Raw genomic sequence first — 41225 nt, 5'->3', positions numbered from 1 at the left:
ACCACGACTGAACCGGACTCCTCCCCGGCGAGGGAACGCCCCCGATGATGCAGGCGTGACGGCCGCCAGAGTGCGGCACCCTTTCACTCTCTAGGAGCAGCAGATGGGCGTCGAAGAATTTAAGGACAAGGAAAGCCGCAAAAAGCACCTCGCGTCTCTGCCGAAGCTGTCCGAAGCGGAATGGCTTGATCGTTGCGCAGCACGCTTTCGCGAGCGCGGTGGCGTCGACTCGACAAACGCGCTCGAGATGGCGAAGGGCTGCCTCGAAATGCGCGATGACTTCCCGGACGATCCGGCGGGTGCCGCGGATGAGGACATGTCCTACTGGAACAACTGAGCATCACGCCCGCACCAGCGGGCGCCTTCAAGTGAGCAGATCCGCGTCGGCGCGGCGACGTTAAATAGCCCGTATCCCTCTTCCCCGATCTGATCAGGATCTCGGGTCTGCTCTCTTGAGGGTGAATGCGCAGGCTGATGCGCAATACGTGTGCGGCAAATCAGGTGACAGTCTCAACCGCTGCGACTGGTGGTCGCCTGATGAGCGAACAAGCGGCGCCGCATGCCGGAGATCAGCGCCGGCCACCCTCTTCACTTCCCTCCGCTAGCGCGCCTTTCGACTCGCGCGCCATTCCATAGGATAGACACATGGCAGCGACCAAAAAGGCGCTGGAGATCCAGCTCGCCAAGACTCAAGTGGTGGCCGAGATCAGAAGCCTCCGGGAACAGATTCTGTGGGCGTGCAGTCGCGTACCCGACTGGATTGCAACCGCCGATGCGACGAAATCCGCCGAGTGGCGCGACCGAGCAGAGTTTGAGTTTTCCCGTGTCTCTAACTTCCCATCTGTAAGTGGGGGGGGGTAACAGCCTGAACAAATTACGCGACATCCTCGCAAGTGATCGTAGTGCCCTCGGCCTCCTGCTCTAACGATGCCAATTCTCCTGATTTTGCTGCCGCTCCTCTGGGCGCGAGCGGCAGCTTACCCGCGCCTTGTCCGGCGAATCCGGGGGCGTATTCGACCCATCCCCAATGAGGCGGTGCCTATGGACTACGGCTAGTTGCGCTAAATGCGCCCACTTCATTTAGTGACCGCCCCAGTGCGGCACCGACGTTAGAGCCGGACGAAACGCGGCACGGGATCAAAGTTGCCCGATGGCTGGAGGAGTGCCCGCCCTCTTTACGCCAGATGACGGCGCCCAAAGTTGACAGGTAGTAGAGCGAGCCTGACCGCTCACAGGCCCATGGCGGACATGGTTAAAGCCGCATCGCCCCGGTGTTCTGCCGGGGCATCCGCCCCCCACTTAAATGAGGTTCCCCATGAGGCTCGTCGCGCTCGCGGCTTTGCTCGCCCTTCTCTCTGCATGCACAGACCCCGATGCGGCGCGGCGCGCTCTTGAGGGTGCCGGATACACCAACATTCACATCGACGGCTACAGCTTCTTTGGCTGCGGCGACAACGATGACTACTCCACCGCATTCACCGCGACCGGCCCGAGTGGAGTGCCGGTCGCGGGCGCCGTCTGCTCCGGCTTCCTGACCAAAGCCGCAACCATTCGTATCAACTGAGGAGGAAGGCATGTTCGCAACTGAGATTCGTCAGTACCAGACCGGCTGGAACGATGCCAAGTGCGGACGTCCTTGCCGATCCACCGCGCTCGCGTACCGCTCTGGGTACCGCGACGCAAGCATGTGAGGCGCGCATGTTCGACCGCATCCTGATCCGGACAGTCAACGGCGCCGACAAGTGGATCCGTACTCACCAGACCGCCGCTTGGACGATCTGGGGCGTTCTCGTCGTCGCATGCCTCTATGTGAGGTGGAAGCACGGCGTATGACGTCTGCCGCAAAACGAGCGGCTGCCGCCCGCGCGTGGAAAGAGCTGCGCCCGCTCATGAATCACCAGCCGTCCCGGCTTCCTCCCAAGCCAGGCTCGCCGCGCGCCCGTGAGGAGTTCGAAGCCAAGCAGGCGCGCCGCGATGCTCTCGAAAAACACGCGCCCATCCTGATGGCCGCCCTCGCTTTCTTCATCAAGGCCAACGCTCAAACCGACAAGTGAGCGCCGCCCACTCCAACGCAAGGAAACTGCCCATGTGGTTCAGAAACGCCCAAATTCATCGCATCGCGCCGTGGACTCCCACGCAAGAACAACTCCTCGACGCGCTGCTGACGCAGCATTTCCGCGATCCGACGAGCGCGGAACTTCAGACATGTGGCTGGACGGCGCCGTTTGAGGGCGGAGACTTCGCCCACTGTGTGAACCGGCAAATCCTGCTGACCTACCGCAGCGAGAAAAAGCTGCTACCCGGTTCCGTCGTCAATCAGGTCACGCGTGCCAAGGCTGCCGAACTCGAAGAGCAGCAAGGCTTCAAGCCGGGCCGCAAGCAGATGAAGGAACTCAAAGAGCAAGTGACCGACGAGTTGCTGCCGCGTGCGTTCGGCATCCGGCGCGATACCCGCGTGTGGATAGACCCCGTGAATCGCTGGCTCGTGATTGACACCGCATCGCCTGCCCGAGCAGACGAAGTGCGCCACCTGCTCTTCAAGACGCTTGATATCACTCTGCTGAATGTCGAACTGAACGAAGCGCCAGTTGCAGCGATGACCTCGTGGCTTGTCGCCAACGAAGCCCCCGGTGGCTTCACGGTTGATCAGGACGTTGAGCTGCGATCGAACATGAATGAAAAGGCCACCGTCCGATACTTGCACCACCCGCTCGACGGCGCAGACGTTCGTCAGCACATCGAGGCCGGCAAGCGCTGCACCAGCCTCGCCATGACGTGGAACGATCGAATCAGCTTCGTTCTCACTGATGCGTTCGTAATCAAGCGTATCACCCCGCTCGACATCCTCAAGGACGCCGCCGACCCAGCCGAGAGTGAGGCCGAGAAGTTCGACGCGGACTTCGTGCTGATGACCGGCGAACTGTCGCGACTCATCGCTGATCTGATCGAAGCGGTGGGCGGCGAGCGAGCCGATGAACGTCCGCTGCTCGGCTGACGGCCATGCCGACGCGCATCATCGTGGCGCTACTCGCTATCGCGGCAACCACCACGGCGGCGTGCCTCTCAATCCAGTCAGGTATGCAGCGTGGTGGCCTACCCGTTGAGCGGGCGCTGTGGGTCGCCGTCGGTGTCGTGCTGGTCATTGCCGCCCACCTTCTGCCCGCACTGTGCCGTCCGCTTGGCTGGCGCGTCCGTGCCGTCGGCGCCGTAATCTGGATCGGATGTGTCGCCGCGACCTGCTACGGACATGCCGTGTTCTTTCTGACCTCGGCACGCCACGCTGGCGAGATCCGCGCCGCATCTATTCCCTCCGTTACCCCGCGGGCGCGTGACCTGACCGCAATTGCCCGAGACCGGGCAGACGCGGTAGCGCGACTGGCCCGGGCGAATGCACGCCGTTGCACCGAGCCCTGCCCGAGTCTGACGGCTGAACGGACAGCACTTGCCGCAAAGCTGGAGGCGATCGACGTCGAGCATGCTGAAGCAGCTCGCGACCGGGCGGCTCAGGACCGGGCGGCGATTGACCGTGCCGCGGCGCAGTCCGATCCCGTTACCGGGCCGCTCTCTGCCTTCGGATGGTCAGCCAGTCGCGCCGACCTGTTCGCCGGCCTCGCTTTCGCACTGGTATTGGAGGCAGTCGCGTGCTTCGCGTGGCTGCTCGCGATACGCCCCGCCGCTGTGAAGAGGGCCGCTGAAACGCCCGCCCATCAAGGAAGTAACGCGGTAACGGTCACGCCAGTAGCGGCAGTAACGCAACCGAGTCACGACCAGATGCCGGCCGTGACCGCCCCACCAGAACCATTGACGGTGCCCGACGACGTGGCCCGGATCCTTGATGCGATTGCCGCCGGCGACGTGCGACCGACCGTCACCGAAATCCGCAAATACCTGGGCTGCTCCCAGACCCGCGCTGCGATCGTGCGGCGGTCAGTGGAGGCAGCGACAGCCCTGAAGGAGACCATGCATGCGAATCCCCATACCGGCGTTCATTGTTGACGCCATCATTGCCCGCGCTCAGCGCACGCCCTACTTCGACCTCAAGGGCTACATGCAGCGGTGGTGGGTCAAGAAGCCACGCGGCCACGATGCCAGCGCCGCAGAGGATGGCCGCCGAGATACCAGTTGGGGCGCTCGCGTGCATCGGACGATCCGTAGCGACGCAGGCCGCGATCTTCACGATCACCCCTGGTGGAACGTCTCAATTGTCCTGCGCGGCGGCTACTGGGAAATCATGCCCACCGAGCAGGAACAGCCCGCGCGCTTGGATTTCCGGCCAGAGACGACACTGTTGCGCGGCTACCGCCGAGTCTGGCGCGGTCCCGGCTCGATCGTTTTCCGGCGCGCGACCGACCGACACCGCCTCGAAATCCCTGAAGGCGGCGAAGCCTGGTCCCTTTTCATCATGGGGCCGTGGCAGCGCAACTGGGGATTTCATACGCCTCGCGGCTGGGTTCACTGGAACGAGTACCTCAAAAGGCCCGGCGACGACCAAAGCGTCGCCTGAGTGCATGCACCCATTACCCCGTGACTTTGGGCTGCTCGCACAGGGCCCGTCTTTTCTTCCGGCTATCGGCAGCCATTCAAATGCCGAATCTCACTCAGGAGAACTCCATGTCTCAGGTCGTAATCCCGCCTATCGCGGAAGGTCAAACTTATCTGTATGGCCGCGTGAACAAGAACGGCGACGTCGAGCACACCGTCCTTATTGCAGTGAACGATGACCGCCTTCCGCGTGAGGCGCAGCGGGAATGGGCCAAGAGTGTCGGCGGCGTCCTCTACAACCGTGTCGACGCTCTGATCATCTACAACGAACACCGCGATCTGGTGAAGCCCGAGGCCTACTGGACCGACGATGACGTGGAATGGGATTCCGCCTACGCCTGGTACCAGGACTTCAGCAACGGCATCCAGGGCAACCTCCTCAAGAGCGCCGCGCTCCGCGCGGTCGCCGTCAGCAGATTCATTGCTTGATTCATTCACTCACTTTCATTGACCAGAGGCCGGATATGACCGTCGTCACGTTGCAACACATTGAATCTGAAGTCGGGCGCATCAACGCTCTGCTGGAGCAGTTCAAGCAGCAGGCCGTTGCTACCGAATACGTCATCGAGCGCGCGGTGATTCCGATTCCGGCAGGCGCGCGCCTCGCTGGCCCGATCTTCAAGGATGACGGGACGCTTGACTACTACCTCATCCTTCATCCGCGCGAAGGCAGTGATCTCGATCATGCCAAGGCCCTCGAATACGTGGCGGACCGCGATCTCAAACTTCCGAACAAGCGCGAAGGGCGCCTCCTGCAGGCAGCATTTCCGGACTTCTGCGCCGAGGGAAGCATGTGGCTGGAGGAGGAATACGAGGGAAGTTCCGCCTACGCCTGGTGCCAGGACTGCAACGGCGGCAGCCAGAACTACGGCCGCAAGAGCGCCGCGCTCCGCGCGGTCGCCGTCAGCAGATTCATTCCTTCAGTAATTTAGTCATCTGATTCGCCATGGCCCTTCACACCGACCTCGACATTTACAAGACCGGTTATGAACTTCTGACCAAGGTAGCGGGGATCGTCAAGAATATGGAGCGTTCGTTTAAGCATCTCATCGGCGAAGACATCGTTGATGAGACGAAAAAGCTCCTGCTTTTGGTCTATCGGGCCAACGTGGCCGAGGACAAGATCCCGCACCTCACGTTATTGATCGAGCGCGTGAAGCTCGTCGAGATGCTGTTCATGCTCGCTTGGGATATGAAGGAGATCACCGACCGGCAGTATTGGGCGGTGATCAACCTGACCGGAAGCATCAGCAAGCAGACGATCAAGTGGAGGGAATGGGCCGCTAGTCGCCCGTCTCACGGAGGTTCTCGCCGCCGTGACTGAGCACCGATTTAATCTGGTCGTGCCGCTGGCTCACGAGGCCACCGCCATGCGCGATGAGGACACCGACCGCCGGAGTGCGGCACGGTCCGGCGCAGTTTCTCGACTGAGCAATCGGTCAAGCGACGTAGATAGCACGATGGGTCCGCCTACGCCTGGTACCAGAACTACAACAACGGCAACCAGAACAACAACCACAAGAGCGCCGCGCTCCGCGCGGTCGCCGTCAGCAGATTGGATCGAGCGGCAAGATGGATTCTCTGGCGAAGAACTCGTCGCGGCATATCGCGATTGTCGCCGCACGAAGCGTAATACCGCGAGCGCTCGTGCCTTTGAACGGGATCTCGCAAGAAATTTGACGCTGTTGCACGATGAGTTGGCCGACGGAAGTTACCGCCCCGGCCGATCGATTTGCTTCGTCATAACTCGCCCGAAGCCGCGCGAGGTGTGGGCAGCAGAATTTCGCGATCGCGTTGTGCATCACCTGCTCTACAACCGAATCGGCCCACGCTTCGAGCGGTCGTTTATCGCAGACTCGTGCGCCTGCATCAAAGGTCGTGGGACGCTTTATGCGGCGACCCGGCTCGAATCAAAGGTGCGGTCAGTCACTCAGAACTGGACGCTGCCTGCGCATTATTTGAAGTGCGATCTTGCCAACTTCTTCGTAGGGATCGACAAACTCGTTCTTCGTGAGCAACTGCTTGGGAAGGTGCCGGAGCCATTCTGGCGCGCACTCACCGACACGATCTTGATGCATGACCCGCGCACTGACTATGTCTACCGCGGGGAACCGTCAATGATGAATCTCGTTCCACGGCATAAGCGACTTCTGGAGCAAGAAAGCCACCTCGGGCTACCCATCGGGAACCTGTCGAGCCAGTTCTTCGCGAATGTCTACCTAGACGCGCTGGATCAGTTTGTGAAGCACCAGATCCGCGCGCCACGGTATGTTCGCTACGTCGATGACTTCGTCCTGCTGCATGAGTCTCCGCAGTGGCTGAACGAGGCCCACCGCCGGATCAACGAGTTTCTCCCATCGCGGCTTCACGCTCACCTGAATCCAACGAAAACGATTCTTCAACCGATTGATCGGGGGATCGATTTCGTCGGGCACTTCCTGAAGCCATGGAATCGCACGATACGGCCACGGACGCGTCGCCAAGCAGCAGCACGCCTGACCGAGATTGCCGCCGAAGACGTCTATCAGGCTACCAACAGCTATTTCGGCCTTCTGCGGCAGTCGCCGTCCAGTCACCGCCACCGAGCGGAAATCGCCAACATCGCCCGTCAGCGCGGCCATGCGGTCAGCGCCGCCCTCACGAAAGCCTACAGGAGCAAAGCATGAGCCCCTACGAACCCCGCCCCGAAGGGCTGAATACCGATCCTGCGCCGCCGTCGATTGTCGAGACGCTCGCGCCTGCCGACCTCAAGGCCGTGACGTTTGATGCGAGCCAGTGGCAACTGGTGCCGAAGGTGCCGACCGATGAAATGCGCGATGCCGGTAACGTCCATGTGCGCAACAGATCGGTACTTTACGACGCTTGGAAATCCATGCTCGCCGCCTCCCCCACGCCAGCCGCACAGAGCGCAGGGCAAGAGGCGGTGGCGTGGGCGGTTTATTCGGGTATCGGGGAGATGCGAAAGCACAGCGTGCATTCCGAAAAAGCCACCGCCGTCGAAGTCGCCTCAAGCATCAAGAGCAACACCGAAGTGCGCCCGCTCTACGCTGCGCCCGTGAATGGCGGCGAGCGCGCCGCAGATGCGCCGCAGGCGGACGTGAACATCGCCAAGAAGCGCGACGACGATCCCACGCACGAAGTGCTGCGCCAGATAGCCCGCGACGTTCGCAACACCGCAGGTGGGCCGTGCGACGAACCCCAGCCGTTTGACTATGTGCTCGGTGGTTGGCGGGCTGCATGCACCGCCCTCACGTCTCCCGCGAAGGTGGGCGGCGAATACGGCGACGCCTACCAAGGTGCGCGGGAAGATCTCGCCATCTGGAAGAAACGCGCTCTCGAAGCAGAGGAACTGAATCGCAGGTTCATTGCGGAAGTGAACGGCCCGACCCACATGGGAGAACCTGCGACCAATCTCCATCGCTTGATGAACGACCCTTTCGTCGCCGCAAAAGCATGGAGGGCATTGATTCGTCCCCATAACTCGCCGAACAACGTGAGCGAGCGCGAATTGTTCATGGCGTGGCAAATTCGGGAAAACGGATGGGATCATCAAGATTTCGCCATAGCCGACGGGCGCTACCAGCGCGTAGCAATTCAGGATGACTGGCATGTCTGGCAAGCCCGCGCCGCGCTGTCGGCGGATGGCGGGGATCGCGAGGATGCGGAGCTGTATCGGTTCCTGCGCGATCAGGCAGACCCGGACGACGGCCCCTTCGTTATGGACGCGTCCGGGAACGATTTGGGCACGGGCGAAAAACTGGACGCCGCCCTCCGCGCCGCCATTGCCGCCAAGGCGAAGGGGGATGCGTGAAAGCCCTATCTGTTCGCCAGCCGTGGGCATGGCTGATCGTCAACGGGTTCAAGGACATCGAGAACCGCACTTGGCGCACCGGTTTTCGCGGTCGCGTACTGGTGCACGCCAGCAAAGGCATGACCCGCGCAGAATACGAAGATGTGGAGGATTTCCTGCGATATGCCGTTGCAGGCCCGCGCATTACCCTCCCTGTCTTTGATGAACTCGATCGAGGCGGCATCGTAGGTGCTGCGACGATTATTGACTGCATTCCGCCGGAGCGGGCATCGTCGGCGTGGCACATGGAAGATCAGTTCGGCTTCGAGATTAGCGACGCCCGCACCATTCCGTTCGTGCCATGCAAAGGTGCTCTCGGGTTCTTCGATGTACCGCCAGATGTCGCGGCACAGCTCCGGGAAATCGCCGCCTCGCAGGCAGCGGAGGAGCGGAAATCGTGAGCCAGACGATCCTCGACCCGTGCTGCGGGAGCCGCATGTTCTGGTTCGATCCGAGTAACCAGCGCGTGCTCTTTGGCGATATCCGCGATGAGGAACACATGCTATGCGACGGGCGAGCGCTGAATATCAAGCCCGACGTGCAGATGGACTTTCGCGATATTCCCTTTGACGACGGCAGCTTCCGGCTCGTTGTGTTCGATCCGCCGCACCTGCGCCGAGCCGAGCATGTGAGCTGGCTTCGCGCCAAGTACGGGATTCTCTCGGACGACTGGCATGAAGACCTTCGGCGCGGCTTTGCCGAGTGCTTCCGGGTGCTAGATCACGAGGGAATCCTGATCTTCAAGTGGAACGAAGTGCAGATCAAGGTCAGCGAGATCCTCGCGCTGACTCCGCACGAACCGCTCTTTGGCCACAAGTCAGGAAAGCGCGCCGACACGCACTGGATTTGCTTTATGAAGCGCGTCGACGGTGCGGAGGCGTGATGCTCGCCTATTTGAATATCGCAACAGCAAGAGCGACAACCGAAACGGCCAACGCGATCCATGCGATCAAGTTCGACCGCTCGCTGCTTGCCGCCTGTCGTTCTGTTGCTACTGTCTGCCTCTCAGCGCGGTTGTCGGAGTCGGCCGCCCCAAGCCGGGCAAGGTACTGCTTTCCACGCTCACCTCGTCTGCCTGCAAGGCGCCCCGTGGAAACCATTTCGCGAAATTCAGGCAGGCCGCCCGGAAGGTTGGCGATGAAATCCCGTATTTCCTCGTCAGTCCGCAACTCGGACATGGTGGGCCCCCAATCGAATAGTCGAGGAATCCTAGCATGAGACAGAACGAGATCATTCTGGGCGACTGCCGGCCTCTGCGCTATCTGTCCGTCTGCTCGGGCATCGAAGCTGCGACGTGCGCATGGCATCCGCTCGGCTGGCAGCCGTGGGCGTTCTCAGAAATTGAGCGCTTCCCCGCTGCCGTGCTCGCACACCACTACCCTCACGTGCCCAACCTGGGCGACATGACCAAGTTCAAGGACTGGCCCGATGCAACTATCGATCTTCTCGTCGGCGGAACCCCGTGTCAGTCCTTCAGCGTCGCTGGACTCCGAAAGGGACTGGCAGATCCGCGTGGCAACCTCATGCTCACCTATCTTGCCATTGCTCGCCGATATGCTCCCCGCTGGCTGGTCTGGGAAAACGTCCCCGGCGTACTGTCATCGAACAAAGGGCGGGATTTTGGCACCTTCCTCGGGGGCTTGGCAGAACTCGGGTATGGGTTCGCCTACCGCGTTCTTGACGCTCAGTACGTCCGAGTGGAATCACACGCGCGAGCCGTTCCTCAGCGACGACGGCGTGTGTTCGTTGTCGGATATCTTGGAGACTGGCGACGTCCCGCAGCGGTACTTTTTGAGCGCGAAAGCATGCTCGGGTATCCTGCGCCGCGCCGCGAAGCGGGGCAAAGAGTTGCCGGCACCCTTACGCGTAACTCTCTTGACGGTAGCGGCGCAGGAGGCGGTGATGGGCGAGACGCCTTCATGATCCCGACCATTGCTCGAGCACTCACCACGAGTAATCAGAGAATCGATGCGGAGACGGAGACGTTGCTCGTTGCCGAACCTTACACGCTCGCGATTCGCGGGCGCGATGGCGAGCATCAGCTCGAATACCGTCAAGACGGTACAGCGAATGCCGTGCTAACGCCGAACGGTGGCCGCGCGGGAATCGGCGTCGGTGCCATCGCCTTTGACACCACTCAGATCACGAGCCCGGAGAACGGCAGCAATCCTCAACCGGGCGGCCCATGTCACCCACTGTCCGCGTCCGCACATCCTCCGGTCATCGCATTCGACTGCAAGGCGAGCGGGCGCAACGGGTTCGCCGTAGGCGATATCGCAGCGACGCAACGTTCGATGGGCCACGCCAACAGCCACACCAACGGCGGCGGCCATCAGGCAGTCATGGTCGGCTCGGCGGTGCGCCGCTTGACGCCGCGCGAGTGCGAGCGCCTTCAGGGCTTCCCGGACAATTACACGCTACTGCCCGGTACAAAGGCTCCAGATGGCCCGCGCTACAAGGCACTGGGCAACAGCATGGCTGTGAACGTGATGCGGTGGATCGGCGAGCGAATCCAGAGCGTCGAGAACATGGAAATCGAGAAGGCAGCATGACCACCCACCCGGCCACGGTAAAAAGAAGCCCACGGAATTGCGTGAGCTTGAATCCGGGTCGCCGGGGGCACGATTGGCTAGCGGTTAATTCAGGCTACGCACGTTATTGATGCCCATGACTAAGGAATACCCGACCAAACCAAACATGTGTTTGAGAAAAAATTGATAGAGCAAGCACCGCCGGCCACGGCCGAAGCACTGAAAGAGATTCTGCGGGTCACCGCGAGAGATTGGGGAATTTTGACGTGAGCGCCACCGGCGCACGATTGGATAGCGGGGACGCCCTTGTTAGCGCGTCCCCGTTTGCATTTTTGTATTCGCCTGCGGAGCGCCGCCGGCGCATGGGGGGAGTAGAAAATGAATAGCCGATTGATCAGTGACGCGGATCTGGTCGAGATCACGGGTAAGAAGCGCTGCTCGACTCAGGTTGCATGGTTCAAGCAGCAGTTCGGCATCGACGTCGTGACGCGTGCGAACGGTCACATCATCATGACCTGGGCAACATTCGAAGCACTCAGCGCGAAGAAAGCTGGCGTGCTCCCGTCGTCAGCGCCGCCCGCACGGCCGGCACTACACTCGGTGAGGCGGGCAGCATGAACGCGAGGCGCCGAAAAACTCCGGACGGGTTGCCAAGCCGTGTTTATGTGAAGCACGGTAGCTACTACTGGTTCAAGCCCGGCACCAATCGTTGGGTCAAGCTGTGCCGTGTCTGCAATGGCGAAACGGCAATGCTGGAGCGCCTAGCCAATGAGAAACGGAAAGCCGAATCCGCAACTGGTTCGGGCAACATTCCTGGCCTCGTCGACGACTATGTCGACCTGCATAAGAAGAAGCACAAGGAAAAGGCTTGGCCACACTACGCTGAGTATGTGAAATCATCGTTTCGAGACGTCGACGTCGATCAAGTTGATCCAGCCTATGTGGTCGAATTCCTGACGACGAATTGGGACGGCAAGCTGCACATGCAACGTGTAATGCGCGCGTTCCTTTCAGGCTTCTTCGCTTGGTGCATCCTCAAGCGCCACATGTCGGTAAATCCATGCCGAGAAGTGAAGCTCAAGAAGCCCAAGGCCCGCGACGTCTATATCTCCGACGGTCACTTCATCGCTATTCGAGAAGCGCTTGCCAAAGAAACGAGCGGCCGCGACGTGCGCAGCGGTGAGATGATGCAGTGCTTCGTCGATCTCTGCTACCTGACGATGCAGCGTTCAACCGACGTGAGAAATCTTCAGTGGGCTGACGTCGACCGCGACGCCAAGATCATCCACTTCCAACCATCGAAAACGGCAGACTCATCTGGTGAAGCCGTTGACTGGCCGATCACGCCGGAGATCGATGCGGTGCTTGAGCGCGCCCGCACTTTCGGAAAGGTGAAGGGCAAGCACGTCATTCACTCGCTCAGCGGAAAGCCCTACGGAGCCACAGCGGTCCGGAGTGCTTGGGATAGGGCATGCAAAAGAGCCGGACTTGACGAGGTCGTCTACACGGTCAAGGACATACGTGCAAAGGCGCTTACGGACGCGGAGAGGGCTGGGTACACGATGGAGCAGCTTCGGGTTGCAGCCGCACACTCAGATGTCAAAACGACCGAAATTTATCTGAAATCCAGGCTGACGCCGACGAGCGTGGTGCGGATGAATATGCCGAAAGCTGTATGAAATGCCAGCACTGTATAAGCACTGGATATTAGACGCAGTTAGACGGAATATTAGACAAACGAAAAACGCCCCGATGGGGCGCTCCGCAACTGCTTGTACTACAAGGGATTTTTGGTCGGAGCGATAGGATTCGAACCTACGACCCTCTGATCCCAAATCAGATGCGCTACCAGGCTGCGCTACGCTCCGACTAAAGAAGCGAGATTCTAGTGTGTTCTGCGCGCCGCGTCAAATGGTCACACACGGCGCAGGGCATTTTCCGGCGGCGGCTGGCACAATGAGCGCTTCGGGAATGCGTCACCCACGGTCACGCCACCGCCACGAAACCCCGCCATAGTGGGAGGTTCTCCATGTCCGAACCCGCGTCAATGAACCTGATTCTCTGGCGTCACGCCGACGCCGAAAACCTGCCAGCCCCCCTCGCCCTCAACGCCCAAGCCGATCTGGCTCGCGAACTTACCGACCGCGGCCGCAAACAGGCCGACAAAGCCGCCCAATGGCTGCGCTCCCGCCTGCCCGACGACGCCGTCATCCTCTCCAGCCCCGCGGTGCGTGCCGTCCAGACCGCGCAGGCACTCACCCCCGCCCCGCGTATCGTACGTGATCTCGCCCCCGGCGCGAACGCCATGACCCTGCTGGGCGCCATCGGCTGGCCCGGCACCAACCAGACCGTTGTCATCGTCGGCCACCAGCCTGCCCTTGGCCAACTCGCCGCCCTGCTGTTGAGCGGCCAGGAAGCCTACTGGACAATCAAGAAAGCGGGTATCTGGTGGCTCTCTTCACGTCGCCGCGAAGACGAAAGCCAGGTGGTCGTGCGAGCCGTCATCAATCCCGACCTTCTCTGAACAACCGCCAACATCATCACGAAACCTCCGCAAACCCGCATGGATCGGGCTTTGAAAGGCATCAAAAGCGGGACCTGACTCATGACATTTCCCGTTTTGTCATAGAATTGTCGCCCACCGTTCACGGAATCGACATCGATGCTTTTTAAAGTACGTCGCAACGCGACCGTCAAAAAAAGGGCCTTTATGCGCGACCTGCCGAACCCCACCATGCCGCTCTCTTCGCTGACCCCTACGTCGCGGAGGCGTCTTCCTCGCCCTGAAACGCCTGTCAAACCGAATCTGGCTGTGGCGTGGGCACGCGACGAAAGCGAGCTTCGGGAAGCCCAGCACCTGAGATACCGGGTCTTCGCAGAAGAAATGGGCGCGTCGGTCAAGGGCCCGGCAGGGCTGGATGTCGACGAATACGACCAATATTGCGACCACCTGATCGTGCGCGATCAGGACTCGCTCAAGGTCGTCGGCACCTACCGCGTATTACCCCCGTCTCAGGCCAAGCGCCTGGGTCGTCTGTACTCCGAAGGGGAATTCGATCTTTCGCGTCTCGACCATCTGCGCCCGAAGATGCTGGAGACCGGCCGCTCATGCGTGCATGCGGATTACCGCAATGGCGCCGTCATCATGGCCCTCTGGAGCGGTCTGGCCGAGTACATGCTGCGCAATGGCCTGGAGACGATGCTGGGTTGCGCCAGCGTGCCAATGGCCGATGGCGGCCACTATGCGGCCAGCCTCTATCGCAAGCTGCAGGACACCGCCATGGCCCCGGCGGAATACCACGCCGTGCCACGCATCGCCCTGCCGGTCGACGAGCTCACATCGACCCTCGAGGTCGAGCCGCCCGCGCTGGTCAAGGGTTACCTGCGCCTTGGTGCCCGCATCTGCGGCGCCCCAGCCTGGGACCCCGACTTCAATACCGCCGACTTCCTTACGCTGTTCCGCCTCGCCGACATGAACCCGCGCTATGCGCGCCATTTCCTCGGCCCGGACCTCGTGAACCAGCTCAAACAAGCCTGACAGGCACGCCCCCCCCCCCTCAAGTCCTTCTTCCGCGGAAAAGGACAAAAAAAGCCCGGCATCTGCCGGGCTTTGACTTTTTCCACTTCGCCGCCCCCTGATACAGAACGGATCGACAACCGTAACGCTTCAGGCGTAGACCACCTTGTAGCGCATGCCGATCTTCTCCCACTCCTGCGCCTCACGCTGCAGGCTGTAGTCGGTGAGCGGGTTGGCATCGATCCATACGCGCGGCACCGAGACCTGAAAGCCGTCGTCAAGCCCCTCAACCTCGATGCTATCGGGCAGCGCATCGGTACGGCGACGACAGAACAACACCGCCAGCCGCAAGCAGAAGAGCAACTGCCAATCGACCTGCTGCGCCTGTGACGCGAGCTTGCCCAGCTTGCCCACGTGCCCCAGCAACAACTCCGCCAGCCGCGCCTGATCGGGACGCGAAAAACCCGGCATGTCCGCGTTGCTGCCGATATACGCCGAATGCTTGTGATATGCGCTGTGCGAGATCGACAAACCCATCTCGTGCAACGACGACGCCCAGTTGAGCAACGCCTCACCTTCCTCGCGGCCCTCGTCCTGATCGTCTTCGCCGCCCTCGGCCACATCGACCGGCAACTGACGATACAGTGAAATCGCCAGATTCCCCACCCGCTCAGCCTGCGCACGATCCACGCCATAACGGCGCACGAACTGTTCGACGGTAACGGCGCGCATATCCTGATGTTGCGTACGTCCCAGCAGGTCATACATGACGCCAAGCCGCAACGCCGCGTCGGTCGTCTCCATATGATCGACTTCAAGCTCATTGAAGACGGACAGCATGATGGACAAACCGCCCGGCAGCACCGGAATGCGATCCTGCTTCAGTCCCGAGAGCTTGAGACGGTTGGCATTTTCGGCCTTGATGAGCGCCCGCTTGAGCCGCTCGAGCCCGCCGCGCGTGAGGCCATGGATCCCGCCATCGTTGAAGCCGTTGGCTTCAAGCAGTTCGGCCAACGCGCGTGCCGTACCCGACGAGCCGATTGCCTGCGACCAACCGGCCTCGCGATACGTCGCCGAAATGATCTGAATTTCGCGGCGAGCGGCGAGTTCGGCCTGCTTCATCGCATATTCATCGACATTACCGCTCGGGAAGAACAATCGGCTATGACTCACACAACCGATATACAAGCTCTCCATGACCAGCGGCTCGTAATCTTGCCCGATAATGAACTCCGTCGAGCCGCCGCCAATGTCCACCACCAGCCGGTTGCCCGGGCATGTGGGCACCGAATGCGCCGCACCGGCGTAAATCAGACGCGCCTCTTCCCGCCCGGCGATCACTTCGATGGGAAACCCGAGCGCGCGTTGCGCTTCTCCCAGAAAATCCTGCGCGTTCTTTGCGACCCGCAGCGTGTTCGTGGCGACCGCGCGTACCTGATCGGGATGAAATCCGCGCAACCGCTCTCCGAAACGCTTGAGCACCTCCCAGCCGCGCTGTTGCGACGGATGATCGAGATACTTCTCAGCGTTCAGGCCTGCCGCAAGCCGGACCGGCTCGCGCAGCGCATCGACCTGATAGATCTGCGTACCGGCGGACGTCTCCTCCACGCGGCCGATGATCAGGCGAAAACTGTTCGAGCCGAGATCGACGGCCGCTAGCAAGGGCGATGGGGTACTCATGTGAGAATGCGCCTGAGCGAAGAGTATCGGTGTGCACAATGCTTCACATTAAAAGCATGACGCGCACTCGACAAATAAATGACGAATAAGTTACAAATGGAATATGACACGTCGTTGACAAATGTGAATGTCATATAACTGTAACAATACGGATGAAGAATTCACGGCAATCCCATGTCTTTCGCACGTCTACTATGAATTACCCGCTGCTCAATCGCGAGCTGGGCATCCTTGCGTTTAACGAACGTGTGCTTGCCCAGGCGGCCGATCCGGCCACGCCACTGTTAGAGCGTCTGCGCTTCGTCTGTATCGTGAGTAGCAATCTGGATGAATTCTTCGAAATCCGCGTCGCCGGGCTGAAGGAGCAGATGCGCGAGAATCCGGGCATGCTCACGCCCGACGGCATGACGTTTCAGCAAGTTTACACGCAAGTCTGCGCCCGGGCACAAGCGCTGGTCGAAAAGCAGTACGCCATGTTCGACAGCCTGCTGCCACGCCTGGAAGCCGAGGGCATCGCCTTTCACCCCTCCGGCCAGTGGAACGACGCCCAGGTCGAATGGGCCCGCGACTACTTCCTGCGCGAACTCGTACCGGTGCTCACGCCCATCGGGCTCGATCCGGCCCATCCGTTCCCGCGTGTGCTCAACAAGAGCCTGAACTTCGCCGTCGAGCTGGAAGGCAAGGACGCCTTCGGCCGCGACGCCGAACTCGCCATCGTTCAGGCCCCGCGCGCCCTGCCCCGTCTGGTGCCCATGCCCGCGGCGCTCGCGCCCCTGCCCAACAGCTTCGTGCTGCTCAGCTCGCTCATGCTGCGCTTCGCCAGCGAGCTGTTCCCGGGACTCACGGCCAAAGGCTGCCACCAGTTCCGCGTCACACGCAACAGCGACCTGTTCGTTGACGAAGACGAAATCACCAACCTGCGCACCGCGTTGCAAGGTGAACTCCCGGCACGCCATCTCGGCGACGCGGTGCGCCTCGAAGTCGACGCCGGCACCCCGTCTCGCCTGGTGCGGCGCCTGCAGACCGAGTGCGGTCTGTCCGACTCGGACTGCTACCGCGTCAAGGGCCCCGTCAATCTTGTTCGCCTGATGCCGTTGCCCGAGATGGTCGACCGCCCGGACCTGAAGTTCGTGCCCTTTGTGCCCGCGCTGCCCAAGCGCATGAGCGCGTCGCCCGCGATTTTCGATCTCATCGATCAGGGCGACCTGCTGCTGCATCACCCCTACGACAGCTTCCAGCCCGTGCTCGAGCTGCTGTTGCAGGCGGCCCGCGACCCCGACGTCGTGGCGATCAAGCAGACGATCTACCGCACCGGCAACGAATCCTCGCTAATGGACGCCCTCATGGAAGCGGCGCGCAATGGCAAGGAAGTGACGGTCGTGGTGGAATTGCTCGCGCGCTTCGACGAGCAGACGAACATCAATTGGGCCGCGCGCCTCGAAGCCGTCGGCGCGCACGTCGTCTATGGTGTGGTCGGCCACAAGTGCCACGCGAAGATGCTCCTCGTGGTGCGTCGTACTCGCGTGGGCAAGAAGACGTTCCTCAAGCGTTACGTCCACCTCGGCACCGGCAACTATCACCCGCGCACGGCGCGTTTGTACACGGACTTCGGCCTGATGACCGCCGACGAGGCCCTGTGTGCCGATGTCCATGTCGTCTTCCAGCAACTGACGGGCATTGGCCGTCAGACCCACTTGCACGCGCTGTGGCAGTCGCCGTTCACCATGCACACGCATCTGCTCGAAGCGATCCGCCGCGAGACGGAAGCGGCGGTGGCGGGCAAGAAAGCACGCATCATCGCGAAAATGAACGCGTTGCTCGAGCCCACGATCATTGCCGAACTGTACAAAGCGTCGCGTGCCGGCGTGAAGATCGACCTGATCGTGCGTGGCGTATGCTCGCTGCGCGCCGGCGTGCCGGGGCTTTCGGAGAACATCACCGTTCGCTCGATTGTCGGCCGCTTTCTCGAGCACCATCGCATCTATTACTTCTATGCGAACGGCGACGAGCAAGTCATGCTTTCCAGTGCCGACTGGATGGAACGCAACTTTTTCCGTCGCGTGGAAGTCGCGTTTCCGGTGCGAGACAAGCGCCTGAAGGCCCGGGTGATTCGCGAGGGTCTGATGGTGCATCTGCGCGACAACACGGCCGCTTGGCTGATGCGTCCGGACGGCAGTTACGTGCGCCGCAAACCGGGCAAGACGCGGTTCAACAGCCAGATGGCGTTGATGCAGGAAGTGGCGCAGCACACGCTGACCGGCAACTGATCGGCCGGCTGCATGCGTCGTTTGTCAAAAAGAAGGGGCGAAAGCCCCTTCTTTGCATTAGATCGCGGGACACACGGCGCGCACGATCTCAAGCAGGCCCCAAGCAGGGCCTAAGCAGGCGCGAAGCAAAAAAAGGCGCTCGACCCCAAAGTCGAACGCCCTTTCGAACTTGCCGGAGATTCCGCCCGCCGTCTGCGCTTATTCGTTCACGGCCAGACCGGGATTGGCATCGATCGGTGCGCGATGCACCACGCGCGTCGGCGGGAAGTAGATAGCGAAGGTGCTGCCGCGCCCCTCCTCGCTCGTTATCCTCAGATCGGCCTGATGACGCGTGAGCACGTGCTTGACGATCGCGAGTCCAAGGCCGGTACCGCCCGTATCGCGGGACCGGCTGCGGTCGATGCGATAGAAGCGCTCCGTAAGCCGCGGAATGTGCTCTGCCGGAATGCCCAGGCCGGAGTCGATCACCATGAAGCGCGCGCCCCCATCGTCGGTTGCCGCCCACTCGATCTGAATCTTGCCGCCCTGCGGCGTATAGCGCACCGCATTGCTCACGAGGTTGCTGAACGCGCTGTGCAACTCGCCTTCGGAACCGCGCAGATCGAGCCCGTCGACTCCCGTCACTTCGATCACATGCTGGCCTTGCGAGAGCCCTTCGGCGTCGCTGCGAAGCGACCGCATCTGCATGCCCATGTCGATGCGGTCGTCCGACGGCGGCTTCGCGCTGCCCTCGAGCTTCGCAAGCGTGAGCAGATCGTTCACGATGTTCTGCATGCGCGACGCCTGCTGGCGCATGATCTCGACATAGCGCTGGATCTCGTCGGGCGAGAGCGGCAGTTCGCCAACTGTCTCCAGGAACCCGGAGAGCACCGTGAGCGGCGTCTTGAGTTCGTGCGAGACATTCGCCACGAAGTCCCGGCGCATTGCGTCGGTCCGCTCGAGATCGGTCACGTCGAGCGAGATGATCAGCTTGCGATTGTCGCCGTACGGGAACACCTGCATGGAGAGCACGTTGTTGCGCTTCTCGCCCATGTGATGCATGAGCAGCGCCTCGTCGTAGCGCTCCGAGGACAGGTAGTGCACAAAAGCCGGCGTGCGCAGGAGATGAGTGATCTGTTGACGCAAATCTCGCTTGGCATCGATGCCGAAGTGCAGCTCGGCGATCGCATTGCACCACTCGATCTGATTGTGTTCGTCGAGCATGATCACGCCGTTCGGCGATGCCTGGATCGCCTGAATGAAACGCGCGTGCTGTTGTTCCACCTGCTTGACCTGGTTATGCCAGCGTTTGGCCAGCTTGTGCAGCCGATAGTAGATTTCGCCCCACAGCCCGAGAGCGCTCGGCACTTCGCCGTAGACCGGGGCGTCGAGCAGACGCCAGAGGCGCTGGGCGTGGTAGACGTTGAACAGGAGCTGCGTCACCAGCAGGACAAGGGCGGTGATGTAGCCTGCGCTCGCTCCCAGGAACCAGCCGACGGCCACCGAAATGGCCGCTTGCAGGATCAGGAACGCCAGCGCACGGGCCCAAATGATATTCATAGACGATGCACAGAAGGATTGCCGCCCGCCACCCATCGGGGTAGGAGCGGCTTTGGCACGGCAGGTCTCGGCTGCAGACGAGACGCGATGCCTCAGACCGACTTCGTCAGGCGGTAGCCGCTGCCGCGTACGGTCTCGATCATAGCATCGTGTCCCGCCGGCTTTAGCGCGGCGCGCAGACGCTTGATGTGCACATCCACCGTGCGCTCTTCCACGAACACGTGATCGCCCCACACCTGATCCAGAAGCTGCGAGCGGCTATGCACGCGCTCCGGGTGCGTCATGAAGAAGTGCAGCAGACGGAATTCCGTCGGCCCCAGATCCAGCTTGATGTCGCCGCTCGACTGGTGGCTTGTCACACGATGCGTGGCCGGATCGAGCTTCAGGCCGTTCACGCTGACCACGTCCTCGGTCAACTGCGGCGCACGGCGGCGCAACACCGCCTTGATACGCGCCATCAGTTCTTTCGGCGAGAACGGTTTGGTCACGTAATCGTCCGCGCCGATCTCGAGGCCCATCACCTTGTCCTGCTCTTCGCTGCGCGCGGTGAGCATGATGATCGGCACATGCTTGGTGCGCTCGTTCGCGCGCAGCTCACGCGCGAACGTCACGCCCGACTTGCCCGGCAGCATCCAGTCGAGCAGCACGAGATCCGGCAGGACGTCACTAATCAGCGTGAGCGCCTGCTCCGCGTTGTATGCCCGGATCGGGTAGTGACCCGCGTGTTGCAGATTGACGGAGATCAACTCGGAAATCGCCGGTTCGTCTTCTACGATCAGAATGCTGCTAGGCATCGGTTCCCTCTCAAACCTTCAATAATGTCCGGCCTGTTATTCGCCTTGCACTTTTCGCTGCAGATCTTCGCGCGAAATATGCCGGACGTCGGTGCCTTTGACAATGTAAATGATGAATTCGGCAATGTTCTTCGCGTGATCGCCGATACGCTCGACAGCCTTGGCGATGAACAGGAAATCCAGGCCCGCCGAAATGGTGCGCGGATCTTCCATCATGTACGTCACCAATTTTCGCACGAAGCCACGGAATTCATTGTCGATGGCCTTGTCGTCGCGCACGATCTCGGCGGCCGCCACGATATCCAGACGCGCAAACGCGTCCAGCGTGCGGCGCAGCAGCTGTGCTGCCATCTCGCCCGAGAGCTTGATTTCGGCGAAGTTCACGCTTTGCGCTGCGCCGTCTTCCAGCAGATGACGGGTACGCTTGGCGATCTTCTCTGCCTCGTCGCCTGCGCGTTCGAGGTTGGTGATCGATTTCGAGATCGAGAGCAGCAGACGCAGATCGCGCGCGGTCGGTTGACGGCGGGCAATGATCTTGCTGCACTCGTCGTCGATCTCGACTTCCATCGTATTCAGACGATGCTCGTTGGCGATCACTTCGTCGACCAGGTTGCGGTCGAACGTGTTGAGCGCCTGCATCGCCGTCACGATCTGCGATTCGACCAGGCCGCCCATTTCGAGGACGCGCGAGCAAACCTGATTCAGGTCGGAGTCGAACTGGCTGGAGAGGTGTTTGTCGTTCATGTCGCGGGTTTCCTCGTGGGCATCAACCGAAACGGCCGGTGATGTAGTCTTCGGTCTCTTTGCGGTCCGGCTTGATGAAGATCTTCTCGGTCTCGCCGAATTCGATCAACTCGCCCAGGTACATATAGGCCGTGTAGTCCGAGCAACGTGCCGCCTGCTGCATGTTGTGCGTGACGATCACCACCGTGTAGTCGTCCTTGAGTTCAGCGATCAGCTCTTCGATGCGGCCCGTGGAGATCGGATCGAGTGCCGAGCACGGCTCGTCGAGCAAGAGGACTTCCGGACGGATGGCAATGCCGCGCGCGATGCAAAGACGCTGTTGCTGACCGCCCGACAGGCCATAGCCCGACTGTTGCAGCTTGTCTTTGACTTCGCTCCACAGCGCCGCCTTGGTCAGCGCCCACTCCACGCGGTCGTCCATTTCCGAGCGCGAGAGTTTTTCGAACAGACGTACGCCGAACGCAATGTTGTCGTAGATCGACATCGGGAACGGCGTCGGCTTCTGGAACACCATGCCGACCTTCGCGCGCAGCAGCGCGATGTCCTGCTTCGCGGTCAGCAGGTTCTCCCCGTCCATGTTGATCTCGCCCTCGGCGCGTTGCTCCGGATACAGGGCGTACATCTTGTTGAACGTGCGCAGCAGCGTCGACTTGCCGCAACCCGACGGGCCAATGAAGGCCGTGACCTTGCGGTCGGGAATGCGCAGGTTGATGTTCTTGAGCGCGTGATACTTGTCGTAGAAGAAGTTCAGGTTCTTGACTTCAATCTTCGAGGGCAGTTTGATTTCTTGCGTCGGATTCGTCATGTTCGTCTCAACCGTCAGGTTTGCGTCGTGTCGTAGCGTTGTGTCGTCTCGCGTTGCCGGTTACTTCTTGGCAAACAGCGCGCGCGCCAGAATGTTCAGGAACAGCACCCCGAGGGTGATGATGAACACGCCCGCCCAGGCAAGCGCCTGCCACTCCGCAAACGGGCTCATGGCAAATTTGAAAATCGTGACCGGCAGGTTGGCCATCGGCTGATTCAGGTTCATCGACCAGAACTGGTTCGAGAGCGCAGTGAACAACAGCGGCGCTGTCTCGCCCGCAATACGCGCCACGGCCAGCAGCACACCCGTCACGATGCCGGCGATCGACGCCTTCAACGTGATCTTCACGATGATGCGCCACTTCGGCGTGCCCAGCGCAAACGCCGCTTCGCGCAGGTTGTTCGGCACGAGCTTGAGCATGTTCTCCGTCGTGCGGATCACGATGGGGATTTGCAGCAGCGCGAGCGAAATGATGCCGGCCCAGGCCGAAAAGTGCCCCATCTGCGCCACGACCAGCGCGTATACGAACAGACCGATCACGATTGACGGGGCCGAGAGCAGAATGTCGTTGATGAAGCGCGTAATGCTGGCGAGCCACGACTTCTGGCCGTACTCCGCCAGATACACACCGGCCAGAATGCCCAGCGGCGTGCCGACGAGCGTGGCGACACCGACCATCACGATACTGCCTGCGATGGCGTTGGCGAGGCCCCCGCCCGCCGTGTTCGGCGGCGGCGTCATTTCGGTGAACAGCGACAGCGACAGGCCGCCGATGCCCAGCGAGAGCGTGGTGTAGAGAATCCACAGCAGCCAGAGCAAGCCGAAGGCCATCGCCGCGAGCGACATCGCGATCGCGAAGATGTTCTTGCGGCGGCGGTAGGCTTGCAACCGTACGCGGGTAAAGGCGTCGGTGGGTTTCACGGCTGGCGTTTCCAATTCGAGCGCTTGTTGGGTCATTTATTTACCTTCGCCCTTTTCGAGGCGCAGCAGCATGAGCTTGGACAGCGCCAACACCACAAAGGTGATGAAGAACAGAATCAGACCGAGTTCCATCAGTGCCGACGTATGCAGGCCGGGGCCGGCTTCGGCGAATTCGTTGGCGAGTGCCGAGGTAATGCTGTTGCCCGGCGAATACAGCGAAATGTTATCGAGCAGGTTCGTATTGCCGATCACGAAGGTGACGGCCATCGTCTCGCCAAGCGCGCGGCCGAGGCCCAGCATGATGCCGCCGATGACGCCCGTCTTCGTGAAGGGCAACACGACGCGCCACATCACTTCCCAGGTCGTGCAACCGATGCCGTAGGCCGATTCCTTGAGCAGCACGGGCGTGACTTCGAACACGTCGCGCATGACCGAGGCGATGTACGGAATGATCATGATGGCGAGGATCACGCCCGCGGGCAGAATACCGATGCCGAGCGGCGGGCCTTGAAACAGCGCACCGATGACCGGCACGTTGCCGAGCAGCGCACCCAGCGGCTTCTGGAAGTACTGGCTGAAGATGGGGGCGAAGACCAGCAGGCCCCACATCCCGTAGACAATACTCGGAATGGCGGCGAGCAGTTCGATGGCCGTGCCCAGCGGGCGGCGCAGCCATACAGGCGAGAGTTCAGTCAAAAACAGGGCAATGCCGAAGCTCACGGGCACTGCGACGATGAGCGCGATGACAGACGTGACGATCGTGCCGTAGATGGGCACGAGCGCGCCGAATTGTTCTGCGGGAGGATCCCAGTCCTTGGTCCACAGGAAGGCGAAGCCAAACTTCTGAATCGACGGCAGCGCGCTGATGATCAGCGACACGATGATGCCACCGAGCAAGAGCAGCGTGACGAGAGCAGCGCCGCGAGTCAGCAGCGCGAAAAGAATGTCGCCAACGGAAGACGGAGCGCGCTGCGCGCCCGGCGTTGCGAGGGGGCTAGTGGCTTCTGCCATGATGTCGTCTCAGCGTGAGCGCGCCGCCAGCCGTTGCCAGATCAGAGTTCGGGCTTCGGAACAGGCGGCGCGGATATTGCCGGTTTTGAGGCGCCGGGCAACACAACTTTGCATTGCCCGGAACCTGCAAGGCGCTTTAGATGCCAGCCTTGGTCGCCGACTCGGCAACCTTCGCCTTCCAGCCAGCGCGGATTTGCTTGAGCACATCTTCCGGCAGCGGGATGTAGTCCAGTTCCTTGGCGGTGTTCACGCCGTTCTTGAACGACCAGTCGAAGAACTTGAGCACGTCGGCGCTTTGCGCTTCCTTGCCGGCGTCAGCCTTCTGATGCACGAGCACGAAGGTGGCAGCCACGATCGGCCACGACTTGTCGCCCTTCTCGTTGGTGAGGATCTGGTAGAACGTCTTCGACCATTCAGCCTTGGCAGCGGCAGCAGCGAACGTCTCGGCGGTCGGCTCGACCGTCTTGCCGTCGGCGTTCGTCAGGGCCGTGTACGTCAGCTTGTTCTGCTTGGCGTAGGCCGACTCAACGTAACCGATAGCGCCCGGCAGGCGTTGCACGAAGGCGGCGACGCCGTCGTTACCCTTGCCGCCCGTTCCCGTCGGCCAGTTGACGGTCGTGCCTTCGCCGACCTTGCTCTTCCACTCGGCGTTGACCTTCGAGAGATAGTTCGTGAACACAAAGCTCGTGCCCGAACCGTCGGCGCGGCGAACCACGGCGATGTCGGTATCCGGCAGCTTGACCTTCGGGTTCAGCTTGGCGATGGCCGGATCGTTCCACTTCTTGATCTTGCCCAGGTAAATGTCGCCCAGCACTTCGCCCGACAGGACCAACTCACCTGCCTTCACGCCCGGCACGTTGATGACCGGCACGATGCCGCCGACAACCGTCGGGAATTGGAACAGGCCTTGCTTGGCCAGTTCTTCATCGGTCAGCGGAGCGTCCGAACCTGCGAAATCGACGGTCTTGGCCTGAATTTGCTTGATGCCGCCCGACGAACCGATACCTTGGTAGTTGACTTTGTTGGAGGTCGACTTTTGATACGCGTCGGCCCACTTGGTGTAGATCGGAGCGGCAAACGTGCTGCCCGCGCCCGTAATCTCGCCCGCAATCGCGCCAGCGGCGAACAGAACGCCAGCCAGGCCGGCAATCGCAGTCTTCATCAGCTTCATGGATCTCTCCGAGTTGGTGTGGTACAGCGTGTGGATGGCTCGAAGAATAGATTCCGAATGTGACAGTAATATGTCATTTCGGAAAGCTCACAATATTCGCGTCACAGAGTCGCCTCGGAATTGACACATTGCATTCGCTTCCGCCCTGCGACGGAGATGCCACAAAACCTTTGATTGGCGCGGCTTTCAGAGATTTCCCAAGCGCATTTCCCGCCTAGCGCAGCGGATTCCGGACGTGTGTCAGCGCCGTGACAATGACGGAAAAGTGTCGGAAATAGTCTGACAACACTCAGTCGCAGTGTCACAAATGTGAACGCCCGGTCTGATACATTGCCATGATGGGAAGCTCAAAAGCATGAGCGGTACGGCGAGGTACGGTGATACGGCGATCCATGGCGTGGCGTCGCCGCCGGGAAGATTCAGTTCGTTGAGTGCTGCCGGAACGCTTCACCGGCCGTCGCGCGTTGCGACGGCCGCAGACGGCAAAGGCAGGTCATGCCGCCGATTTGACGATGTTTGCCAGATGTTGGGCCAAGGAAGCGGCTTGCGAATCCTCACGCGCCTCGACCATCACGCGCAGCACGGGCTCGGTGCCGGATGCGCGGATGAGCACGCGCCCCGTGTCCCCCAGCTTGGCCTCGATGGCTTCGCGCTCGGCGGCCAGTCGGCTGTCGTTCTGCCAGTCGTACCCCGCCGGTGTGCGCACGTTGATCATGTGCTGCGGGAACAGGCGCACACCATCGAGCAATTTCGCCAACGGCTTGTTGTCCGCACGGCGAATCGCGGCGAGCACCTGAAGCGCGGAGACGATACCGTCGCCCGTGGTGTGCTTGTCGAGACAAAGGATGTGGCCGGAGCCTTCCGCACCGATCTGCCAGCCGTGTTTGTACAGTTGCTCGAGCACGTAGCGATCACCGACCTTGGCGCGCACGAACGGCACGCCCAATCCCTTGAGGGCGACTTCGACGGCCATATTGGTCATCAGCGTGCCGACTGCGCCCGGCACACCGCCGTTGTCCAGCCGGTCCTTGACCAGCAGGTACAGCAATTCGTCGCCGTTATAGAGACGCCCTGCACCGTCGACGATTTGCAGTCGGTCTGCGTCGCCATCCAGTGCCACGCCAAGATCGGCATGATTCGCCCGCACAGCGCGCATCAGAGCATCAGGTGCCGTCGCGCCGCAGTCTTCGTTGATATTGAAGCCGTTCGGCTGGTTGCCGATCGCGATGACTTCAGCCCCCAGTTCATGGAAGACGTGCGGCGCAATGTGATACGCGGCGCCGTTGGCGCAGTCGACCACGATTTTCATGCCGCGCAGGTCGAAGTCGTTCGGGAACGTGCTCTTGCAGAACTCGATGTAGCGGCCCGCGGCGTCGTCCAGACGGCGCGCCTTGCCAAGCTGCTCGGAGCGCACGCACGTCATCGGATTGTCGAGTTCGGCTTCGATGGCCAGTTCGGTCTGGTCCGGCAGCTTGTTGCCATCTGCCGAAAAGAACTTGATACCGTTGTCGTGGTACGGGTTATGCGATGCGCTGATGACCACGCCTGCGGCCAGGCGCAGCGCCCGGGTGAGATACGCCACCGCCGGGGTGGGCATCGGCCCAGCGAGCATGGTGTCCACGCCCGCAGCGGCGAAACCGGCTTCCAGCGCGGCTTCGAGCATATAGCCAGAGACACGGGTGTCCTTGCCAATCAATACGGTCGGGCGGCCCGCCGTCTGATTACCGGCAAGCACGCGGCCAGCCGCATAGCCAAGCCGCAGCACGAAATCCGGCGTGATCGGGCTTTCCCCCACCGTGCCGCGAATTCCATCGGTCCCAAAATAGCGTCGTTTCATCGTTGCATCGTTCCCTGTTGATACGTCGCGCCGGCTGTCGATCCGCACGCGCGCGTCTTTCATATTCTCTTGCCGCTCGTCATCAGACGACGCAGGATCGCACTGGCATTCTCCATGGTGTGCGTCCCCGATCAGTCCCCGCTGGATACTGCCGCGACGACCTTGGTCTGTCCGGCGCTATCCGCCCCGGTTTTACTCAGCGTCGCGCACGGCTTGCCACACCTTGAGTGCATCGACCGTCTCGGCGACGTCATGCACGCGTACGATGGTCGCGCCTTGCTGCGCGGCACACATTGCGGCAGCGACGCTTGCCACTCGGCGCTCAAGTGGCGACTGACGCCCCGTGATTTCGCCAAGCATGCGTTTTCGCGACATCCCGACGAGTAGCGGCAGCCCATCGCGTGACAACACCCGCAGATGTTTGAGCAAGGCGAGATTATGGGCAAGATTCTTGCCGAAGCCGAAACCCGGGTCGAGATACAGGCGCGCTGGCGCAACGCCTGCTGAAAGCAACGTGTCCACGCGACCGTCTAGAAAAGCCGCCACTTCGGTAACAACGTCTGTGTAGATCGGCGCGTCCTGCATGGTTTTGGGGTCATGCAGCATATGCATGATGCACAGCGCGGCTTCGCTGTCGCGCACCGCTTCGATGGCACCGGGCTGCTGAAATCCCCAGATATCGTTGATCATGTCGGCGCCAGCGGCCAGCACGGCGCGCATCACGCCCGGCTTGTACGTATCGATCGAAAGCGGCACGCCACAATCGCGCAAGGCTTCCACAATCGGCACGACACGCTCGAGTTCTGCGTCCTCTGGCAACGCTTCGGCCCCCGGACGAGTCGACTCGCCACCAATATCCAGAATGTCGACACCGTCGGCGATCAACTGCTCGGCATGGCGCAGGGCGGCGTCTCTGGCAACGAACTTGCCGCCGTCGGAAAACGAATCCGGCGTCACGTTCAGGATACCCATGACGTGAACACGGTGTGCGTCCAGCCTGAAACGCGGCCCGAAGGCGAGCGAATCGGGCTTGGCCGGCGTGTCGGATGCTTCACCTGACAGCACGACGTCGTCGGCACCAGGAAGGTCGGAGGAAATAGATTGAGACTGCTCGGAGGACATTCGGAAGCTCGTAGCTCAGTAAGACCAATATAGCGGCCCGTTCAGCGGGAGGGCAGGCCCGCGCGCCCGAGGCTACCGAGCGCCGCGTATGGCCGTAATGTTACCGGAATCGCTCGCCGTATCGACGGCGGAAACACTCCGTAACACCGATTTTCATCACATCCCAAGCATCGCGGCACTGACTCGCCCCCACCTGCCGCTGAATGCAAAAAGGCCGGCGAGAGGCCGGCCTTTCTGGGTTGGCAGCACTTTCCGCTTGCCAAGGCGTCCGTTTAGACGGTCGCCGGGGTATTGCTGGGCTTGAGCGGCGGATTCCCACCCGACGCACCACCGTTCGCCGAACCACTCTTCGGCGGACGCGGCGGACGGCCATCCATGATGTCGCCAATCTGCTCGCCGTCGATCGTTTCCCATTCCATCAGGGCCTGAGTCATCGATTCGACCTTGTCGCGATTGTCTTCCAGCAGTTTCCTGGCCAACGCGTATTGCTCGTCGAGAATGCGGCGAACTTCACCGTCGACCTTCTGCTGCGTGGCTTCCGACACCGACTTGGAGGACATGCGACCGAACACCGAATCCTGCTCCGTGTCGACGTAGACCATCGGGCCCAGAGCGTCCGACATACCGTAGCGGGTCACCATGTCGCGTGCGAGCTTGGTGGCACGCTCGAAATCGTTCGAAGCCCCCGTCGACATCTTGTTGATGAACACTTCCTCTGCCGCACGACCGCCAAACAGGATGGCAATCTGCGTGAGCATCGTGTCGCGATACTCCGAGTACTTGTCGTGTTCCGGCAACTGCATCGTCAGGCCCAGTGCCCAACCGCGCGGGATGATCGTCACCTTGTGCACCGGATCGGCGCCCGGCAGCAACATCGCCACCACGGCATGGCCCGACTCGTGATAGGCCGTCGCACGGCGCTCCTCGTCGCGCATCACTGCCGACTTGCGCTCCGGACCCATGAAAATCTTGTCCTTGGCGTCTTCGAAGTCGAGCATTTCGACGATGCGCTTGTTACGACGCGCCGCGAACAGTGCCGCTTCATTCACCAGGTTGGCAAGATCCGCCCCCGACATGCCCGGCGTACCACGTGCGATAACCGATGCGTCGACGTCGTTCGAGATCGGCACCTTGCGCAGGTGCACCTTCAGGATCTGCTCACGGCCGCGGATGTCCGGCAAGCCGACATAGACCTGACGGTCGAAACGGCCCGGACGCAGCAGCGCCTTGTCGAGCACATCCGAACGGTTGGTCGCGGCGATCACGATCACACCTGAGTTGGCTTCGAAACCGTCCATCTCGACGAGCATCTGGTTCAACGTCTGCTCGCGCTCGTCGTTACCGCCGCCCATGCCTGCGCCACGATGACGGCCGACCGCGTCGATTTCGTCGATGAAAACGATACACGGCGATTGCTTCTTCGCGTTTTCGAACATGTCGCGAACGCGGGCAGCCCCCACGCCGACGAACATTTCGACGAAGTCGGAACCCGAGATGCTGAAGAACGGCACCTTGGCTTCGCCTGCGATGGCACGGGCCAGCAACGTCTTACCAGTTCCCGGCGGGCCGACAAGCAGCACACCGCGCGGAATACGGCCACCCAGCTTCTGGAATTTCTGAGGATCTTTCAGGAAGTCAACCAGTTCGCCGACTTCGTATTTGGCTTCGTCGCAACCCGCGACGTCGGCAAAGGTGACCGGATTGGCATTCTCGTCGATGAGACGCGCGCGGGATTTACCGAAGGAGAAGGCACCGCCCTTACCCCCGCCCTGCATCTGTCGCATCATGTAGAACCAGAAGCCGATGATCAGCAGCGTTGGTCCGAGGTAATAGAGCACGTTCATGAGCATATTGGGTTCTTCGTCGGCCTTACCCGAGACCTGAACCCCGTACTTCATGAGATCGCCCACCATCCAGATGTCGCCGGGCGACACGATGGTGTATTTCTGGCCGTCGCTAGGCGTCACCTGAAGGCTTCGCCCTTGCACCACCACGTTCTTGATCTTGCCGTTCTTGGCATCGTCCATGAACTGGGAGTACGTCACGCCCTCCTGGACGTGCGGCTTGTCGAACTGTTTAAAAACAGTAAACAAGACCAGCGCGATGACTAACCACACCGCCGCTTTGGAAAACATATTATTGTTCAAAGCGTTACTCCTTCATGAAATCGCTTCGCGCCAGGAATTCATTCTAATCCACTCGCAGGCGCACCGCCATAGTGATTCTCTACCGCCACCATAGCGCCAGTGCGCCGGTTTGACGGGCATCAACCCGGATTTTTCAGACCCCGACCGAGAATGAACGTTTCGGAAGATTTGTCCCGTGACGCCTTGGGCTTACGCGGCGCCACCGTTTTGAACTGGTGTTTGAATTTTTCGACAATCTGGCTATAGCCGCTGCCGTGGAAACATTTGACCAGTAACGCCCCTTCAGGTTTCAAATGTCGCTGTGCAAAATCCAGCGCCAGATCGCATAAATGCTCGATCCGCGCCGCATCGGCCGACGCCACACCGGACAAGTTGGGGGCCATATCGGAAACTACAAGGTCCACTTTGCGTCCGGCCACGATTTCTTCCAATTGCTCGAGCACACTGTCCTCGCGGAAGTCGCCCTGCAGGAAGTGGACGTCGGCAATCGGTTCCATCGGCAAAATATCCAGCGCGATGATCGTTCCGTCGATGCCCCCCTCGACGCGCTTGCCGCCCGCGAGCTTGTTGCGCGCATACTGGCTCCAGCTTCCCGGCGTCGAGCCGAGGTCGACAATGACCTGGCCCGGCTTGATCAGCCGGTCCTGCTCGTCGATCTCCTTGAGTTTGTACGCCGCGCGGGCACGATAACCCTCGCGCTGCGCCATTTTGACGTAGGGATCGTTGATGTGATCGTGCAGCCATGCGTGGCTGAAACGGTTTTTTGCCATAATTCTTCAAAAATACTGCGAATTTGCAGGATAATACGCCCTTGCGCGCCCAAAATCCGTTTGCCCGCCTGTAGTCACTGCAGGCGTTCCGGCCACCGCTTGCGGGCGCATCCTAACTCGTTTGTCTCGTCTGTCTTCTATGCCCGCTTTGACCCTGACCCCGGCGCAACGCGCCGACTTGCGCTCCGCCGCCCATGCGCTGAATCCTGTCGTTCTGATCGGCGCCGACGGCTTGACGCCGGCGGTGCTCAAGGAAATCGACGGCGCCCTGAAGGCCCACGAACTGATCAAGGTGCGTGTGTTCGGCGACGAACGCGACACGCGCGTGGCCATTTACGAATCGATCTGCGACCAGCTCGGTGCCGCGCCGGTGCAACACATCGGCAAGCTGCTAGTCCTGTACCGTCCGACGCCGGACGAAACGCAAGCCCCGGTTCGCTCCAGAACCGGTGGTACCGGCGCAACGGTCAAGGGCCGCGCCCCGCGCACCGTCACGGTCGTCAAGAGCAGCACCAACGCCGGACGTCGCCCCACCGTCAAGAAGGTGACGGTTGCCGGCAACGAGCGCATGACCGCTGGCGGTATCGTCAAACGCGCCAAGAAGCGCCAGACCAGCGTTAAGCGCCAGCGTAACGACTAAGCAAACGGTGGCGGATCAAACACACTTTCCGTCAGCCCTCAAAAAAAGCGCGCCCTGACATCGTCGGGCGCGTTTTTTTATGGGGGACGGCGATTTGGCAAGCCTTGAAGCCAGCGTTATCGCGCCCCCTGCGGCATTTAGCCGCGCACCGGCTGACGCCAGATCAGCGCGATGCCCAGCAAGCTCTGCAGCAGATAAATTCCACTCGAAATACCGTGGAGCATGCCGAAGCGCGCAGCAAGAGGCGACTGACCGATCTCAACACCCGACGCTTGCGCCTGCGCGCGAAGATCCGCCATAAACGGCTGCAAGCCGAACCAGCTGATGAGCACGCAGACCATCATCGCCACCGCCAGCCAGCGCAGGCCACGATAGCTGCGTGCGGCGCGCTCGTCCCCCGTCCGGGCGATGAGCGCCGTTGCCAGCCAGACCAGCAAAACACCGCAAACGAGGCTCAGCCAGGCTTGCGTGTGAAACAGCCGACCGGCAACCGTTCCCGCCACGGTGCGCGATTCGAGCACCGCGAATAGTGTGGGCGCAACGATATAGCCGATTGCCCACTGACTACCGCACCAGACAGTCGCCATCAGGCGGAACGCTCGTTCCAGCCGTGGTGCACTGCCGGCAGACGTCACGTCAGACGTAGCGGACATCGATGATCTCGTACTCGCGCACGCCGCTCGGGGCCTGCACTTCGGCCACATCGCCTGCGTACTTGCCGATGAGCGCACGTGCGATCGGCGAACTCACCGAAATCTTGCCGTGCTCCAGGTCGGCTTCATCGTCGCCGACGATCTGATATTGCACCGTGCCGCCGTTCTCGAGGTCTTCGAGTTCGACCGTCGCGGCGAACACCACACGACCCTCGGCATCGAGTGCCGAAGGATCGATGATCTGGGCAGCGGAGAGCTTCGATTCGAGATCAGCGATACGCCCCTCGATGAAGCCCTGCTTTTCTTTCGCGGCGTCGTATTCCGCGTTTTCCGACAGATCGCCCTGCGCACGGGCTTCAGCAATCGCAGTGATCACGTTCGGACGTTCGACGGTCTTCAGGCGGTGCAGCTCTTCCTTGAGCAGCTCGGCGCCCCGTTTGGTCAGAGGAATGGTACTCATGCGCGTTGTTCCGAAAGACAAAAAAATTGCCGCAGCAAAGCCGCATTCGCACTTTTTGCGAACGCCGCTTGACCGCGGCTGTGACACCTGTATGGCGTTAGTGTAGCAGAGTTGCCGGCGCTGCCAACCCACAGGCTGACGACACGACGTTGCGCCACATATGCAGCATTTGGCGCCCCAGACGGAGATCGGTTCCCCGGCGAGCGCGCCATTTCCGCAACATTGCCCGGGGCAGCGAGCCGCCCCGGGGCACTGACTCCGCTTGCCCGCCTCAGGCGGCGGACATTCAGGCCGGCAGCGAAGCGTGCAGGCTCTGGAGGTCGTACACCTCGAGGTTCTGCAGATACTTCAGGCCTTCCACGGCCGCACGCGCACCCGAGATCGTCGTGTAGTACGTGACCTTGTGTGCCTGTGCCGACATGCGGATCGAGCGCGAATCGGCAATCGCCGTGCGGGTCTCGTCCACCGTGGTGAACACCAGCGCAATCTCGCCGTTCTTGATCATGTCGACAATGTGCGGACGGCCGTCCTTCACCTTATTGACCACACGCACCGGGATACCGGCGGCTTCGATGGCCGCTGCCGTCCCCCGCGTTGCCACAATGGGATAGCCCAGCGCGTGCAACATGCGGGCGACTTCGACTGCGCGCGGCTTGTCAGCATCCTTTACCGTGAGCAGCACCGTACCCGAGGCCGGCAGGCGCGAGCCAGCGGCCAATTGCGACTTGAAGAGTGCCTCGCCGAACGTGCGGCCTACGCCCATCACCTCGCCCGTCGAGCGCATTTCCGGTCCAAGCACCGGGTCGACGCCCGGGAACTTCACGAACGGGAACACGGCTTCCTTGACGCTGAAGTACGGCGGCGTCACTTCGCTCGTCACGCCTTGCGACTTGAGCGACTGGCCGACCATCGCGCGGGCGGCGATCTTGGCCAGTTGACGGCCGGTCGCCTTCGAGACGTACGGCACCGTACGCGAGGCGCGCGGGTTCACTTCGAGCACGTAGATCGTGTCCACGCCGTTGCCCTGCTGAATCGCGAACTGCACGTTCATCAGGCCGATCACGTTGAGCGCACGGGCCATGGCGGCCGTCTGACGCTTGAGTTCGGCGATCGTCTCGGCCGACAGCGAGTACGGCGGCAGCGAGCAAGCCGAGTCGCCCGAGTGGACGCCAGCCTGTTCGATGTGCTCCATCACGCCGCCGATATAGACGTCCGTGCCGTCCGAGATGCAATCGACGTCGCATTCGATGGCATCGTCGAGGAAGCGGTCGAGCAGCACGGGGCTGTCGTTGCTCACCTTGACGGCTTCGCGCATGTAACGCTCGAGGTCACGCGGCTCGTGGACGATTTCCATGGCACGGCCACCCAGCACATACGACGGGCGCACCACCAGCGGATAACCGATTTCGGCGGCAAGCTTGAGCGCTTCGTCTTCGGCACGGGCCGTGCGGTTAGGCGGCTGACGCAGGCCGAGGTCATGCAGCAGCTTCTGGAAGCGCTCGCGGTCTTCTGCGGCGTCGATCATATCGGGGCTGGTGCCGACGATGGGCACGCCGTTCGCTTCGAGATCCAGGGCGAGCTTGAGCGGGGTCTGACCGCCGTATTGCACGATCACGCCGACCGGCTTTTCGAGGTCGACGATTTCCAGCACGTCTTCCAGCGTCACCGGCTCGAAGTACAGACGATCTGACGTGTCGTAATCGGTCGACACCGTTTCCGGGTTGCAGTTGACCATGATGGTCTCGTACCCGTCGTCGCGCAGCGCGAGCGCAGCGTGAACGCAGCAGTAATCGAACTCGATACCTTGACCGATACGGTTCGGGCCGCCGCCAAGCACCATGACCTTCTTCTTGTTGGTCGGCTGGGCTTCGCACTCTTCCTCATAGGTCGAGTACATGTAGGCGGTGTTGGTCGAGAATTCGGCGGCGCAGGTGTCCACGCGCTTGTAGACCGGGCGCACCTTCTGCGCGATACGGGCACGGCGCACCGCAGTCTGGTCGGTACCGAGCAGCTTGGCCAGACGGCGATCCGAGAAGCCGCTCTGCTTGAGGAAGCGCAGTTCGTCGGTCGTCAGGCTTTCCAGCGTGCGGCCAGCCAATGCCTGTTCCTTCTTGACGATGGCTTCGAGCTGCGCCAGGAACCACGGGTCGATGGCCGTCTCCGCGTACACCTCTTCGAGGCTCATGCCCAGACGGAATGCATCGCCCACATACCAGATACGGTCCGGGCCCGGCTCACCGATTTCGGCAACGATCTCGTCGCGGTCGGTCGACTTTTCGTCAAGACCATCCACCCCCACTTCCAGACCGCGCATGGCTTTCTGGAACGACTCCTGGAACGTACGGCCCATGGCCATCACTTCGCCGACCGACTTCATCTGCGTGGTCAGGCGGGCATCGGCTTCGCGGAACTTCTCGAAGGCGAAGCGCGGCACCTTGGTCACAACGTAGTCGATGGTCGGCTCGAACGAGGCCGGCGTAGCGCCGCCGGTGATCTCGTTGCGCAGTTCGTCGAGCGTATAGCCGACCGCCAGCTTGGCGGCGATCTTCGCGATCGGGAAGCCGGTCGCTTTCGAGGCGAGCGCCGACGAGCGCGACACGCGCGGGTTCATTTCGATGACGACCATGCGGCCGTCCTTCGGGTCGATCGAGAACTGGACGTTCGAGCCCCCCGTTTCCACGCCGATTTCGCGCAGCACTGCCAGCGACGCATTACGCAGCAGCTGGTATTCCTTGTCGGTCAGGGTCTGGGCGGGGGCGACGGTAATCGAGTCGCCCGTGTGGACACCCATCGGGTCGAGGTTTTCGATCGAGCAGACGATGATGCAGTTATCGGCGCGGTCGCGCACGACTTCCATCTCGTATTCCTTCCAGCCCAGCAGCGACTCTTCGATGAGCAGTTCGCGCGTGGGCGAGAGGTCGAGGCCGCGCTTGCAGATCTCTTCGAACTCTTCGCGGTTGTAGGCGATGCCGCCGCCCGAGCCGCCGAGCGTGAACGACGGGCGGATCACCATCGGGTAGCCGCTGCCGCCGATTTCGGCCGTGATCTGGGCCTGCACGGCGAGGGCGTCTTCCATCGAGTGGGCGATACCCGACTTGGCCGAACCGAGGCCGATCTTGGTCATCGCATCCTTGAACTTCAGACGGTCTTCGGCCTTGTCGATGGCTTCGGGCGATGCGCCGATCAGTTCCACCTTGTACTTGTCGAGCACGCCGTGGCGATGCAGGTCGAGCGCGCAGTTCAGCGCGGTCTGGCCACCCATCGTCGGCAGGATGGCATCCGGGCGCTCCTTGGCGATGATGCGCTCGACGACTTCCCAGGTAATCGGTTCGATGTAGGTCACATCGGCCGTATCCGGGTCGGTCATGATCGTGGCCGGGTTGCTGTTGATCAGAATGACCTTATAGCCTTCCTCGCGCAGCGCCTTACAGGCTTGCGCGCCGGAATAGTCGAATTCGCATGCCTGACCGATGATGATCGGGCCGGCGCCGATGATGAGGATGCTCTTGATGTCTGTGCGCTTTGGCATAACGTTCTCAACAAAAATTTAACTCAGCGTCGCGGTCGCGAGCTTCACACCGAAGCCGACGAACAGCGCGCCCACGCCGCCGGTTGCCCCGGCGCTCAACCGGCGACGTTGCCGGAAGTGCTCGGCCAGGCGGTAACCGGCCAGGATCAGCGTGCTCAGATACAGGAAACTGCAGGTCTGCACGATCACGCCCAGCACCGCAAACGACACGGCGGGGTAGGCGTAGCCCGGATCGACGAACTGGATGAAAAACGACACGCAGAACAGGATCGCCTTCGGGTTCAGCAAGCTGATGAACAGCGCGCGCTTGAACGGGTGATCGGCGTCGACCCGCTTGGGCGCTGCAACCTCTGCGCCTGCGTTGGCCCGTGCGGCCCGCGCATTGGCGAGTGCGCCGCGCAGCATGTTCAGGCCCATCCAGCAAAGGTAGGCCGCACCGAGGTACTTCACCACGAAGAACAGCGCCGGCTGTGCGTGCAGCAGCGACGCCACGCCGGCAGCCGCGAGGGTCATGAGGATCGTGTCGCCGAGGAACACGCCGCACGCCCCTGCGTAACCGTGACGAACGCCGCGCTGGGCTGCCACCGACAGCACGTAGAGCGAGTTCGGCCCCGGCAGCAGAATGACCACCACCACTCCGGCCAGATAGGTCCAGAGGTTGACGATGCCGATCGAGTTTCCGAGCATGGTGCGCGTTTCCTTATCCGTATCCCGTCGCGGCAGCGCTTACGCGGGCTGCTTGGCGTCGGCCATCGACTGCACGAAGCGGTCGAACAGATAGCCGATGTCGTGCGGGCCAGGCGACGCTTCCGGGTGGCCCTGGAAGCAGAATGCCGGGCGATCCGTCAATTCGAAGCCTTGCAGCGTGCCGTCGAAGAGCGACACGTGCGAGACGCGTGCATTGGCCGGCAGGCTGTTCGCGTCCACGGCAAAGCCGTGATTTTGCGAGGTGATGACCACACGTCCGGTCGCGAGATCCTTGACCGGGTGGTTGGCACCGTGGTGGCCGGTCTTCATCTTGAGCGTCCTGGCGCCGACGGCCAGGCCCATGATCTGGTGGCCGAGGCAGATGCCGAAGGTCGGGATGCGGCGCTCGAGGAACGTCTTCGTGGCGGCGATGGCGTAATCGCACGGCTCGGGGTCACCGGGGCCGTTCGAGAGGAACACGCCGTCCGGATTCAGGGCGAACACGTCGTCGGCCGAGCTTTGGGCGGGCAAGACGGTGACCTTGCAGCCACGTTGGGCGAGCATGCGCAGGATATTGCGCTTGACGCCGTAGTCGAGGGCGACCACGTGGAATTTCGAATCCGTTTGCTCACCGTAGCCTTCGCCCAGACGCCACTCTGTTTCCGTCCACGAGTACTTCTGCGTGGTCGAGACGACCTTGGCGAGGTCCATACCGGCCAGTCCGGGGAAGGATTGAGCGAGGGCGACGGCTTTGCCTTCGTCGGCTTCTTCGCCGGCGAGGATGCAGCCATTCTGAGCGCCCTTCTCACGCAGAATACGGGTCAGGCGGCGCGTATCGATGCAGGCGATGGCAACGACGCCTTCGTCCTTCAGGTATTGCGACAGCGTCTTGTTGGCTCGGAAATTCGAGTCGAGGATCGGCAGATCCTTGATGATCAGGCCTGCGGCATGGACTTTCGTGGCTTCGACGTCTTCACCGTTGACGCCCGTGTTGCCGATGTGCGGATACGTCAACGTGACGATCTGACGCGCATAGCTGGGGTCGGTGAGGATTTCCTGATAGCCGGTGATCGCGGTGTTGAACACGACTTCACCGATGGTGTGACCGGCAGCGCCGATGGCGTACCCACGAAAGACCGTGCCGTCAGCGAGCGCGAGAATGGCGGGTGGGAATGACGGCAGCACGGGAAACTCCTGAAGGGTTCACCCCGGCTGCCAGCCCCATCGTCCGCTCGCGATGACATCAGCGCGGGCACCGGAATTGCGCGGAATATGCGCACAGCGGATGCTCGGACTGCGGACGAGATGTCAGGCGGGTAGGCGCTAGGGTGAGGGTTAAATGACTAAAACCTTCAAAGTATAGCGCAAATCCCAATCATCTCAAAGCTGAACGTGCGGCATGTCAGTACGCTCTGCGTTCTCCCTACGGGTAAGGCCACCGGTTGACGAATACGCAGAGGGGATAGGGAAGTGAATGCCCGCCCGCTGGGCCGCCAGCACGATATGGCGCTCCATCGCGGCCCCTGCAGCGGCGCCGTCGCGGCGGCGCAGGGCGTCGAGGATCTCCAGATGTTCATGATAGGTGGAAAGCACCAGCTCGCGTTGATAGAACGGCAGGCGCTGGCTTTCCATGACGATTTCCGTGCTGCCGCGCAGGATATCGGCAATGGCGGCGTTCCCGGCGAGACCCACAATGCGCAGGTGGAACGCGAAGTCGAGTTGGGCGGCGGTATCGACATCGCCGTCGATCAACGCGCCCTTCATCGTTTCGACGTTGTCCGTGAGCCACTCGATTTCGCTCGCGCTGGCGGCGTGGGCGGCGAGCCGGGCGGAGAAGCCTTCGAGTGCGTAGCGCAGTTGATACGTGTCGGCGAGCGAGATCTGGTCGGCGAAGCGCCAGGCGACGCCCAGACGCGCCGACGCATCGTTCACATACACGCCTTTGCCGGGGCGGATGGCGACCATGCCGAGCGCTTCGAGCGTCGACAGGGCTTCCCGTAGCGAAGCACGGCTGATGGCCAGCTCTTCGGCGAGTTGACGCTGCGAGGGGAGCATTGCGCCGGCCGGGTAGACCTGACGTTCAATGCGCTCGCGGATGATGGCGACGGCGGCGTCGGTTACGGCATGCGCCGAATGCTTCATGAGGCCTCTCAGGGAATGCAGGGATACGTATGGCGCATTGTACGACGCCAAATATCCCCTCACCCGCTCAGGCCGCTGGCGCGCCGGGAAACCTCCGCCGTACCGGGCCAGTGTTCCCGCGTGGCGAATCGCCGTGCCATAGGGAATCCCCTCAGAAGCCGCTTCTTGACCGGACTATATTGGCTTTCTAATATTCCCCATAACATCACTGGTCAGACCGGTATGACTTGTTTGGATGCAGTGAGGTGTTGGCGGGCGTCGAGCGCGCCAATTCGTTGTTGCGGTGGAGAAATCAGCCCCCGAGAGCAGTCCGTCCGACGTAGAGATCGCGAAATCCGAGAGAGTGATTTGCGCAGGCAGAGGAGACAAACCATGCCCAAGCTGTTCCGTTCGTTGTTTGGCCGAGTCGTCATTGCGTTGATAGTGGGTGTGGCGCTTGGCATTTGGTTTCCGCAGTTGGGAGAGTCGTTGCGTCCGTTGGGCGATGGCTTTCTGAAGTTGATCAAGATGGTCATTGGACCGATCGTCTTCTGTGTCGTCGTGAGTGGCATGGCGAGCGCGGGCGATTTGCGCAAAGTCGGCCGGGTAGGTATCAAGGCGATCTTGTACTTCGAGATCATCACGACCTTCGCGCTGGTCATTGGTGCTGTGTTGGCCTGGGTGACGCGTCCGGGTGAAGGAATGAACATCGACATTCGCAGTCTCGACCCGAGCGCGATGGCGGCCTACACCGAGAATGCCAAGGGGTTGAAAGATACTGCTGGCTTCCTGCTGAAGATCATTCCTGACACCATCACCGATGCCTTTGCGAAGGGCGACATTCTGCAGATCCTCGTCTTCTCCGTCATGTTCGGCTGTGCGTTGGCGGCCCTTGGCGAGCGAGGCCGTCCGGTGGCGCGTTTCATTGAAGACCTGAGCCATGTCTTCTTCCGTGTGATGGCATTCATCATCCGTCTGGCGCCGCTGGGTGTATTGGGCGCGGTGGCGTTCACCACGGGCAAATACGGTGCATCGTCGCTCAAGCAGTTGGGATTGTTGGTACTTGTGTTCTACCTGAGCTGCTTCGTCTTCGTCACCGTAGTGTTGGGGGGCGTGTTGCGTCTGGCGGGCTTCAACATCTTCAAGTTCATCAAATACTTCCGTGAAGAGTTGTCCATCGTGTTGGGCACCGCGTCGTCCGATGCGGTGTTACCCGCGATCATGCGCAAGCTCGAGTGGATGGGCATCAAGAAGTCCACGGTGGGTCTGGTCGTGCCGACGGGATACTCCTTCAACCTCGACGGCTTCTCCATCTACCTGACGCTTGCGGTCATCTTCATTGCGCAGGCAACCAACACGCCGTTGTCGATGCATGACCTGATTCTCGTGGTGCTCGTGTCGTTGCTGACGTCCAAGGGGGCGCATGGCATTCCGGGGTCGGCCATCGTGATACTGGCGGCGACGCTGGCGGCCATCCCGGCGATTCCAGTCATCGGCCTGGTCCTGATCTTGCCGGTCGACTGGTTCGTTGGCATTGCGCGGGCCGTTACCAACCTGCTTGGCAACTGCGTGGCGACGCTTGTCGTGGCGGCTTGGGAAAAAGACGTCGACTTTGCGAGAGCTCACAAAGTGCTCGATGGCGCCCTGCCCTATGAGCCGATTGCGACATCGGCCGAAGGTGACGCGCAGGGCAATACCCCGACCAACGCGGCACTGACGCCATAACCGTCACGGCATAAGCCGTACGTGAGATTCAATCAATTTTTGGCCGACGCGAGACGTCGGCACCTTTATCTGGAGTGAAAAGCAACATGGCCCTCGCCCCGCAAGATCCGAACGCACCGGAATTCGTGCGCCGTTACGTCAATCTGGCCGATCCGCGACTGG

41 protein-coding genes and 1 tRNA gene are annotated in these 41225 nt (G+C 61.4%); 23 read left to right on the top strand and 19 right to left on the bottom strand.

Annotation, left to right across the window (positions count from 1 at the left end; genetic code table 11):
* The first annotated feature begins 103 nt into the window (after window positions 1-103).
* From PBR20603_RS23730 to PBR20603_RS23650, 18 genes are all read left to right on the top strand, one after another.
* A complete protein-coding gene (locus PBR20603_RS23730; RefSeq protein ID WP_150561908.1) occupies window positions 104-337 on the top strand; it encodes a hypothetical protein in 234 nt (77 codons plus the stop codon).
* Window positions 338-645: 308 nt separating this feature from the next.
* Window positions 646-861, top strand: a complete 216-nt coding sequence (locus tag PBR20603_RS23725) for a hypothetical protein (protein WP_150561907.1) — start codon at window positions 646-648, stop codon at window positions 859-861.
* A 454-nt stretch (window positions 862-1315) separates the two neighbouring features.
* A complete protein-coding gene (locus PBR20603_RS23720) occupies window positions 1316-1564 on the top strand; it encodes a hypothetical protein (protein ID WP_150561906.1) in 249 nt (82 codons plus the stop codon).
* A gap of 134 nt (window positions 1565-1698) precedes the next feature.
* A complete protein-coding gene (locus PBR20603_RS24495) occupies window positions 1699-1833 on the top strand; it encodes a hypothetical protein (protein ID WP_281356114.1) in 135 nt (44 codons plus the stop codon).
* Window positions 1830-2054: a hypothetical protein gene (locus PBR20603_RS23715; RefSeq protein WP_150561905.1), complete on the top strand. Its 225-nt coding sequence runs from the start codon at window positions 1830-1832 to the stop codon at window positions 2052-2054. The genes PBR20603_RS24495 and PBR20603_RS23715 overlap by 4 nt, the downstream gene beginning before the upstream one ends.
* Window positions 2055-2086: 32 nt before the next feature.
* On the top strand, window positions 2087-2995 hold the full coding sequence (locus PBR20603_RS23710) for a recombination-associated protein RdgC (protein WP_150561904.1): 909 nt from the start codon (window positions 2087-2089) through the stop codon (window positions 2993-2995).
* 5 nt (window positions 2996-3000) lie between these two features.
* Window positions 3001-3996, top strand: a complete 996-nt coding sequence (locus PBR20603_RS23705; RefSeq protein WP_150561903.1) for a hypothetical protein — start codon at window positions 3001-3003, stop codon at window positions 3994-3996.
* Window positions 3965-4504 (top strand): hypothetical protein, encoded by a 540-nt coding sequence (locus PBR20603_RS23700; protein WP_150561902.1) that lies wholly within the window; start codon window positions 3965-3967, stop codon window positions 4502-4504. The genes PBR20603_RS23705 and PBR20603_RS23700 overlap by 32 nt, the downstream gene beginning before the upstream one ends.
* Window positions 4505-4611: 107 nt before the next feature.
* Window positions 4612-4971: an Lcl C-terminal domain-containing protein gene (locus PBR20603_RS23695; RefSeq protein WP_150561901.1), complete on the top strand. Its 360-nt coding sequence runs from the start codon at window positions 4612-4614 to the stop codon at window positions 4969-4971.
* 35 nt (window positions 4972-5006) lie between these two features.
* Entirely contained in the window at window positions 5007-5474 is a 468-nt protein-coding gene (locus PBR20603_RS23690) for a DUF1566 domain-containing protein (RefSeq protein WP_150561900.1), read from the top strand.
* 14 nt (window positions 5475-5488) lie between these two features.
* A complete protein-coding gene (locus tag PBR20603_RS23685; RefSeq protein WP_150561899.1) occupies window positions 5489-5866 on the top strand; it encodes a four helix bundle protein in 378 nt (125 codons plus the stop codon).
* A 352-nt stretch (window positions 5867-6218) separates the two neighbouring features.
* Window positions 6219-7208 carry an RNA-directed DNA polymerase gene (locus PBR20603_RS23680; protein WP_246174963.1) on the top strand — a complete coding sequence of 330 codons (990 nt, stop codon included), beginning with the start codon at window positions 6219-6221 and terminating at the stop codon, window positions 7206-7208.
* Between the two features lie 128 nt (window positions 7209-7336).
* Window positions 7337-8353, top strand: coding sequence for a hypothetical protein (locus PBR20603_RS24245; protein WP_174978044.1), 1017 nt, complete (start codon window positions 7337-7339; stop codon window positions 8351-8353).
* Window positions 8350-8793 carry an ASCH domain-containing protein gene (locus tag PBR20603_RS23670; protein ID WP_150561898.1) on the top strand — a complete coding sequence of 148 codons (444 nt, stop codon included), beginning with the start codon at window positions 8350-8352 and terminating at the stop codon, window positions 8791-8793. The genes PBR20603_RS24245 and PBR20603_RS23670 overlap by 4 nt, the downstream gene beginning before the upstream one ends.
* A 35-nt stretch (window positions 8794-8828) precedes the next feature.
* Entirely contained in the window at window positions 8829-9275 is a 447-nt protein-coding gene (locus PBR20603_RS23665) for a class I SAM-dependent methyltransferase (RefSeq protein ID WP_217426003.1), read from the top strand.
* Between the two features lie 331 nt (window positions 9276-9606).
* Window positions 9607-10944, top strand: a complete 1338-nt coding sequence (locus PBR20603_RS23660) for a DNA cytosine methyltransferase (RefSeq protein ID WP_217426002.1) — start codon at window positions 9607-9609, stop codon at window positions 10942-10944.
* Window positions 10945-11301: 357 nt separating this feature from the next.
* A complete protein-coding gene (locus tag PBR20603_RS23655; protein WP_150561896.1) occupies window positions 11302-11541 on the top strand; it encodes a DUF4224 domain-containing protein in 240 nt (79 codons plus the stop codon).
* Entirely contained in the window at window positions 11538-12602 is a 1065-nt protein-coding gene (locus PBR20603_RS23650) for a tyrosine-type recombinase/integrase (RefSeq protein WP_150561895.1), read from the top strand. The genes PBR20603_RS23655 and PBR20603_RS23650 overlap by 4 nt, the downstream gene beginning before the upstream one ends.
* A 112-nt stretch (window positions 12603-12714) precedes the next feature.
* Here PBR20603_RS23650 and PBR20603_RS23645 read toward each other — a convergent pair.
* A tRNA-Pro gene (locus PBR20603_RS23645) sits at window positions 12715-12791 on the bottom strand.
* Between the two features lie 179 nt (window positions 12792-12970).
* Here PBR20603_RS23645 and PBR20603_RS23640 point away from each other — a divergent pair.
* A complete protein-coding gene (locus PBR20603_RS23640) occupies window positions 12971-13447 on the top strand; it encodes a SixA phosphatase family protein (RefSeq protein WP_150561894.1) in 477 nt (158 codons plus the stop codon).
* Between the two features lie 186 nt (window positions 13448-13633).
* Complete coding sequence (locus tag PBR20603_RS23635) at window positions 13634-14461, top strand: GNAT family N-acetyltransferase (RefSeq protein WP_150561910.1); 828 nt, start codon at window positions 13634-13636, stop codon at window positions 14459-14461.
* A 129-nt stretch (window positions 14462-14590) separates the two neighbouring features.
* Here PBR20603_RS23635 and ppx read toward each other — a convergent pair whose 3' ends face one another.
* Window positions 14591-16120 carry an exopolyphosphatase gene (gene ppx / locus PBR20603_RS23630; RefSeq protein WP_150561893.1) on the bottom strand — a complete coding sequence of 510 codons (1530 nt, stop codon included), beginning with the start codon at window positions 16118-16120 and terminating at the stop codon, window positions 14591-14593.
* Between the two features lie 152 nt (window positions 16121-16272).
* On the opposite strand from ppx, the gene ppk1 reads away from it, so the two are divergent.
* On the top strand, window positions 16273-18387 hold the full coding sequence (ppk1, locus tag PBR20603_RS23625) for a polyphosphate kinase 1 (RefSeq protein WP_150561892.1): 2115 nt from the start codon (window positions 16273-16275) through the stop codon (window positions 18385-18387).
* A 198-nt stretch (window positions 18388-18585) separates the two neighbouring features.
* Here ppk1 and phoR read toward each other — a convergent pair whose 3' ends face one another.
* The 11 genes from phoR to PBR20603_RS23570 all read right to left on the bottom strand — a co-directional run bounded on the left by phoR (window position 18586) and on the right by PBR20603_RS23570 (window position 31248).
* A complete protein-coding gene (gene phoR, locus PBR20603_RS23620) occupies window positions 18586-19926 on the bottom strand; it encodes a phosphate regulon sensor histidine kinase PhoR (protein ID WP_150561891.1) in 1341 nt (446 codons plus the stop codon).
* Between the two features lie 92 nt (window positions 19927-20018).
* A complete protein-coding gene (phoB, locus tag PBR20603_RS23615; RefSeq protein ID WP_010805263.1) occupies window positions 20019-20720 on the bottom strand; it encodes a phosphate regulon transcriptional regulator PhoB in 702 nt (233 codons plus the stop codon).
* A 36-nt stretch (window positions 20721-20756) separates the two neighbouring features.
* Window positions 20757-21464 (bottom strand): phosphate signaling complex protein PhoU, encoded by a 708-nt coding sequence (gene phoU, locus PBR20603_RS23610; RefSeq protein WP_150561890.1) that lies wholly within the window; start codon window positions 21462-21464, stop codon window positions 20757-20759.
* 22 nt (window positions 21465-21486) lie between these two features.
* Window positions 21487-22269 carry a phosphate ABC transporter ATP-binding protein PstB gene (pstB, locus tag PBR20603_RS23605; RefSeq protein ID WP_150561889.1) on the bottom strand — a complete coding sequence of 261 codons (783 nt, stop codon included), beginning with the start codon at window positions 22267-22269 and terminating at the stop codon, window positions 21487-21489.
* 60 nt (window positions 22270-22329) lie between these two features.
* Window positions 22330-23226 carry a phosphate ABC transporter permease PstA gene (pstA, locus tag PBR20603_RS23600; RefSeq protein WP_150561888.1) on the bottom strand — a complete coding sequence of 299 codons (897 nt, stop codon included), beginning with the start codon at window positions 23224-23226 and terminating at the stop codon, window positions 22330-22332.
* Window positions 23227-24201, bottom strand: coding sequence for a phosphate ABC transporter permease PstC (gene pstC / locus PBR20603_RS23595; protein WP_150561887.1), 975 nt, complete (start codon window positions 24199-24201; stop codon window positions 23227-23229). It lies immediately after the preceding gene.
* 136 nt (window positions 24202-24337) lie between these two features.
* Window positions 24338-25372, bottom strand: a complete 1035-nt coding sequence (pstS, locus tag PBR20603_RS23590) for a phosphate ABC transporter substrate-binding protein PstS (protein WP_150561886.1) — start codon at window positions 25370-25372, stop codon at window positions 24338-24340.
* A 493-nt stretch (window positions 25373-25865) separates the two neighbouring features.
* Window positions 25866-27209 (bottom strand): phosphoglucosamine mutase, encoded by a 1344-nt coding sequence (gene glmM / locus PBR20603_RS23585; RefSeq protein ID WP_150561885.1) that lies wholly within the window; start codon window positions 27207-27209, stop codon window positions 25866-25868.
* 192 nt (window positions 27210-27401) lie between these two features.
* Window positions 27402-28331, bottom strand: coding sequence for a dihydropteroate synthase (gene folP / locus PBR20603_RS23580; protein ID WP_425495841.1), 930 nt, complete (start codon window positions 28329-28331; stop codon window positions 27402-27404).
* Window positions 28332-28603: 272 nt separating this feature from the next.
* Window positions 28604-30478 carry an ATP-dependent zinc metalloprotease FtsH gene (gene ftsH, locus PBR20603_RS23575; RefSeq protein ID WP_150561884.1) on the bottom strand — a complete coding sequence of 625 codons (1875 nt, stop codon included), beginning with the start codon at window positions 30476-30478 and terminating at the stop codon, window positions 28604-28606.
* Window positions 30479-30597: 119 nt separating this feature from the next.
* Complete coding sequence (locus PBR20603_RS23570) at window positions 30598-31248, bottom strand: RlmE family RNA methyltransferase (protein WP_010805272.1); 651 nt, start codon at window positions 31246-31248, stop codon at window positions 30598-30600.
* A 139-nt stretch (window positions 31249-31387) separates the two neighbouring features.
* On the opposite strand from PBR20603_RS23570, the gene yhbY reads away from it, so the two are divergent.
* Window positions 31388-31888 (top strand): ribosome assembly RNA-binding protein YhbY, encoded by a 501-nt coding sequence (yhbY, locus tag PBR20603_RS23565; protein WP_150561883.1) that lies wholly within the window; start codon window positions 31388-31390, stop codon window positions 31886-31888.
* A gap of 137 nt (window positions 31889-32025) precedes the next feature.
* On the opposite strand, the gene PBR20603_RS23560 is transcribed toward yhbY, so the two are convergent.
* The 6 genes from PBR20603_RS23560 to PBR20603_RS23535 all read right to left on the bottom strand — a co-directional run bounded on the left by PBR20603_RS23560 (window position 32026) and on the right by PBR20603_RS23535 (window position 39359).
* Entirely contained in the window at window positions 32026-32541 is a 516-nt protein-coding gene (locus PBR20603_RS23560) for a DUF4149 domain-containing protein (RefSeq protein ID WP_150561882.1), read from the bottom strand.
* Complete coding sequence (gene greA / locus PBR20603_RS23555; RefSeq protein ID WP_150561881.1) at window positions 32525-33001, bottom strand: transcription elongation factor GreA; 477 nt, start codon at window positions 32999-33001, stop codon at window positions 32525-32527. Before greA ends, PBR20603_RS23560 begins: the two co-directional genes overlap by 17 nt.
* Window positions 33002-33287: 286 nt before the next feature.
* Window positions 33288-36530, bottom strand: coding sequence for a carbamoyl-phosphate synthase large subunit (gene carB / locus PBR20603_RS23550; protein WP_150561880.1), 3243 nt, complete (start codon window positions 36528-36530; stop codon window positions 33288-33290).
* A gap of 18 nt (window positions 36531-36548) precedes the next feature.
* On the bottom strand, window positions 36549-37217 hold the full coding sequence (leuE, locus tag PBR20603_RS23545; RefSeq protein ID WP_150561879.1) for a leucine efflux protein LeuE: 669 nt from the start codon (window positions 37215-37217) through the stop codon (window positions 36549-36551).
* Between the two features lie 39 nt (window positions 37218-37256).
* Window positions 37257-38402 carry a glutamine-hydrolyzing carbamoyl-phosphate synthase small subunit gene (gene carA / locus PBR20603_RS23540; RefSeq protein WP_150561878.1) on the bottom strand — a complete coding sequence of 382 codons (1146 nt, stop codon included), beginning with the start codon at window positions 38400-38402 and terminating at the stop codon, window positions 37257-37259.
* A gap of 195 nt (window positions 38403-38597) precedes the next feature.
* Window positions 38598-39359, bottom strand: a complete 762-nt coding sequence (locus tag PBR20603_RS23535) for a FadR/GntR family transcriptional regulator (protein ID WP_150561877.1) — start codon at window positions 39357-39359, stop codon at window positions 38598-38600.
* A gap of 372 nt (window positions 39360-39731) precedes the next feature.
* On the opposite strand from PBR20603_RS23535, the gene PBR20603_RS23530 reads away from it, so the two are divergent.
* Window positions 39732-41063 (top strand): C4-dicarboxylate transporter DctA, encoded by a 1332-nt coding sequence (locus PBR20603_RS23530; RefSeq protein ID WP_150561876.1) that lies wholly within the window; start codon window positions 39732-39734, stop codon window positions 41061-41063.
* Window positions 41064-41225: the final 162 nt, after the last annotated feature.

Origin of the sequence: Pandoraea bronchicola (assembly GCF_902459805.1) — a bacterium.
Classification (GTDB): domain Bacteria; phylum Pseudomonadota; class Gammaproteobacteria; order Burkholderiales; family Burkholderiaceae; genus Pandoraea; species Pandoraea bronchicola.
The sequence above is the reverse complement of the archived record's forward strand: the minus strand, read 5'-3'. Positions and strand labels throughout refer to the sequence as shown.

Excerpts from the sequence above, each read along its gene's own strand:
- PBR20603_RS23730 (WP_150561908.1), top strand. The coding sequence starts at position 104 with ATGGGCGTCGAAGAATTTAAGGACAAGGAAAGCCGCAAAAAGCACCTC.
- PBR20603_RS23725 (WP_150561907.1), top strand. The coding sequence starts at position 646 with ATGGCAGCGACCAAAAAGGCGCTGGAGATCCAGCTCGCCAAGACTCAA.
- PBR20603_RS23720 (WP_150561906.1), top strand. The coding sequence starts at position 1,316 with ATGAGGCTCGTCGCGCTCGCGGCTTTGCTCGCCCTTCTCTCTGCATGC.
- PBR20603_RS24495 (WP_281356114.1), top strand. The coding sequence starts at position 1,699 with ATGTTCGACCGCATCCTGATCCGGACAGTCAACGGCGCCGACAAGTGG.
- PBR20603_RS23715 (WP_150561905.1), top strand. The coding sequence starts at position 1,830 with ATGACGTCTGCCGCAAAACGAGCGGCTGCCGCCCGCGCGTGGAAAGAG.
- PBR20603_RS23710 (WP_150561904.1), top strand. The coding sequence starts at position 2,087 with ATGTGGTTCAGAAACGCCCAAATTCATCGCATCGCGCCGTGGACTCCC.
- PBR20603_RS23705 (WP_150561903.1), top strand. The coding sequence starts at position 3,001 with ATGCCGACGCGCATCATCGTGGCGCTACTCGCTATCGCGGCAACCACC.
- PBR20603_RS23700 (WP_150561902.1), top strand. The coding sequence starts at position 3,965 with ATGCGAATCCCCATACCGGCGTTCATTGTTGACGCCATCATTGCCCGC.
- PBR20603_RS23695 (WP_150561901.1), top strand. The coding sequence starts at position 4,612 with ATGTCTCAGGTCGTAATCCCGCCTATCGCGGAAGGTCAAACTTATCTG.
- PBR20603_RS23690 (WP_150561900.1), top strand. The coding sequence starts at position 5,007 with ATGACCGTCGTCACGTTGCAACACATTGAATCTGAAGTCGGGCGCATC.
- PBR20603_RS23685 (WP_150561899.1), top strand. The coding sequence starts at position 5,489 with ATGGCCCTTCACACCGACCTCGACATTTACAAGACCGGTTATGAACTT.
- PBR20603_RS23665 (WP_217426003.1), top strand. The coding sequence starts at position 8,829 with ATGTTCTGGTTCGATCCGAGTAACCAGCGCGTGCTCTTTGGCGATATC.
- PBR20603_RS23660 (WP_217426002.1), top strand. The coding sequence starts at position 9,607 with ATGAGACAGAACGAGATCATTCTGGGCGACTGCCGGCCTCTGCGCTAT.
- PBR20603_RS23655 (WP_150561896.1), top strand. The coding sequence starts at position 11,302 with ATGAATAGCCGATTGATCAGTGACGCGGATCTGGTCGAGATCACGGGT.
- PBR20603_RS23650 (WP_150561895.1), top strand. The coding sequence starts at position 11,538 with ATGAACGCGAGGCGCCGAAAAACTCCGGACGGGTTGCCAAGCCGTGTT.
- PBR20603_RS23640 (WP_150561894.1), top strand. The coding sequence starts at position 12,971 with ATGAACCTGATTCTCTGGCGTCACGCCGACGCCGAAAACCTGCCAGCC.
- PBR20603_RS23635 (WP_150561910.1), top strand. The coding sequence starts at position 13,634 with ATGCGCGACCTGCCGAACCCCACCATGCCGCTCTCTTCGCTGACCCCT.
- ppx (WP_150561893.1), bottom strand. The coding sequence starts at position 16,120 with ATGAGTACCCCATCGCCCTTGCTAGCGGCCGTCGATCTCGGCTCGAAC.
- ppk1 (WP_150561892.1), top strand. The coding sequence starts at position 16,273 with ATGAAGAATTCACGGCAATCCCATGTCTTTCGCACGTCTACTATGAAT.
- phoR (WP_150561891.1), bottom strand. The coding sequence starts at position 19,926 with ATGAATATCATTTGGGCCCGTGCGCTGGCGTTCCTGATCCTGCAAGCG.
- phoB (WP_010805263.1), bottom strand. The coding sequence starts at position 20,720 with ATGCCTAGCAGCATTCTGATCGTAGAAGACGAACCGGCGATTTCCGAG.
- phoU (WP_150561890.1), bottom strand. The coding sequence starts at position 21,464 with ATGAACGACAAACACCTCTCCAGCCAGTTCGACTCCGACCTGAATCAG.
- pstB (WP_150561889.1), bottom strand. The coding sequence starts at position 22,269 with ATGACGAATCCGACGCAAGAAATCAAACTGCCCTCGAAGATTGAAGTC.
- pstA (WP_150561888.1), bottom strand. The coding sequence starts at position 23,226 with ATGACCCAACAAGCGCTCGAATTGGAAACGCCAGCCGTGAAACCCACC.
- pstC (WP_150561887.1), bottom strand. The coding sequence starts at position 24,201 with ATGGCAGAAGCCACTAGCCCCCTCGCAACGCCGGGCGCGCAGCGCGCT.
- pstS (WP_150561886.1), bottom strand. The coding sequence starts at position 25,372 with ATGAAGCTGATGAAGACTGCGATTGCCGGCCTGGCTGGCGTTCTGTTC.
- glmM (WP_150561885.1), bottom strand. The coding sequence starts at position 27,209 with ATGAAACGACGCTATTTTGGGACCGATGGAATTCGCGGCACGGTGGGG.
- folP (WP_425495841.1), bottom strand. The coding sequence starts at position 28,331 with ATGTCCTCCGAGCAGTCTCAATCTATTTCCTCCGACCTTCCTGGTGCC.
- PBR20603_RS23570 (WP_010805272.1), bottom strand. The coding sequence starts at position 31,248 with ATGGCAAAAAACCGTTTCAGCCACGCATGGCTGCACGATCACATCAAC.
- yhbY (WP_150561883.1), top strand. The coding sequence starts at position 31,388 with ATGCCCGCTTTGACCCTGACCCCGGCGCAACGCGCCGACTTGCGCTCC.
- PBR20603_RS23560 (WP_150561882.1), bottom strand. The coding sequence starts at position 32,541 with ATGTCCGCTACGTCTGACGTGACGTCTGCCGGCAGTGCACCACGGCTG.
- greA (WP_150561881.1), bottom strand. The coding sequence starts at position 33,001 with ATGAGTACCATTCCTCTGACCAAACGGGGCGCCGAGCTGCTCAAGGAA.
- carB (WP_150561880.1), bottom strand. The coding sequence starts at position 36,530 with ATGCCAAAGCGCACAGACATCAAGAGCATCCTCATCATCGGCGCCGGC.
- leuE (WP_150561879.1), bottom strand. The coding sequence starts at position 37,217 with ATGCTCGGAAACTCGATCGGCATCGTCAACCTCTGGACCTATCTGGCC.
- PBR20603_RS23535 (WP_150561877.1), bottom strand. The coding sequence starts at position 39,359 with ATGAAGCATTCGGCGCATGCCGTAACCGACGCCGCCGTCGCCATCATC.
- PBR20603_RS23530 (WP_150561876.1), top strand. The coding sequence starts at position 39,732 with ATGCCCAAGCTGTTCCGTTCGTTGTTTGGCCGAGTCGTCATTGCGTTG.